Genomic DNA, 57,671 nt, shown 5'->3' with positions numbered 1-57,671 from the left:
GACAAACATTTCGCCTTCGTTAAGTTCAACCTTTCCGTCTCTGAAATCAATACGCATTGAGCCTTCAATAACGAAGAAAACCTCATCCGTGTCTTTATGATCATGCCATACAAAGTCACCTTGTATTTTTGCCAGCTTAAACTGATAGTCGTTCATTTCAGCCACAACCTTTGGCGACCAGTGTTCTGAAAATTTGGAAAATTTTTCGAGCAAATTAATTGCAGATTTCGACATCGTATTTTCTCCTTGTTGCAACTAGCGAAAAGTTTAACCCATGGTTTAGTTATTGTTCTTATTAAACAAAGCTAAACGTTAACCTGTAAGCAAACACCCTAGCAACTGTTAGCTGAGATTTAAACTAATTACGTTACACAAATTGAAGATAAATACCACATTTAACCTAATGATTTTTGCTGAGTTTTAATCTGCAAACTATTAGTTCATGAGTTAAAGCGGCCTTTTAAGCCGCTTTTTTCGTTATAAACTATAAGTTAGTTGAAGGGCAAATTTACGTGGGCTGGCGTATCGGTATTGGTTATAAAAGCCAATTTGACTGTAGTAGGTTTTATCAAACAGATTATCAAGGTTTAAGCTTACTGATAATCGTGAGTTAACTTGATAATTTGCCATAAGGCTTGCAACCCCATAACTTGACTGTTCAACTTCAACCTTGCCCTTAACAGGGTTGTTAACATCATCGTAAGTACGGCTTTGCCAGCGGTATCCTGCACCAACTTTTAAGCCAGCTAACAGGCTATCTAGCTTATAAGTGGTAAACAACTTGAATTGATTTTTTGGGTTGGTTGTATTTATTGGGTCTCCTTTTGGCGCTTCACCTTTACTATAGGTGTAGCCAAAATAACTATTCCAATTTTCACTCAATGCCCCGTTTAATTCAAATTCAAACCCCTGTGTGCGTGTGCCGTCAACTGGTCGATAAATCGATTGGGAAGTGCCTGCAATGGTTTCGCCAGTATATTCGCCAAGGTTGTCTTGGTAAATTTTAAACCCAGAGAAAGCTAAGTCTAGCAGGCCATCTAATAACGTTGCTTTAATACCTAATTCATAATTTTCCCCTTGAATAGGGTCAAGGTAGTGGCCATTTTTATCAACGCGATTCTGTGGGGTAAAAATATCTGTATAGTTTGCGTACAGAGACCAATTATCGGTTAGAGCATAAGTGGTACCGAGGTAAGTTGTTAGTTCATTATCTAACTCGTAATTGTGCTTCCTGCCAAAGTTATCATGATCAGTTTTCCATTGGTTCAACCGACTACCTAAAATGACAGATAATGCATCAGTAAAATTAAGTTGAGAAGCAAAATACAATGCGCTTTGTTCTGTGGTGCCATACGAGCCGTAAGCCGCAGTTGTTTTCCAGGTTGGTCTGGGGTAGTTATAATTTGAGGCAGTAAAGTCGCCAATGATTTTTGCTTGTTCTTGTGCAGGAAAATAGGGCGTTGAAAAGTCTTGGTTTTGGTTGTTATAGCCAAACATTATTTGATGATTTTTATTTAACCAATTGAATTGGCCAGTCAATTCTAACTCATAGGTTCTCTGGATACGCTTAGCATCAATAAAGTTTATAGAGCCTGGAGACATACCTGTGTTGGTTTCAGGGTCGGGATGGCCGGTCGCCCAAAACACATCATATTCTAAATCATTGTTACCATAAATGTAGCTGGCACTTAGCTGCCAATTAGAGTTGAAGTAATGATCTAGGCTGATAAAGCTATTTAGCGCGTTTGTTTTTGACGAAGACCAATCAGGCGCCGTAGATGTTTCTCTTGCGTAATTTGTGCGAGAACCATCACTGTAGAATATTGGCAAGCCGCCTGACATGGTTCCTTCTGGCGTTGTTTTTTGAGAATCTACTGCAAAGGTAAGCAAAGTGCGATCCGTTAAATCGGCTTCAACAATACCGTATAATGTGGCTGTTTTTTGCGTAAACCTATCTTGGTATGATTGTTTATCTTGATAAGCAACAACGGCTCTACCACGCAGTGATGAATTATTATTTAAGCTGCTTGATGCATCGATAACACTACGATAATCTTGCCAAGAACCGATAGATGCTGACACGTTAAATTGCGATTTGGCTGTGGGGCGTTTACGAACTAAGTTAATTGCTGCGGAAGGGTTACCTGCGCCTAGCATTAAACCTGTTGCACCGCGAACAACTTCAATACGTTCGTAAATAGCGGTATCAGTGAGGTTATCGCCGTAGTTAAAGCGGGTATCGTAAGTTGTTGCTATGCCATCGTAAAGAATGCTGGTAACGCCAATACCACGCGCTGTGATAGAGAATTTACCGTTGTCAGCTTCCCTCGCATTAACGCCTGTTACACTCGTTATGGCAGCAATTGCGCTGGTGAGTTGTTGATCAGTCATAGATTGGCTGGTAATAGCAATGGCAGATTGTGGAGTTTGTAAATGTGACAGGTCTAAGCCTGTCGCTGAGTTCATTAAATCGACTTTATAACCAGAAGTTTTCTCGCCGATAATCGTGACTCTTTCAATATTTTCGTTTGTATTTGCAAAAGCTGTTTTTGAAAAGGGGAATAATATTACGGCTGTTATCGCACTGTAAACAAAAGGAGAGGTTGCTTTTAAAGCTGAACAAATCATTAGGAAATCCATTTAATAATTTAATTAAGTGATATGCGACAGAGATATCTCATCGCTAAAGAACGCCCGTTTTAAACAGGTAGAAAGAGGTTACAGAAAAGGGGAAGTTTTGTAAATGATTATGAGAGTGATTGTTATTTAATGTGGTTGGGTTTGTTGTGTGCCCTTAAACTAACAACTTTACTTTCGTAGCGATTTACCATTCAATTCCATCGTGTAAATGCAAGGTAATATAAATATTTGATTACCCTTGAGGCGTTAGCCCACAATCTCGAAGATTAGCTCAGCTAATATGTTATGTTGCTTTCCGATATTATTTACTTCCAAGGTAGCCATGTTTTAGGGGCATAACCAGTAACGGCTACTTTTAAAAATAAAAGAAAAACATATGGGGCAAACATAAGTCCGATGTAATCTCGCCAATCAGCATCAATAAAAATGTCATCACGATGTTCAACTAGAGATCTAAATGCAATTAAGGCACAAAGAATAAATACAATTGCTAAAAGGCGAATAAATAAGTTAACTTTTTCACCATGCCATGGAGGTGCCATCGTTTATCCTTTAAATAATACTTGGGAAACGTTTGGTAATAAGCATGAAGGATGTAGATAAAATTGTTTCGACTTAGTTGATGTCCGTCACGCTTATTGTTCATTTTTATACTACTTCTCTGCAGAATAAGGGTCTTCTGCTAAAAGATAGGCTCTTAAATCTGATTTATGTTCTTGTGACATTAACCATGCTCGCATTTCTTTTACTTTAGAATAAGTATCATCACCAAATTTAGCTTTGTAAATATCTGCAAAATTTTGTTTTGCGCTATCTTGGCGGATATTACGCTGCCAACTTTGTGTTACTACTGAGTTTAAACAACCAGCTAGTCCCTCGCTTTTTAATAACTCCCATTCACCTTTATCTAACCACAACCCGCCAACAACAGAGCTATAATCGACTTTATGTTCATTTTGAGAAGAAATTCTAAATTTTCTCATTATTGTTCCTGATGAAGGACACAACATTGCTTTTTTGCTTTCCGTTATTTCAGATTCTTCAACAGAAATTTCTTCAGAAAATTCGTAGTCTTGGTTTCTCTCTTTCCAAGAAACGTAATCCTCAATTAAAATCCAATTACCACCGCAATTAGAGCACGTATGTGCACGAAATTGACCCTCAATAAAACTCGGAAATAACGTCCCATTTTTACAACTTGTACAATTCATAATATCCCTTAAATCTTAAAATTTAATTTGAATTTAAATAAATACATAACTCTTTGAATACTATACGAGAAGCCTATGACAAGGCTTTAGTCTGCTAAAATTAATTTACAGTTAATTTTCAGTCATGTCCTATCAGTATTATTTAATCTACAAAAAATCCCCTTTTTTGACTGCTTGTTATGTACTGTTTTTATCTTTAACAAACAACAAAATGATTAACTCGGCTAGACTAATTGATGCTAGTTGAATCATAAGTCCGAACATAACCCCTATGCCAGCTTGAGCATCGGACTGTATACCAAACAACAAAATAGGTACCAAAAGAAAAGTGAGGACTGCAGGAATGCTTCTTAAGGCACTAAGTTTGGTATTTCGGTAATTATTAGCATTCGATAAAAAAATTAACACTGCATAAGGTGATAGCAATAAATAAAAGCCCACCTCAGTTGGTTCCCAATACTTTATGCCGATAGAAACAAAAGACAATAAAGCTAATATTTTAATTGGAAAATAAATTTTTAGAATATTCATGGCACTCCCTGGCACATAGAAAAAATACCCATCACACGGTGCTGAACTTTGCATTGTCGAGGGTTAGCTTAATAAGCCATTGCGAAAATTTGTTTGTTAATTAACTAAATTGCAAAGGCCAGCCTAGCTAAACATAACATAATTTTCATAGGCTTAGATACCCACAAAGAATTTTCTTAAGTCGCAACACTTGAAGGTAGGCTGGTGGTAAACTGCAGATCTAAGGCAAAAGAACAGTTTGAATTAAAAAAGGATGTCCATTGAATCATTTGGGTAATTAAAAGATTGGAGATATCGTATAATAATTTCGCCAAAAACGTTAACGAAATTGCCAATGCCCAGATAAATACTCAAAGATAAACACTTGTCTAAGCTTTGAGCTAAGCTGTTTGAATAGTTAATATATGACGATACTGAACATCAAGATACGATGGAAGGTGGCTTCTACCGTGCGACAGGTGCTTATCCTTGGTGAGCTTTACCGTTAATTTTAACGTTAATAATAATTTACGTTCATTATTGAGGTGTTTGATTTTGTCGAGAAAGGTACGGTTCGACTTGTTTTAGTTCTTTTTTAGTAGAGATGAAATTCAAAATACATGTACTGACTAGCGCCCAGATAATCGCTACGTCAAAAGAAAAGTAATAGGTAAGCAAAGCGACGGGTAGAACAATCAAAATTACAAGATACATAATCGCTTTGTTTTGATTCACCGGTTGGATGACTCGACTCGCTTTGACGGCTTGAGCGATACGAATTCGCTTTTCTGAGGCGTTCAAGCTAGCTAAGGAAGGATGGTTCCATAAAAATAAATTGTGCATACTCGTTTTCCCGTATAAATGTTCTGAGCATTTTGGAAGCCATATTGCTATTTCAGCTCAATTATTAGTTCAGCCATAATAGTATTGGGCTTATGTTTTTTATTACAAAAATAGATAAAAATTGATGGGATATTACAGATAATCGTATATTTTAGACGGGCGCTCTACCGTGAAGGTTAATAAATAATTGTTTTAGTGTGGAGGTCAGATTAAGTCTGATCTAGCAAAGTTTAAATTGTACAGATTAATGAACAACCGACTCAATTACATGCCAGTTTCCTTCTTTCTTATAAATGGCAATTTCGATCACTGCATCTCGCTTTTCATAGATGCCTTTCCAAACAAACCTGAAAATGTCTAACCCTTTAAAATTATAATTCCTCAGCGTGCCTAGAAATTCGTAACCAATATTCAAGCCGTTTCTTTCATTCATACATTTAATGTCATTTAAAAAGACTTCTCTTGAAAAATTAACAAGGTATTTTTCTTCATAACGTTTTGTATATAAATCAAAGTTTCCTGTGTTATCAGCCTCTAGCATTTCTTTTAAGTATTTTTCTGCAATTGCCAGCTCTTCGGTAGAATCAGCCATTTTAAACTCCCTGTGTTCAATTTTTACCATGTCTTCCGCTACACTATTTTAACCCTAATAGCATAATTAAAAGGCTTAAATCTCTTTAACAACAGACTTAATTCTGCAAATTCTTTTTTGATACTAGCTCTGAAACTTAAGACTTTCAATGAGTTATTTCTGTTTGTTCTCTCTTTTTAAAGGGAAAGCAAGATCAAGTCTATTTTGCTTGAAGCAGGCGAGCAAAGTGCTATGTCAGGTTAAAATTTCACGCTTTTTTCAGCGCTTTTCTGCATTGTGTGGTAAACCGAAACATAATTTTGCTGCCTGTTAAATTTGAGCTTTGTAAAACTAAAAAAGGATGTCCATTGAATCATTTTTTATTGATTGAGTTGGTAGGTAAAACTATTCATCTAGCCCATCTGTATTATTGATTAAATTTCTTGCACCTTATTCATTCACTTGATTACTCAGAGAAGATATAAATAAACGCCTAAAACTTAATGCAAGAAATATAAACGCTAATATAGCTACGGGAATAGACCAAAAATTAAATGAATAATCAACCGCACAGTGAAAACAAGAGTCACTCTCTTTAGTTGTCACGAAAGTTAAAACTGTGAAAAGAAAACCGATTAACATATAAACAATTGTTAATTTCACAACTAATCCTACTGAGAACCTAACACCGCGTTAAATCTTGGAAAACGCCTATCACCAAACCTAAACCATTGTACCTTAAACACTTAAGCTAACTTGATTCAAAATCACCAAACCTAAACCATTGTACCTTAAACACTTAAGCTAACTTGATTCAAAATCACCAAACCTAAACCATTGTACCTTAAACACTTAAGCTAACTTGATTCAAAATCACCAAACGTGGTGAATTCGCCTTAAACGCCTTGTTGTTATTGTGGATGGAGGATAGTATATTCATAGAAAACTACGTTGCGATCCAAAGAGGGCCGCTCTATAAAACCCAGCTTTTTGAGTAACTTTGCTGAAGCAATATTAGATTGATCAACACCACCTATGAGCTTTAGCCAAGATTCGGATTTCTCGACTTCATCGATGAAACCTTGAAGTAGTTCGCTAGCTAACCCTCGTCTCCAGTATTCTTCAGCAAGCAAATAACCGATATGAGCATACATGTCATTTTCTACATAAGCGAACAAGAAACCTATTAGTTCGTGATCCTCGGCTAGTACTTGAAGTAAGCGGCTTTCCAACAACATACGCTTAAGCCATGTTTGGGCTTGTTCACTAGAATCTATTCTGTGGAAATATGGAGGAAGATTTTCTACAACTGCTGGCGAGAGGATTTGAGGAATTCGCTCTAGCAAATATGTGTGATTAGACAAATCAAACGCTTCAGTAATTTCAATTACTGTCAGCCTCTGACTTTTGAATGATATTGCCATACAACCTCCTCATTTCGATAAAAAATCATAAAGTCTAATAAAGGGGAGTCGCTTTTTATGCGGCTTTCGACTTGATCTTGTTGTTAGTAATATCTACCCAAAATAGTACAGATATTAACACTATATGTATGATGCATATAACCCAAAATACATCATACATACTTACAATAAAATCAGTGCCATGCTTATTTATTGCACCAACTAGCACAGTGCTAAACCACATTATAAAACCAGTCAGTATCAGATACTTTGATATAGTGAGTTTTCTATATGAAATAACAGCACCAATCAAAAAACATATGCCAGAAAGAAAAAGAAATACGCTCCCATCAACCCAGAAATTTCCAGATAAAAGGTGAGGAAGATTTGCATATAACATCGCAATCGAAATAAGGAAATAAATTACTGCTACTAAAAGTACTCGTTTCATGATTTATATTACTAACAACTTTTTAAAAGGCTTAAATCTCTTTAACAACAGACTTAATTCTGCAAATTATTATTTTGATACTAGCTCTGAAACTTAAGACTTTCAATGAGTTATTTCTGTTTTTTCTCTCTTTTTAAAGGGAAAGCAAGATCAAGACTTTATTGCTTGTAGCAAGCGAGCAAAGTGCTATGTCAGATTAAAATTTCACGCTTTTATCAGCGCTTTTCTGCATTGTGTGGTAAACCGAAACGTCATTTTGCTGCCTGTTAAATTTGAGCTTTGTAAGTTTTAACAATGGAGTAAGCTTGTTAACATATGCCTAATACATGATGTAATTGAGTATTTTTATGATTATCGATGATAAAGAAATTGAAACGTTAGAAGAGTTGGCGGCCTTTATAACCTTAGTAGAGCAGGGCGGCTTGGGTTTAGAAAATGTAGCGGGTATTGCATTGGCGACTAATAACAGTGATGGTCGTCCGTTTATTGCAGTGTTAGATGATAGCCATCAACTTTTGTTAGGTCGTTGGGTAACTCAGCATGTATTTGAAAATGGCAAAGACTTGGTAAGAACAGGCTCTGGTAAAATCCATTAATACAGATATAAAAAAGGTGGCGTAATACGCCACCAACACGACTTCGATGATTTTACAATTAAGTTCGAAGTTTAAACACGGTGTTATTTGGTCAATGCACCATCCGATGATTCAATGTGTGCTCGCACAAACCACTGAAATTGCTCCAGATCTGCAAGTTGGCTAACGATCATATCTTCAGATACTGGGTCTATGTCAGAAAGTTTTTCAATCGCCTGTCTATGATCAGCATTTACGCCGTCATAAACACGGTTCAGAGCACCTAAATGGTCTGAAACAAGCGCTTTACCCACACCATAATCATCCCATGTTCTTCGCTCAACAATCGCAGCTGGTGTGCCTACTGGCACGCCACCTAAAGTAGCAATTCTCTCTGCGATGGTATCTGTCATTTCACGAACCACTTCTACTTGTGGATCTAACATTTCGTGCACCCCAATAAAATTAGGGCCTACCACGTTCCAGTGGATATGTTTAAGGGTTAGTTGTAAATCAAGCAGTGCTACCATGCGGTTTTCTAAAATACTAATAGCATCTGAGGCTTTGTCGTTGCTCATCCCAGGGGCAGTAAATTCAGCTACTTTGTTAGTACTCATTATTTCTCCTTTGTGAAGTTTATTCATCGTTGATGTAAATAAAATATCTTTTGATTTAACAGGAGCAACGCCAATGCCAAGTATGAGCTTTTTGTTTAAGTTACTGAATATATTTAATAATATGGTGAGTTATCACTCGGGTGATAAGTGAAAATCCTAGATGTTTATATAAAACTTTTAGGTTAAATTGTAAATTTTTCACGGTAGATTAAGGAGATTTGTGTGATTAAGTCTGTGAAATATATGCTGACTTTTATATGATACGCAGCGATTTGGGGCAATGAGAAAGGGTTATGCCAGAGAAAAATTTATTAAAACAAGAACGTGTCGCTTTTATTCTAGCTGAGCTGCAAAAACGCTATCCAAATCCACCGATTCCTCTTGATCACAAAGATCCTTATACTTTGTTAGTGGCTGTGTTGTTGTCGGCGCAGTGCACTGATGAAAGGGTAAATCAAGTGACTCCTTCACTTTGGCAATTGGCAGATAACCCGTTTAATATGGCCAAACAATCGGTTGATGATATTCAGGCAATTATTCGGCCTTGTGGTTTATCACCACAAAAGTCTAAAGCAATTAAAAGGCTGTCTGAAATATTGGTCGAACAATACCAAGGCATTGTACCTAATGACATGCAAGCATTAGAGACTTTACCAGGGGTAGGACACAAGACTGCAGGTGTTGTGATGGCGCAAGCATTTGGTGTTCCCGCATTTCCTGTAGATACGCATATTCACCGTTTAGCCCAGCGCTGGGGCTTAACCAGCGGTAAAAACGTGGCGCAAACTGAATTGGATCTCAAGCGATTGTTTCCTAAAGAACGCTGGAACGACCTTCATTTGCAAATTATTTATTATGGCCGAGAGCATTGTCAGGCTCGTGCTTGTCATGGCTTAGTTTGCCCAATATGCACAACCTGTTACCCAAATCGTAAAACCGCAAAAGTGATCAAAAAGCCGTAAAGATTTATAGTAATAAGTTCTGCTTTAGCGCAGTGTAAAGCAGAACTATAGATAGCTAAATAGTATGAGTATTTGGCTCGTTTTGTTGGTTTTTTATCTACAAACCAGATATGCAAGATAAACCAATAGCCATTAAACTAACAATGGTGAGTACCTTAGCCCGCAGGTGATAATAATATGGCACACCTTAGGCGACTGGCACCAAAGGTCGACATTTTGTCAAAATCAGCGCGTGAAATAGGGGTATGTTGACAATCTATGGCTTGCTGCCATTTGCTGTCAACATGTGAGTCGTGTACATACATGCTGTGATTATCAATCCCCGTGATTAATACCCAATGGGGGGCTTTTGCCCCATCGAGTCGATAGGTACTGATTAACATTAATACCGCTTTGCCTTGCTCTAGCCACTGAACAATTGACTCTTGGTTAACATCGCAATAATGAATGTCGATGTTTTGCTCAGCGCATTCTTGTGCAAATTGCTGATGTACCAGCGTCATAATTTCTTTTTTGTTACTTTTTCTTACGCCGTCTATAAATAGCGGTTGTTCGCTATTGACGTACACTTGTGCATTAAATTGCCGACGGTTAGCTGCTAATGCTAAGCCAAATGGGTGAGTGCCACCCAAACCTGACGTCATAAAAATAGTGGTGGATTCTCGCCACAGGGTTAACTCTAAACCTTGTTCACATTTTATCTGTTGATCTAGGCTTGCCATAGCCATCATTAATGCGGCAGGACCACAGGTAAAGTCTGTACTTTGTTGATACCAAGGGGCTTTAGCATGTTGAATCACCACAGATTTGTTTCGAATGGTTTTTTGCATGCGCAAGGCATCTTGGTGATCATCGTAATAATCTAGATATTGCCCAAACGTTCTGTAACCTTGCGCTTGATAGAGTGCAATTGCATGTGCGTTAGATGTAGCAACTTCCAGCCGCATAAAGGTTCGGCCAGAATCAACCGCTGCTTGTTCACTGGCAATTAATAGCAGTTGACCCAGTTTCATGCCTCTCGCATCTGGGGTTACTGCAATAGAATAAAGCCTAGCCAGGCGTGTGCCTTTTAGCAGCAATACCAAAGCATAACCCAGTAGCGTTTGTTGATTTTGTTCATGAGCAACGAGCAACACGCTGTGGTTTGACACCAAATGATGTTTAAAACTTCTTCGGCTAAGTTGGTCAGTTGAAAAACACTGAGCTTCAATGTTTAGCAACTGCGCTAGGTCACTTTGCTCGGCAAATCGAATGGTAATCGACATTTTAGTAATTCACCCAAAAACCATTAATAACAACAAGTAAACTAGGCACTATTTAATGCCCCTTGCTTCAAGTCGTCTTAAAAATTCTGCCATGATTTGCATGTATAACTCTTCACCTAAATATTTATCTTCAACGCCAAACTCTAAACTTGGGTTGTCGTTAACTTCTAAAACATAGGCTTTGCCGGCAACTTCTTTTACGTCAATGCCATATAAACCATTGCCCACAGCACCAGCAGCTTTTAACGCGGCACGCAATACATGTGTAGGCACTTCAAATGTGGGTAGGGCATCAAACCCGCCACTAAAATTGCGCTTTGAATCATGGTTGTAGATTTGCCAGTGATTTTTCGCCATGTAATAACGACAGGCATAAAGTGCACGACCGTTTAATACGCCTATACGCCAATCATAGTCGGTAAACATGTACTCTTGCGCGATATAAAGCGCGGAATCTTCCAGTAATTTACCTGTTTCCTTAATAAGCTCTTGACGATTTTTTACCTTGAATACGCCTTTAGAAAAAGCGCTTTCAGGGATCTTTAATACCATAGGGTATGCTAAATTCTGCTCTAATTGTTCAATAGTCGCTTCACTGTTATCAGCCAAAACATACGTTTTTAAGCTTGGTACATCGTGATAGCTGAAAGCGTCATGTAAGTACACTTTATTGCAACAACGTAAGATAGAATTAGGGTCATCAATAACCACTAAACCGTGCTTCTCTGCTTCATGAGCAAATCGGTAAGTGTGGTGATCAATAGCTGTTGTTTCCCGAATAAACAAAGCGTCATATTGAGGTAAAGCACTTAAGGCATCAGCATGAACTTCTACAGCACGAATACCATGTTTTTCAGCTGCGCGAATAAAACGACTGATTGCCCCCTTATTACTTGGAGGAACATGTTCTTGTGGATTGGTAAGTATGGCAAGATCCCAACGATATTTCTTTTTGTCGGCTTTAGTACGCCACGCTTTACGAGAATGCGCTTGCAAAATTTCAATACATTTTTGGCGTTGATCTTGATTAAGTTGATCTAAGTTACAGCGGCTTATATGTACCTTTTTTTCATCGTTAGTGTTTTGAATACGCGCCATTAATAATGGTGCCGGAAACTGCTGATAAACCCAGTCTGCTAATTTTTTATTTGCATCGTCAAGGCATAGCCCCATACAGACAATAAATTCACTCGGATTGTCTTGTATTTCGATTTGGCTTAACGGTGTAGAACTTAGCAAGATATTTGAGCCGGTGTCTCTAAGTGAGTTGATCACTCTTACACTAGGTAAAACCGGATGTTTTCTTGCTTCTGCTAACAGTGAACAGTAGTAGCCATGGCTCAAATAGCGGCTGGTATCACATAAATTCACAATGCGAAGTTTAGCTTCGTTTAATTTTGGATACTGTGATAAATACTGGTTAAAGCTAATGGCATTAATCCCTGTTTGTTCAAGGATTTCTGGGTCGTCGGTCACAAAAATTGTCGATAACAAAATAATATACTCATTTGCTTGGGATGCTTTAGCACATCAAGGGGACAGAGCGACTGACGGGGTTGGCTACCCCAATAATTAGGGTAGCTTTTTATAGCATAAATTGGCTAAAAGAAAACAAATTTTAACAATGAAAATAAAATAATTTGTGCTTAATCAAAACAACGTATGTTTTAGTTTGTTACCCTAGGGGCTGTTGATCTTTGCTGTTTGAATTTTGTTCAAGGTAAACGCCTTCTGATCACGACACTTGGATTCTTGCATAGTCATTCTATGGTTAATTCAAGTAACAAAGAGCAGGAGGCGTTTAGTTGAACCCTTTGGGCAGCATCTGTTGGGCATTTCTACTGTGTTACCGCTTGACTTGAGTAGAGTAACTACACGGCGTAAGCGCTGCCTTGTATAAATACCAAACAAATAGCTGCAAAAACAAACTTGAAAGATTAACAGAACCTATTAAAAAATTAATTAAAATTGATTTAACCCAGCTGATGGATATCAGTCGATTTATGCAAGGAGATCACCAATGAAAGCGGCATTAGTTCACCAATTTAAACAACCTCTAGAAATTCAACAGGTAGATAAGCCAGAGTTAACTCAAGGCGCAGTTATTGTCGAAATAGCAGCTTGTGGAGTTTGTCATACCGACTTGCACGCGTGTCACGGTGATTGGCCAGTAAAACCTAAATTGCCATTAATTCCTGGTCATGAAGGTGTTGGTACGGTAGTGGCAAAGGCCGACGATGTGAAACACATTGAAATTGGTGATCGTGTCGGTATTCCATGGTTACACAGCGCGTGTGGTCACTGTGAACATTGTTTAAAAGGTAATGAAAATCTATGTCCTCAGCAGCTAAATAGTGGTTATTCAGTTGATGGTGGTTATGCTCAGTTTTGTAAGGCTGATGCCAACTATGTGGTTAAAATACCTGAAGATATTAGTTTTGTAGATGCTGCGCCACTATTTTGCGCTGGCGTTACCACATATAAAGCATTAAAAGTTTCAAAAGCAAAACCTGGCGAGTGGGTTGCTATTGTTGGTGTTGGCGGATTGGGGCACTTAGCTGTTCAATATGCCAAAGCCATGGGGCTCAATGTTGTTGCGGTTGATACCGGTGATGAGAAAATGCAACTGGCCAAATCGCTAGGTGCAGAAGTTTGTATCGACTTTAAACAGCAAGATCCTGCACAAGTGATGCAAGAACAATTAGGTGGTGTACAAGCTGTGGTTTGCACTGCAGTTTCAAAGGCAGCATTTACCACTTCATTTAACAGCGTTAAACGTGGTGGCGTTTGTGTGTTAGTTGGCTTACCACCTGACGAGATGCCTATTCCGATTTTTGATACTGTACTAAAAGGCATAAGTGTTGTTGGCAGTATTGTTGGTACAAGACAAGATTTAGTTGAGTGTTTACAGTTTGCCGCCGAAGGTAAAGTAAAGGCTATTATTGAAACTAAACCGCTTGAGCATATTAATGACATATTTGACGATATGTTAAACAGTGAAATTAATGGCCGAATTGTATTAACGTTAGAATAAAAATTTAATCACAATGCAAAAATTAAGCGCCGAGTTTTACTCGGCGCTTTTTTGTGAAAAACAAAAATTTTTTTTACTAAACACTTGGATTTTTTATCAGCGTCCCTATTTAAAAAAACGTGGTTAACTTGTCTATTGTAGAAAGTGAATCACCTAGATTGTTTTTATTTTATGTTGCTTCTATCGGAGGATATACGATGAACTCAGTTGATTTAACCCCACTATATCGCAGTACTATTGGTTTTGATCGCTTAGCGTCAATAATTGACAGTGCGCTTGCATCAGACAACACCGCGGGAGTTTATCCGCCATACAATATAGAAATGCTTGAAGAAAACAAATATGCCATCACCATTGCTGTTGCTGGGTTTTCTCAAGAAGAACTCGACATTCAAGTTGAGAATGGTGTTTTGACCGTACGTGGTAACAAAACCAAAAAAGATGAAGGCAAATACTTGTACCATGGTATTGCCAATCGCACGTTTGAACGCAAATTTAACTTAGCTGATTATGTTGAAGTAACCAATGCTGAATTGGCCAATGGTTTATTGACTGTAGATCTGGTGAAAGAAATTCCAGAGGCGATGAAACCAAGAACCATTGCGATTAACAAAGGTGCCAATGCAATAGAGCACAAAATAGATGAGCAAAAAGATACTAAGTCTGAAAAAGCGGCTTAGTGTCGTGTTATCAGTTGCTTAGCTATGATTTATTGAAGCTGTAGACCACGTGGATGAGCCAGATTTATCTGCGTGGTCGTATAGCTATTTTTTCGCTAAGTCTCTGCATAACCTAACTTATTTTGAAAATTTTTGTTCAATGGCTTGAACTTTAAATTTTCGCCCATATCAAAACAGCAAACTCGTTCTGTACTTTGTTTTTGGGAATGTTCCCAGCTATTTAGGAGAAATTAACAATGTATTTTTCGAACCTTTCTATTGGCCAACCTTTGGCTAACTCAATGTTATCGGGCTCAAAAACAGACAACATCAAACAATAATTATTGGAGACTACCATGCTAAACGTGAGTCATTTAACTCGCAGCTATGGCAGTTTTGTTGCTGTAGATGATGTGAGCTTTTCTATCAACAAGGGCGAAATTCTTGGGTTGCTTGGCCATAATGGTGCAGGCAAAACAACAATGATGAAAATGATCAGTGGTTATTTAGAAGCCAATGCTGGTGATGTTTTACTTGATGGTATGTCTATTACTGACAATGCAAAAGCCATCCAACGGGAACTCGGATACCTACCTGAAAACTTACCTGTATATCCAGAAATGACAGTAGCTGAATATTTAGATTATGCTGCTGATTTAAAGGGGCTCTCTGACTTAGTTAAAGTGGATGAAATCAAGCGAGCAATCAAGGCGACCGACTTGGCGGCAAAATTACTTGCTCCTATACATACATTGTCGCGCGGCTATAAGCAGCGAGTTGGTGTCGCTCAAGCGATACTTGGTCAACCTAAATTGTTGATCCTTGATGAACCAACCAATGGCTTAGATCCCGAACAAACGCAACACATGCGTCGATTGATCAAAGAAATCTCAAAAAATGCTACTGTCATTTTATCGACTCACATAATGCAAGAAGTTGATGCCTTATGTGATCGCGTTATTATTCTTAAAGCAGGCAAGATTGCTTTGGACGAAAAGCTTGAGACGTTGAAACATAGTAAAAATATCGTGTTGGAAACTGATTATCAATTGCTTGAACAGCTGCAGCAAATTGTGAATGTAGTCACCGTTGAACAAATAACAGATGAACGGCTATTGATAGCCTTGAGACCTTCAGCGTCAGTCCCCGAGGTTAGTAGCCAAATCAGTAAATTAATTGTTGAATCAGGCAGTAATCTTTATGCGATACATCAAGAAAAACGTGACCTCGAAGTCATATTCAATCAAATAAATCAAGATGTTATGGTAAATTCAGATGGCCAAAAAGGTTTTGGGCAGGAGGTATGTAATGCAGCCTAATCTTTTTAAAAAAGAAAGCATCATAAGAATTGCAAAAAAAGAAATATCTCTGTTCTTCACTTCCCCGATCGCCTACTTATTTATAGGTGCTTTTGTTGCGATAACGCTATTCATCTTTTTTTGGGGTGAAGCGTTTTTTGCCAGAAATATTGCTGATGTGCGCCCTATGTTTGAATGGATGCCTCTATTACTCATTTTTCTGTGCGCTACGCTAACCATGAAGCTCTGGAGTGAAGAGCGGCGAAGTGGAACTATTGAATATGTGCATACTCAATCAATCCCACTGTGGCACTTTGTTATTGGTAAATACCTTGGGTGTCTAGTTTTGTTAGCTATTGCTTTGTTTATCACATTGCCATTACCGATATCTGTTAACTTTTTTGCCTCACTTGATTGGGGGCCCGTCATATCAGGTTACTTAGCAGTTTTATTATTAGGTAGCGCATACATTGCGATAGGTTTAGCGATATCTGCTAGAAATGAAAATCAAATTGTTAGTTTAATTGCAACCTCAGTACTTTGCGGGGGATTTTATTTTATTGGTACTCCAGTATTGACAGATTTTTTTGGTCATCAAAGTGCTGAGCTTTTGCGTTCTTTTGGCACAGGTGCTCGTTTTGAAGACATCACTCGCGGAGTTATTGATCTACGTGACCTATATTATTACCTATCCCTTACTTTGGTGTTTTTAGTGATTAACACTTATTTTCTTGAACAAGAGCGATGGGCAAATACCGGGTCGCAAAATTCTAGTAGACTAAAACGCCACGTATATTGGCAATGGGTGACCGGGCTACTTTCAATAAATTTACTGAGCGCTAATTTGTGGTTAGGCCAGTTGCCACAACTCCGTTGGGATACTACTGAAGGAAAACAGTATTCTATTTCTGAGGCGACTGAGGGATACCTAGCACAATTGCAGGAACCGTTGTTGATTAGGGGCTACTTCAGTCAAAAAACACATCCATTGTTAGCGCCGTTAGTGCCGCAGGTTAAAGACTTATTAAAAGAATATGAAGTGGTTGGAGACAACCGTGTTCGTGTTGAATTTGTCGACCCGCAACAGTCTCCTGAACTAGAGGAAGAAGCTAACAGTAAATTTGGTATTAAACCTATGCCTTTCCAAGTAGCAGATCGGTACCAAGCTTCTATTGTTAGTTCATACTTTAATGTGCTAGTGCAATATGGTGATGAACATCAAGTGTTAGGTTTTAGAGATCTTATCGAAGTTAATGCTAGAGCGGAATCTGATGTAGATGTATTGCTAAGAAACCCAGAACACGACATCACTCGTGCGATAAAAACGGTGTTACAAAACTATCAAAGTGCCGGTAACTTGTTTGATGCGGTGCAACAACCATTAACTTTTACAGGATATGTGTCTGCTACTGACAAACTTCCTAAGCAGTTAGTTGAATTTAAATCGGATATTGAGCAACAACTAAAACAAATAAAAGTAGACGCAGGCAATAAGTTAGAAGTTAATTTTATTGAACCTGAAGCTAATGGTGGTCGCTTAGCACTACAAATCGCTGAAGATTATGGCTTTCAGCCAATGGCGACCAGCTTATTTTCTGATAACGCGTTTTATTTTTATTTGACGTTATCTTCAGGAGATCAGGTTGTGCAAATTCCTTTGGATGACTTCAGCGTCAGTAGTTTTGAACGAAATTTTGATGCTGCCATAAAACGTTTTGCTTCGGGATTTACCAAAAATGTTGCTTTAGTCACACCGCAAAGCTCCCCTTATGGTGCATATGGATTACCTAGTGCCAGCTTTGAGCAACTAAAACAAATGTTAAATGCTGAACTTAATGTAATTAATGAAGACTTATCAGATGGTAAGGTTTCAGGCCAGGCTGATTTATTGATGTTGATTTCCCCAGAATCTCTTGATGAAAAAGCCGTGTTTGCTGTTGACCAGTTTTTGATGAAAGGTGGGACCGTTATTGCAGCAACCTCACCATTTAGTGTTGACTTTACTGGCGGTAGATTGTCAATGTCTTCTGTAAAATCAGGCTTAAGTGACTGGTTAGCTCATCACGGTTTAACGGTGGAAAATAAACTTATCATGGATGCTACAAATGCTGCATTTCCAATTCCTATAACTCGTAATGTCGGGGGATTACAGTTACAAGAAATGCGTATGGTAGATTACCCTTATTTTATTGATGTACGCCAAGGGCTTAATCAAGAAAACTTAATCACTTCACAACTTCCCCAGTTAACTGTTCCCTGGGCGTCACCTATTAGTGTTGACGCAGACAAAGGCCAGATCTCCTTTACTGAGTTGATCAATAGCTCAGAACAAGCGTGGACATCATCATCGTTAGACGTTATGCCTAAAATTAATGCACAAGGCGAATCAACATACTCTACAGATGGAGAAACAGGACAGCAATTGATGGCAGTAATGGCACAAGGAAAGTTTTTATCCTATTTCGCAGACAAGGAGTCTCCCTTGTTGAGTAAGGCTGATGAGGTTAAAACACGGGATGAATCAGTTGAGACTGACAACATTGCCGATACAACAGAAGCGTTTGATGTTTCTAGTGTGATCAAACATGCTTCAGAAAGTGCTCGTATTATCTTATTTAGTTCTAACGACTTAGTGCAGGATCGAGTGTTACAGCTAACTAGTGGCGTTAGCCAAAGTGTTAATCTTGCAAACGTAGAGCTATTGATCAATGCAGTTGATTGGTCATTAGAAGATCGCGCACTAATGAGTATTCGTTCAAGGGGCAATTTTAATCGAACGCTACCACCGATGGAACAAAATGCTCAAATGTTCTGGGAATATGCTAACTATATTTTAGCTTTTTGTTTGTTAGCAGGTGTGGCTATTTGGCAGCGTCAGCGTTTGCGGAGCAAACAGCGATACTATATGACTTGGTTGGCGCAATAAGAGGAGATAACGATGAATAAACTAGTCGCAACGTTAGCATGTTTACTGATTGTTCAGTTAGTTGTCGCTGGCACACTGTGGACAGTTGACTCAGATATGACACAGCAAGCTGAACGTCAACCTCTGTTAGCGTTTGATAGTAGCTTACTTAATAAAATTGAGATTAAAAGTAAAGATGACACACTCAGCCTGTCAATGGAAAAAGGTCAGTGGCAGTTTACAGAACACCCTGACTTACCAGTTGCCGATATTAAATTAGAATCGCTTATCAATGAGCTGTCGTCAGTTCACATGTCATGGCCTGTTGCGCACTCTAAAGCAAGTCATGAGCGCTTTCATGTATCCGATGATAACTTTGAAAAACAACTGACTATATACAGTCGCGAAGGTGATCTTCAGCTATTAAATATTGGTAAGTCACCCAGTTTTAAACAACTCTACGTACGAAATGCTAATGAAGACGAGGTTTACCTGATTAACTTTAATGCTTATCAATTAAGTGCAGATGCCAATGATTGGCTTAAAAAGTCACTGCTTTCAGTTGAAGATGTGATGAAAGTTGAACATGCCAACATTAGTATAGAAAAGTACGAAGAACGATGGCGATTGTCGGAGCCAATGGTTTTGTCGGAAAACGAGGGATTGAATGAAGATGATATTGCACAATTTGTCGATAAAATTGCAAATCTTCATGTCATCGGGATTGCTACTAATGGTTCATTTAAACCTTTGCATAAGTTAACGGTTTTTAATAGTGAACACGACAGTTTTACTTATGAGTTCTCGAAAAGTGATACTCAATATTATGTTAAGAGAAATGATGTAAGCCATTGGTTTTCTATCGCAAAAAATCAATATGAGGCGATTGCAGAGCTTTCGTTTGATCAGTTCGTATCTAAAAAGAATGGCGATAAACAACATAACACAGTGACAACAGAATAGTTGTTCAGGGAGTGGTTTATACTACTCCCACAACTAATCGTTTTTGAACTTGTTTTATATTGCTTTAAAGGGGATATACGATGAATTCAATATTTAGTCCACTCATTAAATTAGCACTTTTAGTATTGAGTCTTGCTTTTGGAGTAATACTTTCTGTGAGTATCATCACCAAAGAAAGCCAGGCTAATACACCTGTTGTTGCACATGCTACACCTTTTGCTAAAGCGCTAAATAATGGCGCAGAAAGTCCAACGTTGCAGCAACAAATTGAAAAAGATATTAATAGGTTAACACCAGGCCACCGAGACTATGATCAAGAATTTGTTAAGGCGTTATTGGTGAAAAATAATAACATGCCAAATGGAAAAGTTGATTTATTAGTAGGAGATAGATCATGAACATTCATTTTCCGAGTGCAATAGCAAAATCCGACAGTTTTGAAGGCTATATGGCTTATGTCACCAGTTTACCCGTGCTTGATGAAGAGAGAGAAAAGCTGCTTTTTCAACGCTTTCATCAACAAAATGACCTAAATGCTGTGCAAGAAATTGTTGTATCACATCTTAGGTTTGTTGCATTTATTGCACGTAGTTATAAAGGTTATGGTTTGCCATTGGAAGACTTAGTGCAAGAAGGCACGGTTGGGCTAATGAAGTCTGTGAAAAAGTTTAGTCTTGACTACGGCGTGAGGCTGGCAAGTTATGCAGTGCATCATATCAAGTCAGAAATTCATGAATACATTGTGAAAAACTGGCGTTTAGTGAAGGCGACAACGACTAAAGCGAAAAGAAAACTATTTTTTAACTTGAGGCGCCTAAAACCGACGACTAACTGGTTAACACTAGAAGAGAAAAAGGGTATTGCTCAACAGCTAGGTGTTACTGAACAAGATGTCACTGAGATTGAAGTACAATTGGCACAAAGTGATGTGTTTTTAGATGCCCCGTGTTCGACAGATAACGATAATACTCTAGAGGTAGGTGAATTTCTGCTTGCTGATCAAAAGTCTAATGTTGAAAACTCTGTGTCCAAAAGGGAATTTGAACAGAAGGTAAAACATAAATTTACACAACTTTTGGCTCGTCTTGATGATCGAAGTAGAGATATTATTACGCAACGTTGGTTAACAGACGACAAGGTGACACATAAAGCCTTAGCTGAAAAATATCATGTATCACATGAGCGGATCAGGCAAATTGAAGAAAAAACCTTATTAAAACTTAAAAGAAGCCTTCTGGAGTTTAGTGATTAACTTATTTTTGGTAATCGCTGCTGATGGCTAGTATCAATAAAAACAAACGGGTGAATTTGTGAACCAAGAAACTAACTTTATAAAACTATTGCGACTGGGCATTTGGTTACTAGCCATCTCTTATGTTATTTCATTACTTGTTCCTATGATGGATAGGTGGTTTGCCACAAAACACGCTGAACCGCGCATGGTAACAGCACGTGGTGAATTGGCTGCACAAGAGAAAACGACAATTGATATTTTTAATCAGGCCAGTCCATCGGTGGTTTTTATTTCTACCAGTAATATTGTCAGAAGTTACTGGTCACGCGATGTTCGCAAAGTGCCTCGCGGTAGTGGCTCAGGTTTTATCTGGGATGAATTTGGTCATGTAGTGACCAATTACCATGTGATTGAAGGGGCTTCGGAAGCAAATATTCGCTTAAACGATGGTAGAACCTACCAAGCAAGTTTGGTCGGTGTTAGCCCCAATCATGATTTGGCGGTATTAAAAATTAACGTTGACCTTGATTTACCCCCAGCTGTTCCTCTGGGTACGAGTGAAGATTTACAAGTAGGGCAATCGGTGTTTGCTATTGGTAATCCGTTTGGTTTAGATCATACCTTAACCAGTGGTATTGTCTCTGCTTTAAACCGCTCTTTATCTGACGACTCAGAGTTAATCATCAATAACTTAATTCAAACAGATGCTGCGATTAATCCAGGTAACTCTGGTGGTCCATTGTTAGATAGTGCAGGGCGTCTCGTTGGTATCAATACCGCAATTTATAGCCCATCGGGTGCATACGCAGGTATTGGCTTTGCCGTGCCTGTTGATACGGTAAACCGTGTCGTGCCGCAACTTATTCAGTCAGGTAAGTACACACAGCCTTCACTAGGTATATCGATTGATCAAGACTTAAACGCTCAAATTATCCAGCAATTAGGTATTGAAGGCATAGCTATTTTAGATATTTCGCCTAATTCTTCAGCAGCAAAGGCAGGGTTACAACCAGCACAAATGACACGTTTTGGTATCAAACTGGGTGACGTCATACAGTCAATTGATGGCAATAGAATAAGTAATGTAAAATCACTGATGTCTACTCTAGATAACTATCGAGTTGGTGATCAAGTAACTGTTGGCATACTGAGAAACAATCAGCAGCTAGAAATAACAACAAGATTGCAATAACCAACCTTTATACCAATTGTATTATTCAGGCAGGTTTTCAATCAATCCTGCCTTTTTTCTCATGGCTGATAGCTCTTGTGGGTGTTCGTCAATAAGCTGAGAAATTGTTGCCATTAGTTTGGGGTGTTTAATCGTCGAAAGGTGAAAACCTGTAGGGGTAAAAGGTAAGTTTTTAGCTAACACCAGCGCAGTATAGTGGTGTTCTTTCGCCAAATGTCGAGCGACATTGTACTCAATATCAGCGCCGGTTGCCCGACCTGCATCAACCATCATTAAAGCGGCTGCCGCATCGGTAACTTCTTTAAACTCTATTGCATGAGACTCTTGCAAAGGATACCAAGCAATGGGCGAGAAGCCTCTTGGGAAAACCAAAACGCGAAAGGATTCTAGTTTAATGTTTTCATGTTCTGGTTTTACCATGGTGCCTCCTAAAGCGGTGGCGATCTTTGGACTGTAGAGGCGTGTATCAAGGGGGGCAGTTTGTTCGTCACTACTGCTGTTACTGTGCCAAGCTGGGTTGTCGGGATACATCAAGTCAAATGAATCGGATTCAAATTCAAGATAAAGCCGCTTAATGGGTAAGTTGATTACTTCAAATTTACATCCTGTTTTATTTGAAACCCATGCAATGAATAATTTAAAAAATGTTTCTTTATTTGGATGTTCGCCATTGTAATGTGGGCTGTAATCTATCGATTGAACGCCCACTTTATAAGGGACTTTTTCGCAAGCGATGCTAGGTAAACTAATGCTGACAAAACAGAGAGAAACTAGGGTGATTATCGATTTTTTAAACATTCAATACCTAAATAAAAGCCACAAACTAGCGCTAAATTCGTCTTGCGTTCCATAGATCAACTATATAGTGATTAAACATTTAGCACAAACTTGGTGCTTGTAATTACTTGTCCGTTAATTTGTATATCAAGTTGATGTTCACCAGCATAATACTTTCGTGTCGTTATCGCTTTAATCGGATGCTTTTTGTTTAATTCAATCGATTGACCCGCAGCTAAGGTTAACTCTTTTAACTTAAATACTTTAGGCGCTAGTTTTCCGTTTGCTTTAACATGATGCACAACAAAATCAATCGCTAAGTGCTGGTTAATATTAGCCAAGGAGGTCACTAAAAAGGTAAATTCCAGAACTTCACCTAAATTAACCACTTCGGTTGATAATCTAAGTTCTTCAACATTAATTTTTGGATTTTCTGTAAAACCTAATAATGAAAACACCTCATTGTGGCCACTTTTTATCAAGCTTCTACAGGCATGTTTAATAACCCATTGCGTGTTTTTACTGGCATTTTTATGCCAAGTTTTGCACAAATCAATCACAATCTGTGGGTTGTCTTTGGCGATATCATTTAAATGATTTGCCACAGAGCGCCGCACATATTCGCTTGGATCATCTTTAAGTTTTTCTAACAATGGTAAACACGGACTTGGATCAAGACAAAATTGTTTGAGGCGAATACCCCAGGGAAGCCTTGGCCTAGTTCCTTCTGAGACCAAACGCCTAACATGATGATTTTCATCATCAACCCATTGATTAAGATATTTCAACGCGGTTTGTGTATCGCTAACAATAAAGTGTCGAATGGCAAATTCAGCTGAAAATAATTCAGTTAAAGATTTCATCATAGGGTAGGATTGCTCAGGATGTTTAAGACCATACGCGGCAACAAAGTCTATAACTGGCCATGCAGCAAAAGAGCGTGTTGCATCGTTTGGGTCACCATGATCCCAATGTGGCTTGAGCTGCATAAAAATGTCATAACATTTGGTGAAGTCTTCAGGTAATGACTGCGACAAGCTTTCAATAAAAAGCTCTACACGTTCTTTTAACTCCAATGGCTGATACTTTTGCTCAATCTGTTGAATAAATTCAGCTGAGTTAAATTTAAGATAAACCGCTGCCATAGCTTTAGCTATTCGTTTCGCTGCTCTAAGGTCAAGTCCGTCCTTCATTAACATATGAGAGTACCTAATTTTATTGTGCCACTGTTTTAATATACAGTGTTTGTGGCGAAGGAACATTAAAAAAGACGAAAAAAATGCCGACACTGTATAAGGTCGGCATTTAGATAAATCAATGAAAGATTTCGTTAAGGTGTGTAATAAGTTGGTGCACCTGGGCCTACAGGTAAACCAAAGGCAAATACCCAAACATAAAACAGCGCTACCCAACCGATAAAGAAGGCGATACTGTAAGGCAACATAGTAGCCACTAGTGTGCCAATACCCATGTCTTTTTTGTATTTAGTGGCTACCGCTAAGATCAAACCAAAGTAACTCATCATTGGTGTTATTAGGTTAGTTACTGAGTCACCAATACGGTAAGCCGCTTGAATTGTTTCAGGCGCATAACCAATAAGCATTAACATTGGTACAAAAATTGGTGCTGTTGCCGCCCATTGCGCTGAAGACGAACCTAAACTTAAGTTGATCAGTGCACACATGAAAATAAATAGTACAAATACTTCAGGGCCCGTTAAACCGACAGCTTGTAACAACTCTGCTCCATTAATTGCCATGATAGTGCCCAAGTTAGTCCATTTGAAAAAGGCAACAAACTGAGACGCAAAAAACACCAATACAATGTATAAACTTAATGAACTCATGCTCTTGCTCATAGCATTGATCACATCAACATCGTTTTTCATGGTGCCAACAACTTTACCGTAAACAAAACCAGGAATAGCAAACGTGATGAATATGATGACAACAATGCCCTTGAGGAAAGGAGAACCAGTAACTTTGCCTGTTTCAGGGTGCAGTAAAATCCCGTTTTCTGGCAATATGGTAAGTAGCAACAAGCCAACAACGACTAGTAAACTGACACCAGCCCACATGAGGCCTTTTTTCTCAACTGGTGTTAAGTACTCAATGTTTGAGTTTAATGCTTCACTTGCTTGTGATTCATCGTATTTACCAAGTCTAGGCTCTACTATCTTTTCTGTAATAACGGTGCCGATAATAGCAATTAGGAACGTCGAGATAATCATGAAGAACCAGTTAGCTTCTGGGCTAACATTGTAGGTAGGGTCAATTAACTGCGCCGCGGCAGTAGTTAAACCTGACAACAATGGGTCAATGGTGCCTAAAAATAAGTTAGCGCTATAACCACCAGAAACACCTGCAAACGCTGCTGCTAAACCAGCAAGAGGGTGGCGTCCTAAACTGTGGAAAATCATAGCAGCTAGTGGAATGATTACAATATAACCCAGCTCTGAAGCCGTGTTGGAAATTATAGCGGCAAAGACAACAATAAAGGTCACAAAACGTTTAGAGGCGCCCATTACCATGCCTCTAAGACCAGCAGATAATAAACCAGAATGTTCTGCAACACTTACCCCTAATAGGGCGACTAATACTGTACCCAGTGGCGCAAAACCTGTGAAGTTTGTCACAAGACCGCCAAAGATTTTCTGTAAACCTTCCGCACTTAATAAACTTACTACTTCGATTACGCCGTCAGGGGATCTGCCAGGAGAGCCAATGGGTCTTGGATCAATGGCACTTAAACCAAAAAAGTCTGCAATACCGCTAAATACGATAATAAATAAACAGAACATGGCAAAAAGTGTAATAGGGTGTGGAAGTAGATTTCCTAAATATTCAACCGTGGCGAGAAAACGGTTAAACATACCGTTTTTTTGCATCGGTTGATCAATGCTTGTACTCATAGAATTACCTTTATGTAACGAATAGTTATGTGACTATTTCTAATTTTTATGGGGTTTATACAACTACATAAACTAACATCGAAATGCTCAACAATACAATGTGCTATCAAATTTGGACAAAATTAATGCGTTAGCAAAAAACAAATAGCGATATGGTATACGAACCAAACAGGGTTATTGGTTTATGTAAAATTTAAAAAGGGCGCATTATACATAGTTGGGCTGAAATGCCCAAATATCGAGGGAAGATAACGTTTGATTGGGCTTGAAATAAACGATAAATGCATGTTTTTTCGTCTGCTTGCAGATGTCACTTGTGTTTGCTTTTTACGGTGTTCTATTGGTTGCATGTTAAGGAGCAGCGACCTAAGCAGATCTATCGATTAAACCATTACTTTTTATCATCTCTAACGTAAAAGCATGAATTGCTTACGTGTGTTTGTCGCAAAACTAAGTAATCAAAAAAAGGAAATCTCGATGGTTACATTAATCTATCGAAATTCTCGATTCATTTTATCGGTAATAACTGATAGAATGCCGCCTCTTTTTTGCTGGTCGAAGTGGTTTTTATGAGTGATGTGATCCCTAATTGTTTGAAATGTAGTTCTGAATATGTCTATCAAGATCAAGCGATGTTGATTTGCCCTGAATGTGGCTATGAGTGGAACCCAAAAGAAGTGGCAGAAGCTGAAGCGATTAATGTTAAAGATGCCAATGGTGCTTTATTGGCCGATGGCGACAAAGTTACTGTAATTAAAGACTTAAAAATTAAAGGCAGTTCACAAGTAATTAAAATTGGCACTAAAGCTTTGGTAAGACGTGTACTTGACAAAAAAGACCACGAATTAGACTGTAAAGTGGATGGTGTGGGTGAAATGATGGTAACGGCTAAATTTGTAAAAAAAGCCTAAACTACCACATGCTAATTAGTCGTAAGGTGGCGATTGTTACCACCTTACGAATTGACCAACCCAGCAAGACTTTTTTTATCCAATTCAACTTGCTCGACATAAGCTAAGCAAGTATCAATTAACTCTTGTTTATATTCTTCTATTGCTGGCCATATGCTTTGTTCAAATCGCGTTGAACGCCTGTCATTTCGGCAATGTGATAAGGCTAACGCTTGGCCGCAAGCTGATGCATATTGAGAAAACCCCTGTCGTTCAGTTGCCTTTTTACCTAACACAATCTGCTCTGGTGATATACCAACTTTAGCGTGATGCCTTGAACGCACTAACCAAAATTGATTTTGCCATTCTACTTCATCAAGCACTAAATCAGGGTTAACTTGCATTCTGCGCTGACATTGTACGGTTAAATGTGCTGGATTAAGTCGGTTAATCGCTGAAAGATCATTAAAGTGATAAAGCGGTGCCGCTGGTCGTTGCTGTTTAACTTCTACGATATGGCATAACGCCAAGTCTGATTTATCCACGACTTTGGTTGGCCCCACCAGCAGGTAATAGCGTGCTAAATTAAGCGAGCCAGTTCCTGCACCTTGACGAGCAACTACGTCTAAAATAGTGTCATCAACATAAGGTGAAAAGTTCTCTACTATTTCTTGATATAGCGTGTCTTCTATACGGATAAATTTATCTGGACGATGTTTAAATGTTAACTTTTCATTTTGCCAATGTGTTGCTTTGGCTAAGCTACTTTTAATGTCGAATTCTATTCCGCCAGCACTGCGTTTTTGTGCTTTTAGATAAGGTTTATACAAAATATGATTTTCATCGACGAGTTCTTGGGCCTTTGACAGTACTTTTGGATCTTGTGCGCTGGATTGGCATGCTTGTATGTAAGCGGCTAGAAAGCTATGGATTGCATCCGTGGTTTGCTGTTGATTAACCACTGATTTATAAACATATTTTGCTTCCGTATGTAGTTGACCTTGAGTCACTTTTGCACCAAAATTTGCTGCTAACTTTAAACTGACAATAAACCGAGCGATATCCCACACTGCTGGGCCTATACAAGCATCATCAAAATCATTTGGCGCAAAAATAACATTGTCGCCATGTGAACCTTCTTCGGTGAAAAAACCAAAATTAGATACGTGACAGTCTCCCATTATCGCGGTGTTTGGTAGCTGTTTTAGGGCTTTAGGAAATGTTAACTTGCCACTTGCGATATCGGCGTAAAATAACTGGGAAGAGCCACGAAAAAACAAGAATGCATCTGAAGCCATCTTTACGTGTTTAGCGATGCGTTGCTGAGGTTTAGCGCCATCGATTCGCTCGAGGTAATCAGACAAAAACTGACATCTTTTGTTCATGTTGTGACTCACTAAAATACCGTGTTAAATAATCGTTATCTCAAAACCTTCGTCGTTTTGTGGTGCTTCAAAGTAGGCTGTCACCTGATGGAACACTTGTTCGTTATCAAAGTGCGCTCGTTCCGGATATTGTTGGCGACGTTTTGCTAATTGCGCTAAACACTGTTCATTTGTTCGTTCAATATAATATAGCTTATGTGAACAATTAGCTTGTTGGCAAAGGGCTTTAAACCAGAGCCTTTGTTTCACTGTATTTGCCGGAAAGTCCATGACTACATTAGTGCCAGTGGCAAGTATATTCATCACATGATGTTTGATGAAAGGTTTGATACGTGATGAAAACGTTAAATAGTCTTCAAAGGTTTGAATACAGTCAGGGTAGTGTGTTGCAAGCCAGGTATCTTCAGAGATAAGCACTGCGTTTTCAGCTTGTGCGTGTTGTGTCGATAACGTTGACTTTCCCGCCCCCATCTTACCGCAATAGAAAAATAATTTTCCTTTGCTATTCATATGCTTTTACCAAATTTGATTCGTGACTTGTTATGCTAAAAGATAATTTGTGTTGAGTAAACACGCTCAGATGTAACGAACTTATTCAGTCACCCCTTCATCAAGATCATATTAAATTTTATCTTTGCTGTTTCAATTTTGTGTGTTATACCTGGTTACTATGTAATACAAGGTATGATGCATAACATAGGTTTTGCAATATGGCTAAACAAGACAATTTTAATGAGAAATGGGACGTACAGCTACGTAAAGGTACGTTAGAACTGGTCATCTTAGCAGCGCTGCACCAGAAAGAGCGCTACGGATTAGAGCTGCTTAAATATTTACATTCGTTTGAAACAATGCAGATCACCGAGGGAACACTTTACCCTTTGATGGACCGTTTAAAACGCGATGGATTAATCGATGCTTATTGGAATCAAGAAGGGGATAGTCGACCAAGAAAGTACTATCTACTCACAGAAACAGGGCGACATAAGCAGCAAGTGCTAGTCGAACGCTGGCGTCGTTCAGTGCTTGATATTGAAAGCATCCTGTCGCAGTAAATAACTAATTTTTTAAGGGAACATTATGTCTAATAGAGAAGTGATCCATCAATATCTGAAAAATCTATCAACTTATTTGTCTCGCCTAAATAAAGAAGAGGCGACTGAAGTGATTAAGGAAATAGAAAGCCACATCCTTGATGTAGTTGAAGCAAAAGAACAGGCAGGCGAAAAGGTTGATGCTAACGCTATTTTGGCGGGATTTGGCTCACCACGAGAACTAGCAGAACAATACGTAGCGCATATGTTAGAAGGTACTCCTCCTCCCGTTGGCTTTAACGCAATTCAAACGGTTAAAAAAGGTATTACGCGAGGTGCTTACTACGGCATGTTTGCTTTTGGTGTAAGCGTTTCAACCCTGTTGATATTAGTTGGTTTGGCTAAGTTTTTTCTACCTGATCAAATAGGCCTATGGTCTAGCACACATGGCAACAGTGTTATTTTGGCATTTGCTGCTGATACACAGCCCAACGCTGAAGAGTTGTTGGGATATTGGCTAGCGCCCATCGCGGTTTTACTTGGTTTAGGCGTAGCCAAGCTGACTAAATCAGTATTAAGAGTATTGAAACACCACCTTTAATCAGCCGGTGTTGATACACGGATAAACTAGTGAAGGAACTAAACAATGTTTGCTCTATTGAAAACTAATCTAAAGCATTTTTTTATTACATTTTTACTGTTATTTGCTGCCCTTGTTTCTTTTGGTATTTATCATGGCGCAGAAGCCCATTTTAATGAAATTCACTTGGCTTATAAGCTGGGAGGCGAGGGCCCACATGCTTTCTACCAAAACGATCAACTTGTCGTTAGCTATGTTGAAGGTGACCGCGATACTGGCTTTAAAGCAAAAAATCAACGGTACTCATTAGATGAAACTGTTAACGCAAAGGTCTATTTTCCACTGGAAGACACTAATTTTAATATAAAGATCAATCCGACAATAGAAATTCCACCAGCGGTATATGAAGATAATCAACCCATTTTGGCGTTGTCGGATATTGAAGGTAACTTTAAAGCGTTTCGTGACTTTTTAATCAACCATCAAGTCATTGATACAGAGTTGAATTGGACTTTTGGCAAAGGCCATTTAGTGTTGGTAGGAGACTTTGTTGACAGGGGGAAGTCAGTCACCCAAGTTCTTTGGTTTATCTACAAGCTTGAACAAGCAGCAAAAGCACAAGGTGGCCATGTGCACTATATTATTGGCAACCATGAAATTAAAAACCTGCAAGCAAACTTTTACAGTGCATCAGAGAAGTATCTTTATATTGCCTCTGTATTAGGTAAAACACAGTCGCAGTTATACGGTGACAATGCTTTTATTGGTCGATGGTTAATGAGTAAAAATGCCATGGAGCGCATAAATGGTCACTTGTTTGTTCACGGTGGTTTACATCCCAAATTGGCAGAATTTAACTATAGTATTGAGCAAGTAAATCAGATTATTCGACAAAGTTATCGCAAGCCATATTACACACCATCAGCACAAACTAACGAGTCATTTCTTATTTCCAATAATACTGGACCTGCTTGGTATCGAGGGTATTTTAAAGAGGACCTTACACAGGAACAGGTTGAATCTGGGTTGAAGGCTTTTGGTGCAACAGCCGCCGTTGTTGGTCATACTATCCAGTGGAACGTCAACAAACAGTACCAAGGTAAAGTATTAGCTATTGATGTAAAACATCCTGCAGATTATGAAACCTTTTTTCCTCCTAGAAGTTCTGAAGGTTTATTGATCAAAAATGGGCAGTATTTTCGGTTATTAGAATCCGGTGATAAAAAATCTTTGTGATTAATAACAAGTGGTGATTCAACGTTCGATGATTAGCGTGAAATGGCGCCACGATATCATTATTTACTGTGGCGCCCAGTTTAACAATTGCTGACTATTTAACCTCAGCTTCGCATAAATAATGCGTTTCTAGGTGCTATTTTTACTGACTTCTGCGTTATTTTGAAGCGAAATAGCTAGCTATTCCTGCTGCAAAATGCCTTGAATTTAGATGAAAATATCAACCCAGAAATACAAGAGCCTGCGAACTTATTGTTTTCTTTTATGTAGCACTATTTCTTATACAAACCTGAGGTTATTTAATTTAAAACGCAGCTGTTTGGTCTTTCAATTAGGGTAGATGACAGTGCATTTTGCAGTGCATCTAGCTGCTCGCACGATAAGTGCTCGTTAAACCAAAGATTAATTTTTTCTAGTTGAGTTAATGTTGATAGTGCGCTGATATCTGATAAAGCCTTGGTCGATTGAAATTGCAATGTTTTTAAAGAGCTCATCGAACTTAAAAATTCCACGTTGGCTAATTGAGTCCCAGATACCTGAAAGTTAGTTAACTGACGGTTTGCAAGCGAAGAAAAGTCAGATAACTGTTGATTGGCTGAACCGCCAATGTATAGGTCTGTTATCAGTGGCATATTGTCTAATATCGCTAAACTATCAGCAGCTTCTGGCCAAACTGTCCAAAATGTTTTTAACTTTGTTAATTGGTGTAGCTGGTCAATGTTATTTTCTGTAATTAGCCCATTGGGATAAAAAACCAATGTTTCTAATTGGGTTAAATTTGCAAAAGGAGCAAAGGAAGTATTTTCATTGTTCAATACCCACAGTGATTTAAGCAAAGTTAGCTGGGAGATAGGCGAAAAATCAACAACTTTTGTTCTTTTTATTTTCAAGTCAGTTAATGAGGTCAATTGGCTCAGTGAAGCAATTGTAGAAACATTCATTTTTGGTATGAAGGAAAATGGTGTGGTGTAGGAACCTATGTTTAGTTTTTCCAACTGTTTTAATTGATCTAATGCTTGAATATCGGATACCTGATAGGCGATAAGCTCTAGCTCTTTTAATTGGGTTAATGAGGCCAGTGCATTAATATCTTTTATGTTGTCACCTTTAATAACTAATTCTGTCAGTCCAGATAATTTGCTTATTGGTGATAAGTCGATCAACGGAAGCTCTTCAGCTAAGGTATCTTGGTTAGTACTGACCAAACGAAGTGATTTGACGCTGTGCGCGACGGGTAAATCAGTAATATCGGCGATTGGATTTGCCTCAAGTTGCAGGTGCTCAAGTGCCGTAAGATTATTGATCCCTTGTAACGTTGATATTTGATTGTGCGCTATAGATAAAAACTTTAAATCACTTGATTGCGGCATTGCCTCAATACTGGTTAGCTTATTGTGAGCTAAATTGAGTGACAGAAGCTGCTCTAGCGAATTTATCGCGGATATATCGCTAATCTTGTTGTTATTTAGTGACAATTGTTCAAGGTTTGTTAGCTTGGTGAGCGGAGCTAAGTTCTCAATGTGATTGTGTTGTAAGTCTAATGATTCTAGACTTTGTAATTCAGCTAAAGGCGACAAATCTGTAATATTGTTAAATGCTAAGTCAATATGTTTGATATGTTTAAATTCGTTTATGCCTTCCAATGAACTAATTTCTTTGTTTTGACACCACAAGGCTGTGTCACCATCAAATGATGTGATATCTGCATTCTCACCCAATTGCTCTGCGGCTTCTATTACACAAGCTTGCAAGTTAGGATCGGCAAATTCAACATCAGTAATATTTTTTAGCGCAGTAATATTAATGGTTAAATCTTGCTGGCTTTCTGTACCGTCATCATCAGTTGCCATAAATGTGAAAACAACTGTTTGATCTTGCGCTATATTAGGCGCTAAAAATGAAAGTGTATTTTCATTAATATTGGTATTGTAAATTTCAATACCACTTTTTTGTACCCAACTTTGATTGGTAATGGTGCCATCGGTGTCTTTAGCTGAAGCCGTAAAAGTAAAATGTTGCCTTTCTTCAACCGTTTGTTCATCCATGCTTTCAATGATAGGTGCTTTATTGGCTGGAGGTGTTTTTATTGTGGTAGGAGTAGACGAGCTACCTCCGCCGCCACCTCCACCGCATGCTGAAAGCCAAATGGAAACTGTAATTGTAGAAAGTGCTTTAATCAGTTTATTGTTGCTATACATATGTTGATCCATCTACGTAAATTGTTTTATTTTAACCCTTTGTATTTAATCACTTAGTTAGCGATTAAACCTTCCTTGTATCGAACATAATTGATAAAAACACACTAGCTTTTTCTTTCGAGGCTTATTGTCTGTTTGACCTACTACGATTTATTAATTTAAAAGCCAGAGAAGAATTAAATATTGAAAGTTAACTAAACAAGACCAATTTACTAATAAAGTCTTTCGAGTGTTTTATTTATGTTTGCTCTGCTGTTGCCAATAGTTATTGCCATTGTGTTGATAGGTTATTCTGTCGGTAAACCGAGGTGGCGAGAATACCAACGCGATAAAATTAGAGGACAACCCTTTAGTCGAGAGTGGCGTAAAATACTTCAGCAACGTATGCCTTATTTTAGAGGTATGCCTGCCGATCTGCAGTTACAACTAAAACAGCATATTCAGGTGTTTATCGCTGAAAAAAGGTTTGTTGGTTGTAATGGTGTGGTAATTAATGACGAAATTAGGGTAACCATTGCAGCACAAGCATGTTTATTATTATTGAACCGCGAGACAGGATTTTACCCTAATTTAACAACGATATTAGTTTATCCAAGTGCCTTTATTAAGCAGCAACAAAGTATGAATGCCGACGGTGTGCAGTTTACCGCAAGAAATACCTTAGCAGGTGAATCTTGGCAAACTGGTCGCGTGATTTTATCGTGGCAAGATACCGTTGATGGTGCGGAAGTGCCTGACGATGGTCACAATGTCGTTATTCATGAATTTGCTCATCAACTAGATCAAGAAAATGGCTTGGCAAATGGCGCGCCTATTTTAAACAAAGGGCAAAATTATAAGACTTGGTCTAACGTGTTTAGCCAACAATTTGAGCGATTACAGCAACAGGCCCATCATGGTATTCCTTCATTATTTGATTATTATGGTGCAACTAATCCTGCTGAATTTTTTGCTGTGGCCAGTGAAGTGTTTTTTGAGCAGTCGGCTTTATTACACCGGCACTATCCAGCGTTGTATGAGCAGTTAAAACTGCTATATCGTGTCGATCCTGTTGTCTGGTAAAAACTTAAAAGTAGGGCAGCCGTAAAAACAAATAACTGCCCGATTAAATTTTATATTTTTTTCTTTTTTCCTTGTACCGCTTTAAACCTTGGGTTTGATTTACAAATAACATAAACGCGTCCACGTCTTTTGACAATTTGACAATCCGGATGGCGTGATTTGGCGCTTTTTAACGAACTTAATACTTGCATTATTTTCCTCCTAACTGACCAAAGCGGTTTTTAAACTTAGCGATGCGACCTTCGTTTTTCGATATACGTTGCTTACCTGTATATTGAGGATGAGAAGCGCTAGACACATCAATAGGTACATAAGGGTATGTTTTACCTTGATATTCAATGGTTCTATCCGATTTTAAGGTTGAACCGATAACAAAATAAGCATCGGCAGCAGTGTCGTGGAATACCACGTTTTGATAATCTGGGTGAATGTTTGGTTTCATTATGCAATTTGTTTGTGATGTTATAATGTAACGTTAATAATTTGCGACTTAAAAGTCAACAAATAAAAATAGTTATCATTACTAACTGGGGTGAGGAGAGGTTAGGTTACTTCTACTTTGCTTTCGCTGTTAATGTGAATACATTGGTTTTTACCTGCATCTTTTGCCATGTACACAGCTTTATCGGCGGCTTCTAAAAACACCTTGTCCGACATTGGGTTATCTGGTGAATTTGTTGCGACACCAATACTTAAGGTAATGTCAAAGTCCCACGGAAAATTGACTGAAGCAAATTGCTGGCGAATTCGTTCTGCTTGTTTAAGTGCATCTTCAGCACTTAGATTTGGACAAAGTAGTACAAATTCATCGCCGCCCCATCTCGCTAAATGATCGTATTCCCGCGTGTGATGTTGTAAGAACTGGGCAATATTAACCAGGGCTTCATCACCGGCAGTGTGTCCTAAATGATCATTAAGTGTTTTAAAGTTATCTATATCAATCATTAAAAGTGATAGAGGATTACGTTCACGATCCAAACGTTTAAGTTCTTGTGCTAAAAGGGTATCAAAGTGTCTTCGATTACTGATCGCTGTTAAATGATCATTGTAAGCTTTACGCTCCAGTTTTTTATGCTGGGTTATGTCTTTTACTACACAAACACTACGCTTTTTACCATCAATAACTTTTGATGCAATGGCAATTTTTAGCTCAACCTTAGTGCCATCTTTTTTTAGTCCAAAAATTTGTGTCGTGCGATCAGCCATTTCACGAGACTGCTCTTTTTCGCTAAAACTGTCGCGATATTTTATATGTTTACTACGTATTTCAGGGGCAATTAACATTTCAACTTTTAGCCCTTTGAGTTCCGTACTTTGATAGCCAAAAATACTGTAAGCCACAGAATTAGCTTTAAGAATAGTGCCGTCTTGCTCGACATATAAAATGGCATCGGGTGAGGCGTTAAATATGGTGGTTAATTCGCTGGTTGATGTTGATAGCTTTTTAACCGCGCGCACAATTAACCAAGTAGAGAATAACAAAAACGGAATAATAACTAGGCCAATATAGAGTGTATTGTGATAAATACTTTCTATACGTTTGTCTGCGTCAGCTTGATAACTCGTTGCACGGCTTTGTATGTTTTTACGCAATACAATGAGCGCTTGTTCTGCTTCGAGATCACTTACTTTTATTTGTTGGTCCAATGCTCTGACATTTTCTAAACCCATATTGTCTCTAGCGTAAGTAAGCATATCACTGTATTTTTCTAGTGTTTCTTGGATGATATTTAACGATTTAATATCGTCAGCGCTAGTCAGATTCTCTTGTAGTTTTAATAACGCTTGTTCAGCTGACGCAAAAGACTTTTGTGCTTGGGCGTAATAATTGATGTCGCCACGAATAACGTAATTTTTAAAGTGATGGATAAAGCCGACATAACCTAAACTTCGTTCAAGTTTTGCCAGTTCATTGGCATTAGCTATGTTGGGGTTGCTTAAAGAGACTGCCTCCATTTTTATCGAATTTACATCGTTTATTTGGGTAAATAATAAGTAAACTACTAAAAATAAAGGTACTGCTGAAATAGCATATATAGTCAGTAAGGCAGATTTATCTGAATAATCCTTATGCATAAATGTGTGATTTTAAGTCAGTTATTCCTGTTTAAAAGCATAGGAAAGAAACTAAAATAAAAACAGTTTTTATGCACAAAGATTTTATTTAATTCAATTGTATAACCTAGTAGGCGAAACAAAAGTAAAAGCTATTTTTCTTGTTTTACTTTTGTATCGCTAAGTTATGATTAAATCATTTGTAGTGTTTTAGATTGAGGTAAATGCTGCTGCAACTCTTTTTTGTATTGTGCAAAACTAGGGTAACGTTCAAATAGATCAAAACTTAAAACCTGGCCCCAACCCAAAACAACAGCAAAATAGAAGTCTGCTAACGTTGGTTGTTCTCCTACAAACATTGCGCTTTCGTTAAGTTGAGCCTCTATAGTATTAAGCAATTTAATGATTTCTTCTTCAGCATTTTGTTTTACCGATAACTGGTCAGTTGCGACTGATTCTGGATGGAATATCTTGGTAAAATGACCGTGTAAACTACTTGCCACTAAATTCAGCCATTTTAAAGCGTTCATGCCTTCTTTAGTGGATAAATCTGGCATTAAATTGGCGTCTTTGTGTTTTTGAGATAAGTAAATAAGAATTGCTTCACCTTGTGTCATCACTTGATCGCCTTCAACTAACACAGGCACCTTGCCCAGCGGGTTGACGGCTAAGAACTCAGGTTTATGTTGTTCACCTTCAAATAGGTTAACCGTTACTGTGTCGTGTTCTGCACCAATAACTTCTAATGCTATTTTTACTGCCGATGAACATGAGATTTGGAAGTGATATAGGGTATACATAGTGAGTGTCCTGTTTAAAATAAAGATTGATTGAACTTTACGTGAATATCGATTTGATTAAATTAGTGAAGTTTGCAGTTTAACTGTGCAATAATGCACAGATGAGCATAGAAGACGATTTTCAATATATATTAGCTTTAAGTGAAACTGGCAGTTTGTCAGGGGCTTCTCGACGCTTAAACGTTAATCACACTACCGTTGCTCGCCGTATTCAAGCGTTTGAGCAAAAGTTTAATGTGAGACTATTTGAGCGAGTGCCCAAGGGGTATCAGCTTACTAGTATTGGGCACAGTATCTTGCCTGATATTGCTCAACTGAGAGAGCAGCAATTAAATATTGAGCGTAAATTAGTGGGGCAAGATCAGCTGCTAAGTGGTGAAGTCAATTTAACCTTAACACCTGAATTAGCTAATGATTATGTTGTACCTGCATTAACTGAATTTAATCGTCGATACCCCAATATTCAATTAAATTTGATTATTGGATCTAACCATAAAGACTTATATGCTCGCGAAGCAGATATCGCATTGAGGTTTACACCAGCGCCAAGTCAAGGCGACTTGATTGGCAAAAAACTTTTCCCTTCACAATGGGGTATATATGCAAGTGAGCAATATTTAACGCAAGAGGTTAACAATCACCGTATTTTATTATGGCAGTTAGAAGCCGATCCTCTCTGGTATCAAACACATTTTGATAATGCCCAGCCTATTGCAAAGTTTGATCAACTAGGCCCTTTAGTAACAGCAACCAAAAATGGTTTAGGTATTGCTAAGTTACCTTGCGGATTGGTTGAAGCTCAAAAAAATAATGGTTTGTTTCGCCTTAACTTACCCGTAGTACCTTCTATTTGGAGCTTATGGCTGTTGTATCACTCTGATCTCAAAACCACAGCAAAAGTGAAAGTGGCGAAAGATTTTTTAATAGAACATCTATCGGCGTTTTCCCCCCAGTTTTCAGGAGAAAATTCACGTTATTGGCAACGTGAAGTGAAATAAAGTTAGCCGTTTTCGTTATTGTCACTGGTATTCTGCTTTACCTTTATTTCTTACGTTTTATTGGTTGTAACAATGTCAGCACAGTAGGCAAGATAAGCTGATAGTGAAACTGGCTAAAATAAGGCTCGTCGACACCAAGAACTACGACGATTAGCTGACAAACCGCTATATTTAATCCAAGTAACATAAAAAATAAAGAAAAGGTTCCCCAAAACGAATGTTTAGCTCTTAACAAGCTAAACTCTAGTTGCCAAGTTTTTAATGATTTCAATTTATTTATCTTCTTTGTGTGGATTCAGACATATCTTTGTTGTTCAGCTGAGTGTAAAGGCAACTAGCTAAGAAATAAAATGTACTTGTTACAATCAAATCCGTTTGCCGAATATTAAAACCATTTGATTGTAAATTAAACGATTGTCGACCGTATTATCGTATAAATAGGTCAACTGTCGTAAAGGTAATGACAGGATTTTAATAAATCAGTAAATTAAAGCTAAATAATAATCATTTACAAGTGTGAGATGGAACTTTTGAAAAATATATTATCAATAGTTTGTTGTTTTCTATTTCTTATATCTAATAACGCCAATGCTGCTGACAAGCAAACAACGGTTAGTGTGATATATCCACAACAAAGCAATCATAGCCAAAAAATTGCACTGGCAGGCACGGTTGAAGCAGTGAAAAATGCCAGATTGGCCGTATTGGAGTCAGGTGTTGTTGCTACACTATCAGCCGATGTTGGTGATAGAGTGCAAAAGGGCCAAGTACTAGTGCAACTTGATGATAAATTAGCACAACTGAAACTCAACGAATTAGCTGCCTTTAACCTAGAAAAAAAGACACGGCTAGCGGAAGCTAAGCGATTACACCAAGAAGTATTGGCTCTATCCACTAAGCAGCTTGTTGCTAAAACATTAATTGAAGAGCGCAAAGCTAGCATTGACATAGCATTGGCGGCTTTAGAGCAAGCACAATCACAATTTGAGTATCAAAAGGAGTTAGTTGCTCGTCATCAATTAATAGCGCCGTTTGCTGGTGTTATTGCAAAGAGAGATATCGATATTGGCGAGTGGGCAATTCCACAAACCGCTGTATTTAGCTTAGTGAGCGAAGAACAGTTGCGCGTTAAGCTTGAAATTCCTCAAGAATATTTTGCTTTATTAGCAAATAGCAAAACACAGGTTAACATTTTACCCAATATTAAAAATGCGCAAGTTATTGTTGCGACATTAGATCGTATTGTAGCTGTTGCTAACGAGCAAAGCCGCACATTTACCGCATATGTCAACTTGTCGGTGCCTTCGACTTTGGTTGCTGGCATGTCGGTCAATGCCAGTGTCGTGTTACCACAAACTGAGCAAGCGATTATTTGGTTACCTAAAACAGCGATTAAACAACACCCTGATGGTGGGAAAAGTGTTTTTGTCGTGCAAGATAATAAAGCGAAACGTTATTTAGTAGAAATAGTGGAAAAAGGCTTGGAGCAATTAGCTGTGCGCGGCGTTCCAAGTGATTTACCGATTATTGAAACTGGTATCGCTTTGTTACGTGATGGTGAGAGTGTCAACATAGGCAATATACAATGATAGCCAGTGTAGTAAACAAAGGCATTTTGGTTGCCGTAACCTTATTTATTACCACGCTTTTGGGGCTAGTTGCAGTGTTTAATATACCTGTGCAAATGATCCCAGATCTAGAAGTCAGAACTATCACGGTACAAACAGGCTGGCCAGGAGCGACCCCGCAAGATGTTGAAAAAGAAATTTTAATAGAGCAAGAACGTTTTTTAAGAAGTTTGCCTAATTTAAAACGCATGGTGTCTTTTGCTGAAATGGGACAGGCCAATATTGAGCTTGAATTTCCTTTTGGTGTTGATGCCAACGACGCCTTAATTCGTGTCAACAATGCTTTGAGTCAAGTACCTGCTTATCCAGAGAATGTCGACCAACCGCGACTATTTTCGAGCTCATTTTCTGGTAATGCCTTTATGTATTTTATTTTAAAGCCAATAAAGGGAAACCCGCTAAGTTTAGACGTCGACTTATTGCGAGACTACGCAGAAGATTATATTAGACCAAGAATGGAAACCGTTGCTGGTGTTTCTGAAATTGGTGTTAACGGTGGTGCACAGCGTCAAATTCAAATCAAAGTAGACGCGACAAAACTCGCCAAACGCGGAATTAGTTTACCCGAGCTACGCAGCGCGATACGTGCTCGAAATAAAGACGCTTCAGCTGGTGATATTGAAAGTGGTAAAAGTCGTTATTTACTTCGAGTCATGGGGCGTTTTGAGCAGCTAGAAGATATTAATAATTTGATCATCAGCCGCAAAAACGGCGCAAATGTATTGCTTAAAGATGTGGCCACAGTATCACTGGATCATTTTGAGTCACGGAGTTTGTCTTACAAAGATGGTGAGCGTTCTCTTAGTTTATCTGTGCGGCGTGAAAGTGGTTCAAATGTATTAGCCATCAAAGAAGCGATGTTACCTATTGTTGAAGACATAAACCAAGAGCTGCTCGCACAAAATGGCCTTGAGTTGATTTTATTAAGTGACGATGTGAAATATGTCAAAAGTTCGCTTGAGAATGTTTGGTTTAACCTAGTACTGGGGGCATTACTTGCCACGTTAGTTATGTACTTTTTCCTGCGCTCAGGAAAAGCAACGTTGGTCGGCGTAATGGGGATCCCGTTCTGTACGATAGCGGCATTTCTAGCGCTAATGGCTTTTGGTCGAACCATTAATGTTATTTCACTTGCTGGTGTTGCCTTTGCCATTGGTATGACAGTGGATAATACTATTGTGGTGTTAGAAGCTATTGTGCAAGCCAAACGTCAAGGTGTAAGTAAAATACAAGCGGCCATTGAAGGTGTAAAAGATGTTTGGCCAGCGGTACTTGCCTCAACGGCGACTACTGTTTTAGTGTTTGCGCCCATTTTGTTTGTTGAGCAAGAGGCTGGGCAATTGTACTCAGATATCGCAATTGCTATTTCTGGGGCGATTATCGCATCGATGATCGTAGCTATTTTTGTTGTGCCGGTAGCACTCGCTCATTTTGGTAAAAAGTCTGATCTGACGACCAGCAAAGCTTTTATTTTATCCGAGAGCTGGTTAGCTCCTGCGAAAAAATTGACACAAAGTAAACAAGTGGCAAGCGTTACGACTTTGGCTTTTATCATCGGTATTTTGGGGGCGGCTTATGTGTTAATGCCACCGGCAGAATATCTACCTGAAGGTGAAGAGCCAAAAGCGTTTTCTATGATGATAGCACCGCCGAGTTACAACCTTTCAGAAATGAAGCGAATTGGTGTTGAGGTGAGAGATTACCTAGATGCTTTTGTTGAAGTTGATAATACTGATTTTGCCGATGGTAACACTAACATGCCGCCGCTAGAGTACTATTCAATGTCAGTGTCGGCAGGTAGAATTTGGCTACTCAGTGCACCAGTAGATCCCGCGCACATAAACGACATGATGCAAGCTATTACTGAGAAATTTAAAAGCTACCCTGAAATGCGAGCCTTTTCTGCGCGAGGTTCAATTATCTCGAGTAATGACGGCGGTACACGAGCGGTTGCGGTTGATATTTCAGGGGTAGAGGTGACAAGCTTGTATCAAGCGGCGGAAGCAGTTTATCAACAAGCACAAGTGCATTTTGATAACCCACAAATCAATTCAGATCCAAGTTCACTGACCCTAGATCAGCCGTTAATTGAAATAAAACCAAGGTGGCAAAGACTGGCGGAAGTGGGGATTAGTAATAGTGAATTTGGCTATACCGTTTCGGCAATGAGCGATGGTGCCTATGTTGATGAGTTTATTCTAGGTGACGATAAGGTGGACATCTTTATGTTCAGTGAAGCCGGCAATGAACAAAGTTTAACTCAGTTAGCTAATGCGCCGGTAGTTACACCTTCAGGTATCGTTTTGCCACTTAATGCATTGGCAGATCTTGAGGAAAGTAAAAACAGTAATTCCGTTAGGCGTGTTGATGGCAAACGTACAGTGACTGTTTATATTATCCCACCAAGAGATATTGCTCTGGAAACAGCTGAACAAATTGTTCGTGAGCAATTGCTGCCTTCGTTATGGGCGAGTGGCAAAATTGATCAGGGCATAAAAGTGAGCATTAGTGGTGCTGCCGATCAACTTGAAGCCACCAAAGCATCTTTGTCGAGCAATTTTATTATCGCAATTGCTTTATGTTATTTGCTGCTAGTCGCCATTTTTAATCATTGGCGTTACCCTGTTTTTATTTTAGCGACGGTCCCACTTGGTATGGCAGGCGGACTGCTTGGGTTAATCACTGTTAATGCGATAAATGCAGGGCTCGCCAAAATAGGGCTTACCAGCTATCACCAACCATTTGACATGATCACTATGTTGGGTTTCTTAATTTTGCTAGGCACTGTGGTGAACAACCCCATTTTAATTGTTGATCAAACTCGCAAATATGTGATGCAGCAGGGTTTGCAAGTGCGAGAGGCGGTGATCAAATCGGTTGAAAAACGACTAAAACCTATTTTAATGTCAACGGCAACCACATTGTTTGGCTTGGCACCACTGGTGATCATTCCTGGTGAAGGAACTGAATTATATCGAGGCGTGGGAGTCATCGTATTAAGTGGTATTTTAGTGTCTACGGTGCTTAGTTTAACCTTTTTACCCGCCTTGTTAGCTGCGACAATTAAAGATAAATCACAAACCGTTTAGCGGTTAAAAGCCTTATTAATGAAGTTTAGTAAGGCTTTTATTCTGTTTATCTCTTGTGGAATTGCATTAAAACATAGCCGTAATATCTAGTGCTGCAACCGGACATTAAAAATCTTGATTATATTGACGGCAGCTCAAATGTAATCAGTGTTAACCAATATCTCTGCACTGCCTATAGAAAAGTAAATTAAGCGAGCGTTAATTTACTTTTTTGTAGGCTAGCTTTACTATTCCTGCAAAATATAGCCCTACTATATAAACATATACCAAGGACAATGATGAAAAAATCTATTCTCTCCATGTTAATTTTGCTTAGTTTAACAGCCTGTGAAGATGCATCAAAAGCAATTGATAAAGCTCAGGCTTCAGCAAATAAAGCGGTAGACTCATTACAAGAAAAAATGGAAACACTTGATCTTAACGCGCTCAATTTAGAGCAGTTTGGGCAAGCTGCCAACTCAGCTAAGGCACTTGTTGAATCGGTAGAAGAAGCCATTAATGTTGACTTTGATAATGAAAAAGCAATCGAAGACGCAAAACAGCATATTTCTCAAGCTTACAGTTGTGTCGTAGATGCCACTTCAGAGTCTACGGCCGAGCAGTTGATCAATAAAATTAAAGCATCTATTAATGATGAAGATGTATTAACGTTAATTGAACGTGGCGTAGACAAGGCTAAAGCGGCAACAGCTTGTGTTATATAATTTTAACGCATGCTTTTTCTTAAATAGGGTTTGGAAATAGAGAAACCTTATCGCCTAATTCGATAATTTTTGCCACACCGTGTTGAGCGACTTGGTCAACTCTTAAAATGCTGTGCATAGGTAGATAAGTACGCTCAACATGACCAAATTCGTCTTTTAGTTTTTCATGGCTAGGATCAACTATAATCGTGGCTTTGTTATCCCAAACAAAATCTGCAATTTCAACAAATCCAAACAAACTGCTAGTCAGTAGCTCACGCACAAATACTTCATATTGCTTGAATCTTTTTAATTTGCCTTGAGTACACATAGCAATTTTCATTGAAAAACAAATTTTTTAATCTTCATAAAATCAATGTGTTATAAAAAATGTAATTTCCTTTGATTTTTAATAAAAACAATGTATTAACTATGAAATTTGACTTGAAATAGCCATGATCATAACTCGTTCATCTTATACTTGCTTGATATTTTTTGACTACACTTAAGTTATGACTTGTTAGTAGTAGAGGTCAAATAATGTTACGCCGTTTAACCATTATGTTAGTTGTTGCTTGTGCTCTAGCAGTATGGTGGTTAGATACACCATCGCCTTTTGTTGCACGGCAAGTAAAGAACTCACCACTAAGTGAATATGAAGCGCCATTACTAGATTTAACCCGCCATGTAAGGTTTAGTGCTCGGCCAACCGAAACCTTTAATTTTCCTATTAAACAAGGTCAACTGGGGCCAGTGACTCCGCTTTATGCAGGCAGTTTACAGTATCCTTTTTATTGCATGACACTCGACAGTAAACTCGGGCAGCCTTTAGTGGATAACCAAGCAGCTCTTGGGGTGCCAGTTTACGATTCATTAGATAACCTCGGCAATGAGAAACACGTCATTGGTTATAGTAAAGATTGCAGCTTGCCGATGCAGGTGACATACGCTGGCGAAGATGCTCAAGGTAAACTTCATTTTTTCAATGATAAACCGGCTCAAGGTTTTGCTCATTATTATCGACTTGAGCAGGGCACCATAAACCGTTTTATCTATTTAATGATCATGCCTATTACCTTGGCAGACGTTGGGTTGCCTAACAAAAGCTCAGTTTGGAACCAAAAGCTTATTTATCAATTTTTAGGTGGCTCAGGTATTGGTTTTCGTCAGGGAAAAATGCGTGTGCAGCGCAACATTGAACGTCGAATAGAACAGCTGCATCAAGGTTATGCGGTGATCACTTCAACGGGGAATAGAACCAGTTACACCTACAATATGTTACTTGCTGAAGATACCGCTCGTCGAGTTAAACAACAGTTTATCGCAACGTATGGACAACCAGAATATACCGTTGGTATTGGCGGCTCTGGTGGTGGCTTAGCTCAATATTTAATTGGCCAAAACAGTACAGGCATTCTTGATGCTGCAATACCGCTATATTCATATCCCGATATGATCAGTCAAACCTTGTATGCGTTAGATTGTGATTTGTTTAACAATTATTATGCATTTAGAACGGATGACGGTGAATACTGGCAAGATTGGCCAAATCGTATCTTACTTGAAGGACTAAATGCTAAAAACGGTGAACCTCATCCGAGCGCTTTTTTAGAGCCATTGAATCAAGCATTGCAAGGCAGAATGCCAATATATCCAAGAGGAAATAGTGAATGTATTAATGGCTGGTTTGGTTTAACCGCGTATATTCACAATCCTGCCCAAGGGTTTTTAAGAGAGTTTTTTGCCGATCATGTGGTTGACCATACCAAATGGAATTATTGGGAAGACATGGCGGGCGTTTTTGGTCGCGATAAATACGGTTTTGCCAATCAAACGTGGTCAAATGAAGGTATTCAATATGGACTTGCAGCGCTTAAACAAGGAAAGTTGAGTGCAGAAAAGTTTTTGCATTTGAACTGGCATATAGGCAGCTGGAAACCGGCTGAACAAATGCGACCAGAAAAATTACTTGGCACTCAAGCGTCGAAAAAGAAAATGTTGTGGATGAGTTTATGGAGTAATCACAATGTGACGGAAGCGAGCAAAAACAAGCCAGCTGCAAGAATATTAGCCAATCCACAAGCGGTGGAAATGGCTTATCGTAGTGGGCAAGTTTTTATTGGTGATATTACCATTCCGATCCTCGACGTTCGCCACTACCTCGAAGAAGATTTAGATATGCATCATAGTTCAGCTAGTTTTGTTTCTCGGCTGAGAATTGAGCAGGCTCAAGGCCATCATAAAAACCATGTGATTTGGGTAGCTGACAAAGCTTATTCACCTATTAATGATGCTTTTAAAATGATGGATCAGTGGTTAGCGAATATTAAAAGTAACCCGCAATATTTTAGTTGGCAAAATAAACCCGAAGACTTAAATGATGCTTGCTTTGATGATAATGGCGATATTATTGCCTCGGGAAATCACGTTTGGGATGGAGAATGGAATAAACAAGCAGAAGGTAAATGCCATCAAGCGTACACACCATTTACTAATAGCCGAATTGCAGCTGGAGGCCCTTGGCAGGGGAGTATGTTTTCCTGTCAGCTGATTCCCATTGATCAGGCAATAGCAAAAGGGGTTTATCACCCCGTTGATATGAGCCAACACCTTGAAAAACTTCAGCTCATTTTTCCTAATGGTGTCTGTGACTTTACTTTAGGTGATAATTATCGACCGACAGATTTATAGTGCTTTGAGTACAACTTGCAAAATTACCGTGTGTAGAAAGTTGATCTTTGATTAAGGTAATTTTATCAGCTCATTGGCGGTTTTTTGCGTATCAAAGTTCGGCTCAAAGCGCGCATGCAATTTACCATCTGGGCCAATAAGTAAAAAATATACCGAATGAGAAATATTATTACTACCGGCTATGTCGATTGAAGCAAACCGCACACCAACACTTTGGCTAAACGTTTTCAGTGAGCTTATGTTACCTGTGACTCCGATGAAATCAGCACGAAAGTAATTAAGGTAAAGCGCTATGTTTTCAAGAGAATCTTGTTCAGGGTCAACTGAGACAAAAACATAGTTAAACTTAGCCCCAATCTCATGCTGTTCTAACTCATCCGCTAAATGTGTAAGATCATTTAAACTAGTGGGGCATACATCAGGACAACGGGTATAGCCAAATACCATGATGGTCCAATGATTGAGCAAATTTACTTTGGTAAAATCACCGTTGGTACTTTTTAACTCAAAAGCATCGATTGATTTTGGGTGCTGTAACCATTCAATTGCACTGGATGAATTTATACGTTTATTTGACGTTGAATAGTTAGTTAACAAGGGAATGCTTAGCAATAATGCTAAGCTTAACCCCAATATAATGAGTTTTTTAGTCATGGCTTTTATTCGAATTGCTTTTACTTGGTTTGCTTTGATAAGTGAGCCAAATAGCCAAAATGGCTGGTAAGGTAACGCCAGGGAAGTCGATTAAAAAGAATTCAATACCACATAGCCCAACTGCTATTTCCCAGAGATGGAAAAAGGCGTGAGCAACAAGCCACGCTGCTGGGAAAATCCACAGCATTAGTCTGTGTTTGGCGTAAAAAGCACCGTACAAAAAAGCACACCCGATCAGCAAATAGATAAAACCTATGTCACGCAAAAAATGTTGGTTAAATGGACCCCGATCAGGCACGCCAGGCACTAGCCAATACCAGTATTCTGGATTAACAATCATTAAAATTCCGTTTGCCATTGAAGGCAAAGCAAGACAAAGGGCAACAAAAGTGAGTAACCGATTATTCATTTTTATTAACCTTGAACCTTTGCTGAGATTTGATTTAATGCAAAAGGTGACTCGGAAATTTGCAGTTTTTGACAGGCTTTTCCATACCCCATGGCGTATTTAAACGTTGGGTATACTCGATACGAACTAATCGCAAACCCTAAGGTGACTAGCCCTTTTTCACCCCAAAGTTCAATAATTTGGCTGCGTAAGTCATCGGCTTCAACGTTGTGAGTTAATACATGATCGGTAAACGTTACTACTAGAGCTACGTCATCGGGTAAATTAACTAATTGTTTATTAACAATGGCACCGACTATCTCAGGAGCAATTTTTGCTTCTAAAGCCATGTTAACGACAAGTTGTGCACAAGGACCACAATCTTCAGCTATTATGGCTCTTATTCTGGCAGCAAACAGAGGTGTTATCGGCACTTGTGATGCATGAGTCGCCATCATTTGAAAGCCCATAAATTTTAAAAATGCACCTAAGTCATTGTTTAGAATATCCTGTTGGTAGCGTACATCGTAATCGTAACGTTTACTCATTGACGTCAACATCTTGTTAAACAGATACTTAATCATGTTTATTCTCCACTAATTATTATTTCGTTTGATAGATAAGTTTGACCAGAGCGTTATGCTTGTTTCGCTTGTGTCAGTTGAACGTTTGCTATTTTTCGTCGACTAGGCCAAATGGCAACAACTGCACTTAAAAAGAAGATGGCGACACAGCTATACAACATCGCTGTATAATCACCTTGACTAAGGATACCTGAAGCCATCATTGGACCAGACGCAGCACCAAAAAGGGAAACTAACGCTGCAATACTAGAAAGTCTGCCTGTTGAATCAATATCTGCGGTAATGGCTAATAGATAAGAATTTACTGCCGGCCAAGCGAAAAAGATAAGGCACATCGCTAGTACATAATAGTTAATTGTTAGGTGGGCCATACTGAGTAGCAAGGCCGCTACTATTGACAAAGTCACACCTGAAATAATGCAAAATAAGCGCCCCAAATGTTTGCCAACAATGACGGGTAATAACGCGCCAATTAATCCTAATAGGCTAGTGATAGCGATGTAGTTATTGACTGCTTGTTCCTGCATGCCTGCGTTTAAACCAATTAGCCCCACATATGTCCAAATGGCATTAGCGGCACACAAATAAAGCATTAAAGAGAACATCAATAAAACAATATTGGTTATCCCCACTGAATGATTAAACTGTTTAAGTATTGAGGGGCTCTTTACCTGTTGGCTCGGTAGCTTAAACACCAAAGCAACACCAATAATACTTAACAAGGCCATTACATAAAAAACAGCATACGAACTAATGGTGCTTTCAAGCGAAGGTAGTATCGCGAGTACCACAAAGCAGATAGCAAATTGTGTAAACAATAAAGCGCCAAAGGCACGATCAGGACTTGCAAGGCGGGCTAATATTGAAAATGAAATGCCCATACATAATCCACCAATAAATCCGCTAATAAAGCGCCAAACAAGCATTGCGCTATAGTCACCGATTAAGGCTGAACTAGCGTCAAGGGTAGCGAGTATGACGAGTAACACCATCAAAGCAGGCTTCCACTGAATTTTACGTACAAAAAAAATGGCAGCGATGCTACCTGCCAAGGCACCATAAATATTTAGGGCGACGATTTGCCCAGCTTGCGCCTCACTAAAACCAATATCTCCCGCGAGTGCGTTAACTACACCAGGTAAAAAGTTGATGTATGACGTACCCACCATGGCAACAAAGGCAAAGAAAAAATACGACAGAGTATTTGTTTGGTGAATAGATTTATCCATGTGTCCTCTAAATGACTAACAATTAAATGATCGGTAATATTTTAGGTTGGGTTTAATGCAAGAAAAATATCCTGAAATTCCAAAGTGCCATGAATACTATTCATGAATGCTAGCTGTTATAGTAAAAACACTTTATGAGATGAAATAGACAAATTATGGATAAGCTACGCTCATTAGAAATGTTTCTAGCAACGTGTGATAGTGGCAGTTTTGCTGCAGCTGCTAGGTTATGTAAGACTGATCCTTCAACCATTAGTAAAGCCATCGCTCGGTTAGAGTCGCAATTGCAGTTAACCTTGTTCCAACGCTCAACTCGTCAGCTACGTATAACGCAAGCTGGCCAGCGTTACGCTGAAACGGTGCGCAAGGCTATGTTAGACATTAACCACTGTGAAGGGGAGTTAAAGCAGCTAAACGATTTTCCTTCAGGACAATTAAAAATTAGTGCCGCGGTTTGTTACGGTCACTTGTATTTACGTCCAATGTTAAAAGCATTTTGTCAGCAATACCCTGATATTCAAATATCGCTCGATATTAATGATTTACACGTTGATATTATTGAGCAGGAAATTGATGTGGCGCTGCGCACAGGATATGTCAAAGATAGTCGTTTAGTGGCGCGAAGGTTGAGCCCTATGGACTTTATGATCTGTGCCTCGCCAAGTTATTTGCAACAACATGGCACGCCAAGTTGTGCAGCTGAATTCGAGCACCATCAATGGATCGGCTTTCGCATTAAAGAAACTCAACAATTACAGCCTGTTTTTCTGCCAGATGCCAATGGTGATTATCAATATGTCGAATTAAAGCGTGATCACGTGACCGACGATGGAGAATCAATGGCAAACATGTGTATTGATGGGTTTGGTTTTGCCCAACTTCCCCATTTTTTAGCGAAAAATGGCTTAGAAAGTGGCGAGTTGGTGTCATTATTTCCCAGTTTTCGTCCACCAGAGCACGAAAATGGTGTTTTTGCGATTTACCCTAAACGAGAATATTTACCAAGTAAAGTACGTGTATTTATTGATTTTTTAACGAATTGGTTAGCTCAGCAAAAAGAAACAACACACCACACTTGGGCAGAAAATTATCAATCTCTGGTGTCATTTCCAAAGGAATAAAACATACAGCGCTTAGTTGATTTACGCTGTATGTTATTGAATTAGTAATTACCCCAAGGGTTAGCTTTGCCACCTGATTTTTTTGTCTGATGAGCTAATGCTTTTTTTGCCTTCTTAACACGAAGCTGCTCCGCGTCTTCAAAGCTTAGTTCAGCTGGCTCTTTAGGGACAATGCCTTCAGGAATGATACGTTCTCTTGGTGGCTTTTCAAATTCGCTATCGCTAGCGCGAGGTAGGTTTTTGTATTGATACAAATAAAAAGCTTCAACTTTTTCTCTCGCCCATTGGGTTTTCTTAAGAAACTTGATGCTAGCAGCAATGCTTGGGTTTTTATTGAAACAATTAATATTTAAATAAGCATAAAGTAGCGCAAAACCATAGTGGTCAACTATTTCATTTAACACAGTTGAAAGGCTAGTACCGTGAAGTGGATTATTTAAATAAGGGTTTTCTTGGGTCATAGAGAGTCAAGTTTATTCGAAGTGATTACGTTAGCGATAGTATACGTGATTACAAAAGATATGAGTATAGAAGTGAGAGATCGAATTTGCGGTTTAGATGAAGAAATTTAGCCTTGGTAATTTACCCTGCAACACGGCAAAATAGCCGTCAAATTTTGGAAAGAGAAATACTATGTTGTCAATTGAGCAATTAGTCAGCAAAATCAAATCGTCGCCTGAGTCAATAGAATTTAACGAGGTGATGCAAGTTATTGCTGATAACTACCAGTATCAACCTGCTGAATTTAACAATGGTCAGTTAGTTAATGCTGCAGGTACTAATGAGGGTTCTTGTAAAATTTTTGCGTTTGCCAAGCTTAACGATTTAACTGAGCAACAAACCTTAGCGTGTTTTGGTCAATATTACAGAAATGATGTAATGCAAAACCCAACAGGTGATGATCATCAAAATATTAGAAACTTCATGATTTATGGTTGGAATGGAGTGTCGTTTAATTCTTCAATTTTAGAGCCAAAATAGTCAAAAATAACTGACAAAACACTGAACCTAACCTGAATGTAGCTCAGTAAATCAGCGCTTTTATCAATTTTTATAAAGGCGCTTACAAATTCTGACAAACGGCAAACATTTACTCGACACAAAGCTAAAAGATTCAAACGTACAAGGCGCTTAATATACACCTAGACATTTTAATAATGATTAGGAAAACATATTATGAAACGCACTTTATTAACAATCGCACTTATTCTAAGTTCATCTGCTGTTTTAGCTGAAACAGTTTATCCAAAAAATCCAGTATTGAGACCTATAACTTTAACTGAAGGTACTATTGCTGTTGGTGGCGCAGTGGCATATGTTGAAGAGGGAGATGACGATAGAGGTAATATCAATTTTCATGCTGCGTACGGTTTTACAGATGACTTAACATTGAGCTTAGGTGATATTCGCTACAGATTTTGGGATAGATTGGATAACGGAACAGGTTTAGAGCTAACTGCTGGTTTTGGTATCCGTGGATATCATGAGTCTAAACTAAATGGTGATGCATTAGCTTTAGGTGCAGATATCACAGGTAAATATGTCTTTAATCGTGACTTTGCAGCAACGTTTTCTGCAGGTTATGTAAAATGGGATGAAGAGCACCTGAAAAACAAAGACGAATACCGCTATTCTGTTGGACTGCAACGAAACTTATTTAAAGATGTTACTTTCGCAGCAAACTATACCTATCGTGATTTGAAAGATTTTAAACAAAGTCATGCCGATGAAGTCAATTTAGCATTGAACTACACGTTTAGTAAACGTATGGATTTAGGTGTATTTGCCGGATATTCAAACTTTGACGCTAAGCAAAATGGCTACGATTTAGATGATGGATATGAACGTACCGCCGGTGTTTACGTGAATTACCGTTTTTAATGAGTGCTTAATCACTTAATCGTTAAGGGCTGCTTTGGCAGCTCTTTTTATTTATCGCACTCAAAAGCATTATTTGTTTTTAACGTTTGATACGCATGAATGAGCTTAGTCTTTAGCATTTGTTCCATGTTCAGGTGACCCACCAAATATAGTGTTCGCGTTAAATCATCTATGGTAAATATCTTAGTGATTACACTTTTTTCTTCTGGTGGTAAGGATTGGGCATAGTCGTCTGAAATTAAAATCAGATCGATTCGATTAAATTGCATCATTTTACGTAATTGATGATTGGTACTTGCTTGCACTAAATTATCAATAAAGCCATGAGAAACTAAAAAATCATTTTTACCTTGGGCTAGCTCTACGCCTATTCGATAGGATTTTGCGTCAATTAAACTAGCTATTTTTATGTCACTTCTATCGGCTAGGCGATAAAAAGATGTAGTCACAGAACAAAGTGGCGCAATCCACTGATATTTAGCTTCTCGGGCTGGAAGTCTCATCATTGAAAATAAAAGCACTGACGGCGTGTTTTCTAATTCTTTTAAAGCTCTTGGCCATGGATAAACAAAAATGTCATATGGTATGTCAGCTTGAGCCATCAGTGCTTTAACCAAGCTGGTTGCGCTGCCTGATACCTGATTGTTTTCTAGAACCGTTTGAAAAGGCGGGTATTGTTCAGTAACTATTTTTAGTTTTTCTTGTCCGTAAGTGATTAAAGAGATCATCATGAAAAGAATCGCTAACACTTTTTTCATAAAACATAGCTACCGTAATTTTGGGATAATTTAAGTTGTTTTACTCCATTAAACTGTCAATAGAATGCTCGTCCTTAATATTCATAATAGCGCTATTCATTTTTTCTATAAAGTCTGCCTTGTATGGAAATTGTTCTGGCAATACGTTGCTATAGCCAATATGTGCAGTATGGGCACCAATAGTGTCTTTTTTTTCATAAAGCTTGTAAATTGAGGTGTTGGCACTTTCCGCTTTTAAACTAAATGTAATAGTGAGCTCGTCATTTGCGTAACAATCGATACGACCTTTAAGCAATTTTTTAATGTTGGACTGTGTACTTTTGTTTTCTCGGATCACAATACGGTTGTTTTCTACAGCATCAACGTATTTGTCATCTAAAATGATATAACCGGAATTGATACCTAAATTTGCTGGCCGTTTTTTAGACTCTGCTTCAAAAAATATTGATAAATTAAAATTTCTATGACAATAAACCGCAACATTTTCTTCATGTAAAGGGGTGGAGTAAGGGAAAATAAAAGGGCGTAGCTCAGGATGTTTATATGGGGGTAGAATAGCAAAGGCTTTGCCATTTTCTATTTGTGCCAAAGCTCTTTTCCAAGGCATTGCTACTAGCTTTACTTGGTAGGTTGGTGCCAGTAGTTGTGCAGCTTTTGTCACTAAATTGATATAAACACCCTTTAGCTTTCCATCTTCAACATAGCTATAGGGGGGATATTGTTCATCAGCCAATATCTCTACAATATAGGGCTCTTGTGCTTTAGTTATTATTGAAATACACAATAACACGGCAGTGAAAGCAAACTTCAATATGTTGACCACTCTGTTTTAAAAACTATAGATGTCCAGTAAGGGCAATGCCGTTATTCAGGTTGTTTTGAACAAACTGACCACTTTAAAAATAAAAAATACACTGGTTAATATCGTATTTTCATCAATCTTCGATATTTTTCAGAAGTATAGACCAATTTGAAAAATAACGTTTCTTTTGTGTTTACAAACTTTGTCAGTGAAAAGTGATGTGAAAATCAGCACTCAAGCGTTGCTTTGCTTTTCAATTATCGTAATCGCGCAATCGTTGAGTTAATTCAAAAGGGCAACTTTAACCTAAAATATACCAGTTTCACCGAATAGATATGTCTTTTAGTAGATCAAGCCGTTAAATTATTAGTGGCAGTTTGGAAACTAAATTTATCCAATTAACGTATTAATCGTTAACAATGAATTGATTAGTATATTGAGTCATTGCTTATCAGAATTTAACAACACAAGTATATTTGAATGATTAAAAACACTACTACTCGCTACGGCTTATTGACGATTATTATTCATTGGTTAGTTGCCCTTGCAGTGGTAGGTTTGTTTGCGCTGGGCTACTGGATGGTAGATTTAAATTATTATTCTACTTGGTATCAAACGGCGCCTAACATTCATAAAAGTGTGGGCATTTTGCTGTTTACCGTGATGTTAGTTAGAGTGTTGGCTAGAGTTTTTCAGCAAAAACCTGTTCCGTTGGAGCAACATTCTGCGTTAGAAAAAAAACTTGCGCATACAGCACATTACCTAATGTATGTCGGTTTGTTTATTATCATGCTCAGCGGATACTTAATTTCAACAGCAGATGGTCGCCCAATAGAAGTATTTGGCTTAATTGAAGTACCAGCACTGGGTTCATTTGTTGAAAATCAAGAAGATATAGCAGGGGAAATTCACGAGTATTTTGCTTATGGTTTGATGGTATTAGTGCTATTACATGCAGGCGCAGCACTAAAACACCACTTCATTGACAAAGACCAAACCTTAAATCGAATGCTCGGTCGTAACAAAGACACAACCTTTAAAAAGGAAACCGAGGAAAATTTATGAATAAATTCTTGAAATCTGCGTTGTTATCGTCAGCTATTGCTGGCTCAGCCTTGTTGTCAACCATGGCAAGTGCAGCCGATTACGTTGTTGATTATGACGGTGCTCATGCTTCTGTTAACTTCAAAATTCAGCACTTAGGTTACAGCTGGCTTACAGGCCGCTTCGACAAGTTCTCTGGAAAATTTAGCTATGATGCAGCCAATGTTGCAGCGTCTAAAATTGAAATGACGGTAGACACTACAAGCATTAATTCAAACCATGTAGAACGAGATAAACATTTACGTAGCGATGATTATTTAGACGTCAGCAAGTTTGGTTCGGCTCGTTTTGTTAGCAGTAAAGTGGTAGATAAAGGCGATGGTAAGTTAGACGTAATTGGCGCTTTAACTTTGCACGGTGTTACTAAAACAATCACCATTAATGCTGAAAAAATTGGTGAAGGGAAAGATCCTTGGGGTGGTTACCGTGTCGGCTTTAGTGGTACAACTAAAATTGGCTTAGCCGATTTTGGCATTGATGCGAACCTAGGCCCAGCATCTACACATGTTGAATTAGCCATTCACATTGAAGGTGTTAGGCAGTAACGCTAAGTTAGGGGCAAGTAGCTAATACGAGCCCCTAGTTGATCAATTAGGCTAAGTAACGTTACTTTAGCCTAATCAATTGTTCCAAATTATCTAAAACCATTAGCCAGCCTTGTTGAATATGTTCCATACGTTGTTCGTTACCATCGAAGGTTTCGTTTTCAATCACTAATTCTGTATGGCCATCTGTTTCGGACAAAATATAGGTCACATGAATGTAATTTATTGCTTCATCGTTTAAGCCAGTATTTGGATCAAATGTACTATAGCTAAGGGTTTTTATCGGTTCAAAAGCCAAAACTTTACCTTGTTGAAACGCTTTGTATCCTTGGTATTCGCCTTGCCAAGTGATGTCTTCCCCAACTTCCCAACTTGTTTTTAACGTGCAGTTAAACATATAGTCTGGGCTGTATTTAGCTTCGGTCAAAATTGACCACAATGTTGATGCACTGGTATTAAATTTTTTTGTTAGGCGTGTTTTCGACATTTTTAGTTTCCGTTTTGGGTTAGTTGGGGAGTATGATAAATAAAGCGCTAACGCAAATATTGTAAAAAAGCGACAACATCTTAATGACAACTATAAAAACTGATCAACCTGTTGGCATTGTTAACAGTGCTTATTTTCATCAACACTTTTCACTTCAAAGATTTTATCCTTCATCGCCATTAGAAGCTATTGTTGAGCATTACTGGATAGTGAAGTGGCAATTACCCGATGGCGAGAGCTATACACAATCGGTGATTCCGCACCCTAACACTCACCTAACATTTATTGAAAATGCTTCACATATTCAAGGGATTTGCCAAACAAAATACAGTCATAAGATGACAGGAAAAGGGCAGGTGTTGGGGATAAAATTTAAACCTGCTGGTTTTTATCCGTTTGCTTATAAAGCTGGTGTTGCTATGTCAGCATTGGTTAATCAGGTAGAAGATATCGCTAAGTTTTTCCCTACCTGTAGTGCCTTAAAGCAAATAGAAACGACATTTTTACACTCGACAATCGATGAAGAAAGATTGAGTGAATTAGAGTCTGTGATGTTTACCGATGTATTATCTGGGCAGTTGTCTGTTAACGACAAAGTAAACTTGGTCAATCCGATGGTGCATAGGATAGAGACAAATAAAAGTATTATGTCGGTTAATGACTTATGTGATTTTTATCAGATAGATAATAGGGCGCTGCAACGTTTATTTAGCCAATATGTTGGTGTTAGTGCTAAGTGGGTCATTAACCGATTTCGTATACATGACGCGTTAACTCAAGTTGAAAACAATAAACACGTTGATTGGACAAAACTTGCAGTCGATTTAGACTATTACGATCAAGCACATTTTATTAAAGACTTTAAAGCCTTGATGGGAGTAACACCTAAACAACATCAAAACACTGTTGTAAATTGAAAAAAGCTTAACTTAATTTTATCTGACAGGCTTTTGAGTACCATAATGGCCTTGTTATATTTACATATCTCCATTGTATGAAATAGGTGTTTTATCAATACCAATGTCAATTCGAACTTCATTTATAAACTTGATAGCTAGCTCTCTTACTTCAGCCCATTCATAGCCCACTTCATTCCCTGATATTTTCATTAAATGGTCTATAAAATCATCATGAGCGTCCATAGCCGATTGCGGTGCTAACATGGCTAAATAACCATAAGTTTGCATTCGTTGTTCATTAAATAAATCAAACGCTTGAGCAGCTTGCTCAATAGGTGTTCTGCCAGATTGTACTGAATCAAAGGTAGATAAAAGTTTAGAAACTACGTCTACTACTGCGCGATAAATAACTATTTTATCATTATGACTACGCATATAAGTTTCTTTGTAAACATCTAGTTCTCTTTTGGTTGCTTCAAGTTCCTTATTTAGAGCATTTTTTCTCTCTCTAAAATCCTGTTAGCCCAAACTTTGCCTAACCAATTAGATAATCCAAAGATTATTACACCAGCTGCACCAACAGAAGTAATTACAGCGGTTATAATTTTAAACACATCTTCCCAATTCAACTCTTGAACTCCCTGTAAATATAACGCTCGCAATATGGGGCGTATTAAGCTTGGCTAAAATTAGCGAAGAATGAGCGCCATCCAAGCTTTAGACGTCCCATCCATAATTGCCTTGATACTTATTGAACCTTCTCCCCGAAGTTTAACCATTGGCTAAACTTCTAGGCGACCAAACCAAAAGGAGAAAGCTCAATGAAATTCTATACCAAATTACATGATTTTTATTGTGGGATCGACCTA

At 38.4% G+C, this 57,671-nt stretch carries 59 protein-coding genes (1 of these 59 running past the window's edge); 26 read left to right on the top strand and 33 right to left on the bottom strand.

Annotation, left to right across the window (positions count from 1 at the left end; all coding sequences use genetic code 11):
- The 8 genes from IE199_RS11890 to IE199_RS11855 form a co-directional block, all read right to left on the bottom strand.
- A protein-coding gene (locus IE199_RS11890) for a cupin domain-containing protein (RefSeq protein ID WP_189770717.1) crosses the window boundary here: on the bottom strand, positions 1-234 show its 5' portion. It extends 132 nt beyond the left edge of the window; the window shows 234 of its 366 coding nt (coding positions 1-234); its start codon is at positions 232-234; the stop codon falls past the left edge of the window.
- Positions 235-477: 243 nt separating this feature from the next.
- The gene (locus IE199_RS11885) at positions 478-2,628 is read right to left on the bottom strand and encodes a TonB-dependent siderophore receptor (protein WP_229854686.1); all 2,151 of its coding nucleotides are present in this window, start codon (positions 2,626-2,628) and stop codon (positions 478-480) included.
- 317 nt (positions 2,629-2,945) lie between these two features.
- Positions 2,946-3,182, bottom strand: a complete 237-nt coding sequence (locus tag IE199_RS11880) for a hypothetical protein (protein ID WP_189770715.1) — start codon at positions 3,180-3,182, stop codon at positions 2,946-2,948.
- 111 nt (positions 3,183-3,293) lie between these two features.
- A complete protein-coding gene (locus IE199_RS11875) occupies positions 3,294-3,851 on the bottom strand; it encodes a zf-TFIIB domain-containing protein (protein WP_189770713.1) in 558 nt (185 codons plus the stop codon).
- 177 nt (positions 3,852-4,028) lie between these two features.
- Complete coding sequence (locus tag IE199_RS11870; RefSeq protein WP_189770711.1) at positions 4,029-4,382, bottom strand: hypothetical protein; 354 nt, start codon at positions 4,380-4,382, stop codon at positions 4,029-4,031.
- Positions 4,383-4,898: 516 nt separating this feature from the next.
- Entirely contained in the window at positions 4,899-5,204 is a 306-nt protein-coding gene (locus IE199_RS11865) for a hypothetical protein (protein ID WP_189770709.1), read from the bottom strand.
- A gap of 244 nt (positions 5,205-5,448) precedes the next feature.
- Complete coding sequence (locus IE199_RS11860; protein ID WP_189770707.1) at positions 5,449-5,796, bottom strand: hypothetical protein; 348 nt, start codon at positions 5,794-5,796, stop codon at positions 5,449-5,451.
- Positions 5,797-6,686: 890 nt separating this feature from the next.
- The gene (locus tag IE199_RS11855) at positions 6,687-7,199 is read right to left on the bottom strand and encodes a GNAT family N-acetyltransferase (RefSeq protein WP_189770705.1); all 513 of its coding nucleotides are present in this window, start codon (positions 7,197-7,199) and stop codon (positions 6,687-6,689) included.
- Between the two features lie 777 nt (positions 7,200-7,976).
- Between IE199_RS11855 and IE199_RS11850 the strand changes: the two genes are divergently transcribed.
- Positions 7,977-8,225 carry a hypothetical protein gene (locus tag IE199_RS11850; RefSeq protein ID WP_189770703.1) on the top strand — a complete coding sequence of 83 codons (249 nt, stop codon included), beginning with the start codon at positions 7,977-7,979 and terminating at the stop codon, positions 8,223-8,225.
- An 83-nt stretch (positions 8,226-8,308) separates the two neighbouring features.
- Here the strand turns inward: IE199_RS11850 and dps are convergent, their stop codons facing one another.
- On the bottom strand, positions 8,309-8,821 hold the full coding sequence (gene dps / locus IE199_RS11845; RefSeq protein WP_189770701.1) for a DNA starvation/stationary phase protection protein Dps: 513 nt from the start codon (positions 8,819-8,821) through the stop codon (positions 8,309-8,311).
- A 293-nt stretch (positions 8,822-9,114) separates the two neighbouring features.
- Here dps and nth point away from each other — a divergent pair, with 293 nt between their 5' ends.
- A complete protein-coding gene (gene nth / locus IE199_RS11840; RefSeq protein WP_189770699.1) occupies positions 9,115-9,783 on the top strand; it encodes an endonuclease III in 669 nt (222 codons plus the stop codon).
- Positions 9,784-9,938: 155 nt separating this feature from the next.
- Here nth and IE199_RS11835 read toward each other — a convergent pair whose 3' ends face one another.
- Both IE199_RS11835 and IE199_RS11830 read right to left on the bottom strand, forming a co-directional pair.
- The gene (locus IE199_RS11835) at positions 9,939-11,048 is read right to left on the bottom strand and encodes a GNAT family N-acetyltransferase/peptidase C39 family protein (RefSeq protein WP_189770697.1); all 1,110 of its coding nucleotides are present in this window, start codon (positions 11,046-11,048) and stop codon (positions 9,939-9,941) included.
- A gap of 48 nt (positions 11,049-11,096) precedes the next feature.
- Positions 11,097-12,542, bottom strand: a complete 1,446-nt coding sequence (locus IE199_RS11830; protein WP_189770695.1) for a RimK family ATP-grasp domain-containing protein — start codon at positions 12,540-12,542, stop codon at positions 11,097-11,099.
- A 526-nt stretch (positions 12,543-13,068) separates the two neighbouring features.
- Between IE199_RS11830 and adhP the strand changes: the two genes are divergently transcribed.
- From adhP to IE199_RS11790, 8 genes are all read left to right on the top strand, one after another.
- Entirely contained in the window at positions 13,069-14,082 is a 1,014-nt protein-coding gene (gene adhP, locus IE199_RS11825) for an alcohol dehydrogenase AdhP (protein ID WP_189770693.1), read from the top strand.
- Between the two features lie 197 nt (positions 14,083-14,279).
- A complete protein-coding gene (locus tag IE199_RS11820; protein ID WP_189770691.1) occupies positions 14,280-14,762 on the top strand; it encodes an Hsp20 family protein in 483 nt (160 codons plus the stop codon).
- Positions 14,763-15,097: 335 nt separating this feature from the next.
- Positions 15,098-16,060 carry an ABC transporter ATP-binding protein gene (locus IE199_RS11815; protein ID WP_189770689.1) on the top strand — a complete coding sequence of 321 codons (963 nt, stop codon included), beginning with the start codon at positions 15,098-15,100 and terminating at the stop codon, positions 16,058-16,060.
- Positions 16,050-18,965: a Gldg family protein gene (locus IE199_RS11810; RefSeq protein ID WP_189770688.1), complete on the top strand. Its 2,916-nt coding sequence runs from the start codon at positions 16,050-16,052 to the stop codon at positions 18,963-18,965. The genes IE199_RS11815 and IE199_RS11810 overlap by 11 nt, the downstream gene beginning before the upstream one ends.
- Positions 18,966-18,977: 12 nt before the next feature.
- Positions 18,978-19,907: a DUF4340 domain-containing protein gene (locus IE199_RS11805; RefSeq protein WP_189770687.1), complete on the top strand. Its 930-nt coding sequence runs from the start codon at positions 18,978-18,980 to the stop codon at positions 19,905-19,907.
- A gap of 80 nt (positions 19,908-19,987) precedes the next feature.
- A complete protein-coding gene (locus IE199_RS11800; RefSeq protein WP_189770686.1) occupies positions 19,988-20,305 on the top strand; it encodes a hypothetical protein in 318 nt (105 codons plus the stop codon).
- The gene (locus tag IE199_RS11795) at positions 20,302-21,159 is read left to right on the top strand and encodes an RNA polymerase factor sigma-32 (RefSeq protein ID WP_189770685.1); all 858 of its coding nucleotides are present in this window, start codon (positions 20,302-20,304) and stop codon (positions 21,157-21,159) included. The genes IE199_RS11800 and IE199_RS11795 overlap by 4 nt, the downstream gene beginning before the upstream one ends.
- Before the next feature lie 58 nt (positions 21,160-21,217).
- Entirely contained in the window at positions 21,218-22,333 is a 1,116-nt protein-coding gene (locus tag IE199_RS11790) for a S1C family serine protease (RefSeq protein ID WP_229854685.1), read from the top strand.
- Positions 22,334-22,354: 21 nt separating this feature from the next.
- Here the strand turns inward: IE199_RS11790 and IE199_RS11785 are convergent, their stop codons facing one another.
- The 3 genes from IE199_RS11785 to IE199_RS11775 all read right to left on the bottom strand — a co-directional run bounded on the left by IE199_RS11785 (position 22,355) and on the right by IE199_RS11775 (position 26,021).
- Entirely contained in the window at positions 22,355-23,131 is a 777-nt protein-coding gene (locus tag IE199_RS11785) for a transporter substrate-binding domain-containing protein (RefSeq protein WP_189770679.1), read from the bottom strand.
- Between the two features lie 71 nt (positions 23,132-23,202).
- Positions 23,203-24,309 carry a DNA alkylation repair protein gene (locus IE199_RS11780; protein ID WP_189770676.1) on the bottom strand — a complete coding sequence of 369 codons (1,107 nt, stop codon included), beginning with the start codon at positions 24,307-24,309 and terminating at the stop codon, positions 23,203-23,205.
- Positions 24,310-24,440: 131 nt separating this feature from the next.
- Positions 24,441-26,021 (bottom strand): AbgT family transporter, encoded by a 1,581-nt coding sequence (locus IE199_RS11775; RefSeq protein ID WP_308436239.1) that lies wholly within the window; start codon positions 26,019-26,021, stop codon positions 24,441-24,443.
- 569 nt (positions 26,022-26,590) lie between these two features.
- On the opposite strand from IE199_RS11775, the gene IE199_RS11770 reads away from it, so the two are divergent.
- Entirely contained in the window at positions 26,591-26,932 is a 342-nt protein-coding gene (locus IE199_RS11770) for a zinc ribbon domain-containing protein YjdM (protein ID WP_189770674.1), read from the top strand.
- 44 nt (positions 26,933-26,976) lie between these two features.
- On the opposite strand, the gene IE199_RS11765 is transcribed toward IE199_RS11770, so the two are convergent.
- Both IE199_RS11765 and IE199_RS11760 read right to left on the bottom strand, forming a co-directional pair.
- Entirely contained in the window at positions 26,977-28,296 is a 1,320-nt protein-coding gene (locus IE199_RS11765; protein ID WP_189770672.1) for a DUF2252 family protein, read from the bottom strand.
- A 24-nt stretch (positions 28,297-28,320) separates the two neighbouring features.
- Positions 28,321-28,806 (bottom strand): P-loop nucleotide/nucleoside kinase family protein, encoded by a 486-nt coding sequence (locus tag IE199_RS11760; RefSeq protein WP_189770670.1) that lies wholly within the window; start codon positions 28,804-28,806, stop codon positions 28,321-28,323.
- A gap of 200 nt (positions 28,807-29,006) precedes the next feature.
- Here IE199_RS11760 and IE199_RS11755 point away from each other — a divergent pair, with 200 nt between their 5' ends.
- Genes IE199_RS11755 through IE199_RS11745 form a run of 3 tightly spaced genes read left to right on the top strand, consistent with a single transcriptional unit; the run spans position 29,007 to position 31,146 of the window.
- Complete coding sequence (locus tag IE199_RS11755; RefSeq protein WP_189770668.1) at positions 29,007-29,351, top strand: PadR family transcriptional regulator; 345 nt, start codon at positions 29,007-29,009, stop codon at positions 29,349-29,351.
- A gap of 25 nt (positions 29,352-29,376) precedes the next feature.
- Positions 29,377-29,931 (top strand): HAAS signaling domain-containing protein, encoded by a 555-nt coding sequence (locus IE199_RS11750; protein ID WP_189770666.1) that lies wholly within the window; start codon positions 29,377-29,379, stop codon positions 29,929-29,931.
- Between the two features lie 45 nt (positions 29,932-29,976).
- Positions 29,977-31,146, top strand: a complete 1,170-nt coding sequence (locus IE199_RS11745) for a metallophosphoesterase (protein ID WP_189770664.1) — start codon at positions 29,977-29,979, stop codon at positions 31,144-31,146.
- A gap of 299 nt (positions 31,147-31,445) precedes the next feature.
- Here IE199_RS11745 and IE199_RS11740 read toward each other — a convergent pair whose 3' ends face one another.
- On the bottom strand, positions 31,446-33,344 hold the full coding sequence (locus IE199_RS11740; protein WP_189770663.1) for a leucine-rich repeat domain-containing protein: 1,899 nt from the start codon (positions 33,342-33,344) through the stop codon (positions 31,446-31,448).
- 240 nt (positions 33,345-33,584) lie between these two features.
- Here IE199_RS11740 and IE199_RS11735 point away from each other — a divergent pair, with 240 nt between their 5' ends.
- Complete coding sequence (locus IE199_RS11735; protein ID WP_189770661.1) at positions 33,585-34,406, top strand: M90 family metallopeptidase; 822 nt, start codon at positions 33,585-33,587, stop codon at positions 34,404-34,406.
- A gap of 50 nt (positions 34,407-34,456) precedes the next feature.
- On the opposite strand, the gene ykgO is transcribed toward IE199_RS11735, so the two are convergent.
- The 4 genes from ykgO to IE199_RS11715 form a co-directional block, all read right to left on the bottom strand.
- Positions 34,457-34,597 (bottom strand): type B 50S ribosomal protein L36, encoded by a 141-nt coding sequence (ykgO, locus tag IE199_RS11730; protein WP_189770659.1) that lies wholly within the window; start codon positions 34,595-34,597, stop codon positions 34,457-34,459.
- On the bottom strand, positions 34,597-34,848 hold the full coding sequence (locus IE199_RS11725; protein WP_189770657.1) for a type B 50S ribosomal protein L31: 252 nt from the start codon (positions 34,846-34,848) through the stop codon (positions 34,597-34,599). Before IE199_RS11725 ends, ykgO begins: the two co-directional genes overlap by 1 nt.
- Positions 34,849-34,949: 101 nt before the next feature.
- The gene (locus IE199_RS11720) at positions 34,950-36,482 is read right to left on the bottom strand and encodes a sensor domain-containing diguanylate cyclase (RefSeq protein WP_189770650.1); all 1,533 of its coding nucleotides are present in this window, start codon (positions 36,480-36,482) and stop codon (positions 34,950-34,952) included.
- A 170-nt stretch (positions 36,483-36,652) separates the two neighbouring features.
- Positions 36,653-37,261, bottom strand: a complete 609-nt coding sequence (locus IE199_RS11715; RefSeq protein WP_189770648.1) for a glutathione S-transferase family protein — start codon at positions 37,259-37,261, stop codon at positions 36,653-36,655.
- Positions 37,262-37,362: 101 nt separating this feature from the next.
- Here IE199_RS11715 and IE199_RS11710 point away from each other — a divergent pair, with 101 nt between their 5' ends.
- The gene (locus IE199_RS11710) at positions 37,363-38,259 is read left to right on the top strand and encodes a LysR family transcriptional regulator (RefSeq protein ID WP_189770646.1); all 897 of its coding nucleotides are present in this window, start codon (positions 37,363-37,365) and stop codon (positions 38,257-38,259) included.
- 43 nt (positions 38,260-38,302) lie between these two features.
- Here IE199_RS11710 and IE199_RS11705 read toward each other — a convergent pair whose 3' ends face one another.
- Positions 38,303-38,530, bottom strand: coding sequence for a hypothetical protein (locus tag IE199_RS11705; protein WP_189770644.1), 228 nt, complete (start codon positions 38,528-38,530; stop codon positions 38,303-38,305).
- Positions 38,531-38,789: 259 nt separating this feature from the next.
- Here IE199_RS11705 and IE199_RS11700 point away from each other — a divergent pair, with 259 nt between their 5' ends.
- The 3 genes from IE199_RS11700 (at position 38,790) to IE199_RS11690 (ending at position 43,680) form a co-directional block, all read left to right on the top strand.
- Positions 38,790-39,848, top strand: a complete 1,059-nt coding sequence (locus IE199_RS11700; RefSeq protein ID WP_189770642.1) for an efflux RND transporter periplasmic adaptor subunit — start codon at positions 38,790-38,792, stop codon at positions 39,846-39,848.
- A complete protein-coding gene (locus tag IE199_RS11695; RefSeq protein WP_189770640.1) occupies positions 39,845-42,976 on the top strand; it encodes an efflux RND transporter permease subunit in 3,132 nt (1,043 codons plus the stop codon). The genes IE199_RS11700 and IE199_RS11695 overlap by 4 nt, the downstream gene beginning before the upstream one ends.
- Before the next feature lie 278 nt (positions 42,977-43,254).
- Positions 43,255-43,680, top strand: coding sequence for a hypothetical protein (locus IE199_RS11690; protein ID WP_189770639.1), 426 nt, complete (start codon positions 43,255-43,257; stop codon positions 43,678-43,680).
- A gap of 19 nt (positions 43,681-43,699) precedes the next feature.
- On the opposite strand, the gene IE199_RS11685 is transcribed toward IE199_RS11690, so the two are convergent.
- On the bottom strand, positions 43,700-44,002 hold the full coding sequence (locus IE199_RS11685; RefSeq protein WP_189770637.1) for a DUF1820 family protein: 303 nt from the start codon (positions 44,000-44,002) through the stop codon (positions 43,700-43,702).
- A gap of 197 nt (positions 44,003-44,199) precedes the next feature.
- Between IE199_RS11685 and IE199_RS11680 the strand changes: the two genes are divergently transcribed.
- Positions 44,200-46,350 (top strand): DUF6351 family protein, encoded by a 2,151-nt coding sequence (locus IE199_RS11680; protein WP_229854683.1) that lies wholly within the window; start codon positions 44,200-44,202, stop codon positions 46,348-46,350.
- Between the two features lie 51 nt (positions 46,351-46,401).
- On the opposite strand, the gene IE199_RS11675 is transcribed toward IE199_RS11680, so the two are convergent.
- Genes IE199_RS11675 through IE199_RS11660 form a run of 4 tightly spaced genes read right to left on the bottom strand, consistent with a single transcriptional unit; the run spans position 46,402 to position 49,205 of the window.
- Positions 46,402-47,004 carry an SCO family protein gene (locus tag IE199_RS11675; protein ID WP_189770635.1) on the bottom strand — a complete coding sequence of 201 codons (603 nt, stop codon included), beginning with the start codon at positions 47,002-47,004 and terminating at the stop codon, positions 46,402-46,404.
- Positions 46,997-47,413: a hypothetical protein gene (locus tag IE199_RS11670; RefSeq protein ID WP_189770633.1), complete on the bottom strand. Its 417-nt coding sequence runs from the start codon at positions 47,411-47,413 to the stop codon at positions 46,997-46,999. Before IE199_RS11670 ends, IE199_RS11675 begins: the two co-directional genes overlap by 8 nt.
- A 5-nt stretch (positions 47,414-47,418) precedes the next feature.
- Positions 47,419-47,976 (bottom strand): hypothetical protein, encoded by a 558-nt coding sequence (locus tag IE199_RS11665; RefSeq protein ID WP_189770631.1) that lies wholly within the window; start codon positions 47,974-47,976, stop codon positions 47,419-47,421.
- A gap of 53 nt (positions 47,977-48,029) precedes the next feature.
- Entirely contained in the window at positions 48,030-49,205 is a 1,176-nt protein-coding gene (locus IE199_RS11660; RefSeq protein WP_189770629.1) for an MFS transporter, read from the bottom strand.
- Between the two features lie 155 nt (positions 49,206-49,360).
- Here IE199_RS11660 and IE199_RS11655 point away from each other — a divergent pair, with 155 nt between their 5' ends.
- Positions 49,361-50,326 (top strand): LysR family transcriptional regulator, encoded by a 966-nt coding sequence (locus IE199_RS11655; RefSeq protein WP_189770627.1) that lies wholly within the window; start codon positions 49,361-49,363, stop codon positions 50,324-50,326.
- 41 nt (positions 50,327-50,367) lie between these two features.
- Here IE199_RS11655 and IE199_RS11650 read toward each other — a convergent pair whose 3' ends face one another.
- Positions 50,368-50,787, bottom strand: a complete 420-nt coding sequence (locus tag IE199_RS11650; protein ID WP_189770625.1) for a VF530 family protein — start codon at positions 50,785-50,787, stop codon at positions 50,368-50,370.
- A gap of 172 nt (positions 50,788-50,959) precedes the next feature.
- On the opposite strand from IE199_RS11650, the gene IE199_RS11645 reads away from it, so the two are divergent.
- Both IE199_RS11645 and IE199_RS11640 read left to right on the top strand, forming a co-directional pair.
- Positions 50,960-51,307: a HopJ type III effector protein gene (locus IE199_RS11645; RefSeq protein ID WP_189770623.1), complete on the top strand. Its 348-nt coding sequence runs from the start codon at positions 50,960-50,962 to the stop codon at positions 51,305-51,307.
- Positions 51,308-51,502: 195 nt separating this feature from the next.
- Complete coding sequence (locus IE199_RS11640) at positions 51,503-52,207, top strand: porin (RefSeq protein WP_189770621.1); 705 nt, start codon at positions 51,503-51,505, stop codon at positions 52,205-52,207.
- Between the two features lie 47 nt (positions 52,208-52,254).
- On the opposite strand, the gene IE199_RS11635 is transcribed toward IE199_RS11640, so the two are convergent.
- Positions 52,255-52,965, bottom strand: coding sequence for a substrate-binding periplasmic protein (locus tag IE199_RS11635; protein WP_189770619.1), 711 nt, complete (start codon positions 52,963-52,965; stop codon positions 52,255-52,257).
- Between the two features lie 40 nt (positions 52,966-53,005).
- A complete protein-coding gene (locus IE199_RS11630; RefSeq protein ID WP_189770616.1) occupies positions 53,006-53,776 on the bottom strand; it encodes a substrate-binding periplasmic protein in 771 nt (256 codons plus the stop codon).
- Between the two features lie 471 nt (positions 53,777-54,247).
- On the opposite strand from IE199_RS11630, the gene IE199_RS11625 reads away from it, so the two are divergent.
- Both IE199_RS11625 and IE199_RS11620 read left to right on the top strand, forming a co-directional pair.
- The gene (locus IE199_RS11625) at positions 54,248-54,832 is read left to right on the top strand and encodes a cytochrome b (protein ID WP_189770614.1); all 585 of its coding nucleotides are present in this window, start codon (positions 54,248-54,250) and stop codon (positions 54,830-54,832) included.
- The gene (locus tag IE199_RS11620; protein ID WP_189770612.1) at positions 54,829-55,416 is read left to right on the top strand and encodes a YceI family protein; all 588 of its coding nucleotides are present in this window, start codon (positions 54,829-54,831) and stop codon (positions 55,414-55,416) included. The genes IE199_RS11625 and IE199_RS11620 overlap by 4 nt, the downstream gene beginning before the upstream one ends.
- Before the next feature lie 61 nt (positions 55,417-55,477).
- Here IE199_RS11620 and IE199_RS11615 read toward each other — a convergent pair whose 3' ends face one another.
- Positions 55,478-55,903, bottom strand: coding sequence for an SRPBCC domain-containing protein (locus tag IE199_RS11615; RefSeq protein ID WP_189770609.1), 426 nt, complete (start codon positions 55,901-55,903; stop codon positions 55,478-55,480).
- Between the two features lie 83 nt (positions 55,904-55,986).
- Between IE199_RS11615 and IE199_RS11610 the strand changes: the two genes are divergently transcribed.
- Positions 55,987-56,820 (top strand): helix-turn-helix domain-containing protein, encoded by an 834-nt coding sequence (locus IE199_RS11610; RefSeq protein ID WP_189770601.1) that lies wholly within the window; start codon positions 55,987-55,989, stop codon positions 56,818-56,820.
- Positions 56,821-56,880: 60 nt separating this feature from the next.
- On the opposite strand, the gene IE199_RS21950 is transcribed toward IE199_RS11610, so the two are convergent.
- Together IE199_RS21950 and IE199_RS21945 are read right to left on the bottom strand one after the other, a co-directional pair.
- A complete protein-coding gene (locus IE199_RS21950) occupies positions 56,881-57,237 on the bottom strand; it encodes a hypothetical protein (protein WP_229854682.1) in 357 nt (118 codons plus the stop codon).
- A 53-nt stretch (positions 57,238-57,290) separates the two neighbouring features.
- On the bottom strand, positions 57,291-57,431 hold the full coding sequence (locus tag IE199_RS21945; protein WP_229854680.1) for a hypothetical protein: 141 nt from the start codon (positions 57,429-57,431) through the stop codon (positions 57,291-57,293).
- Between the last annotated feature and the right edge of the window lie 240 nt (positions 57,432-57,671).

Origin of the sequence: Thalassotalea marina, from assembly GCF_014656435.1 — a bacterium.
GTDB classification, from domain to species: domain Bacteria; phylum Pseudomonadota; class Gammaproteobacteria; order Enterobacterales; family Alteromonadaceae; genus Thalassotalea_C; species Thalassotalea_C marina.
The sequence above is the reverse complement of the archived record's forward strand: the minus strand, read 5'-3'. Positions and strand labels throughout refer to the sequence as shown.

What these genes read in the sequence shown, in the direction of transcription:
- IE199_RS11885 (WP_229854686.1), bottom strand. Translation starts at nt 2,628, where the DNA reads ATGATTTGTTCAGCTTTAAAAGCAACCTCTCCTTTTGTTTACAGTGCG.
- IE199_RS11880 (WP_189770715.1), bottom strand. Translation starts at nt 3,182, where the DNA reads ATGGCACCTCCATGGCATGGTGAAAAAGTTAACTTATTTATTCGCCTT.
- IE199_RS11875 (WP_189770713.1), bottom strand. Translation starts at nt 3,851, where the DNA reads ATGAATTGTACAAGTTGTAAAAATGGGACGTTATTTCCGAGTTTTATT.
- IE199_RS11870 (WP_189770711.1), bottom strand. Translation starts at nt 4,382, where the DNA reads ATGAATATTCTAAAAATTTATTTTCCAATTAAAATATTAGCTTTATTG.
- IE199_RS11865 (WP_189770709.1), bottom strand. Translation starts at nt 5,204, where the DNA reads ATGCACAATTTATTTTTATGGAACCATCCTTCCTTAGCTAGCTTGAAC.
- IE199_RS11860 (WP_189770707.1), bottom strand. Translation starts at nt 5,796, where the DNA reads ATGGCTGATTCTACCGAAGAGCTGGCAATTGCAGAAAAATACTTAAAA.
- IE199_RS11855 (WP_189770705.1), bottom strand. Translation starts at nt 7,199, where the DNA reads ATGGCAATATCATTCAAAAGTCAGAGGCTGACAGTAATTGAAATTACT.
- IE199_RS11850 (WP_189770703.1), top strand. Translation starts at nt 7,977, where the DNA reads ATGATTATCGATGATAAAGAAATTGAAACGTTAGAAGAGTTGGCGGCC.
- dps (WP_189770701.1), bottom strand. Translation starts at nt 8,821, where the DNA reads ATGAGTACTAACAAAGTAGCTGAATTTACTGCCCCTGGGATGAGCAAC.
- nth (WP_189770699.1), top strand. Translation starts at nt 9,115, where the DNA reads ATGCCAGAGAAAAATTTATTAAAACAAGAACGTGTCGCTTTTATTCTA.
- IE199_RS11835 (WP_189770697.1), bottom strand. Translation starts at nt 11,048, where the DNA reads ATGTCGATTACCATTCGATTTGCCGAGCAAAGTGACCTAGCGCAGTTG.
- adhP (WP_189770693.1), top strand. Translation starts at nt 13,069, where the DNA reads ATGAAAGCGGCATTAGTTCACCAATTTAAACAACCTCTAGAAATTCAA.
- IE199_RS11820 (WP_189770691.1), top strand. Translation starts at nt 14,280, where the DNA reads ATGAACTCAGTTGATTTAACCCCACTATATCGCAGTACTATTGGTTTT.
- IE199_RS11815 (WP_189770689.1), top strand. Translation starts at nt 15,098, where the DNA reads ATGCTAAACGTGAGTCATTTAACTCGCAGCTATGGCAGTTTTGTTGCT.
- IE199_RS11810 (WP_189770688.1), top strand. Translation starts at nt 16,050, where the DNA reads ATGCAGCCTAATCTTTTTAAAAAAGAAAGCATCATAAGAATTGCAAAA.
- IE199_RS11805 (WP_189770687.1), top strand. Translation starts at nt 18,978, where the DNA reads ATGAATAAACTAGTCGCAACGTTAGCATGTTTACTGATTGTTCAGTTA.
- IE199_RS11800 (WP_189770686.1), top strand. Translation starts at nt 19,988, where the DNA reads ATGAATTCAATATTTAGTCCACTCATTAAATTAGCACTTTTAGTATTG.
- IE199_RS11795 (WP_189770685.1), top strand. Translation starts at nt 20,302, where the DNA reads ATGAACATTCATTTTCCGAGTGCAATAGCAAAATCCGACAGTTTTGAA.
- IE199_RS11785 (WP_189770679.1), bottom strand. Translation starts at nt 23,131, where the DNA reads ATGTTTAAAAAATCGATAATCACCCTAGTTTCTCTCTGTTTTGTCAGC.
- IE199_RS11780 (WP_189770676.1), bottom strand. Translation starts at nt 24,309, where the DNA reads ATGTTAATGAAGGACGGACTTGACCTTAGAGCAGCGAAACGAATAGCT.
- IE199_RS11775 (WP_308436239.1), bottom strand. Translation starts at nt 26,021, where the DNA reads ATGAGTACAAGCATTGATCAACCGATGCAAAAAAACGGTATGTTTAAC.
- IE199_RS11770 (WP_189770674.1), top strand. Translation starts at nt 26,591, where the DNA reads ATGAGTGATGTGATCCCTAATTGTTTGAAATGTAGTTCTGAATATGTC.
- IE199_RS11765 (WP_189770672.1), bottom strand. Translation starts at nt 28,296, where the DNA reads ATGAACAAAAGATGTCAGTTTTTGTCTGATTACCTCGAGCGAATCGAT.
- IE199_RS11760 (WP_189770670.1), bottom strand. Translation starts at nt 28,806, where the DNA reads ATGAATAGCAAAGGAAAATTATTTTTCTATTGCGGTAAGATGGGGGCG.
- IE199_RS11755 (WP_189770668.1), top strand. Translation starts at nt 29,007, where the DNA reads ATGGCTAAACAAGACAATTTTAATGAGAAATGGGACGTACAGCTACGT.
- IE199_RS11750 (WP_189770666.1), top strand. Translation starts at nt 29,377, where the DNA reads ATGTCTAATAGAGAAGTGATCCATCAATATCTGAAAAATCTATCAACT.
- IE199_RS11745 (WP_189770664.1), top strand. Translation starts at nt 29,977, where the DNA reads ATGTTTGCTCTATTGAAAACTAATCTAAAGCATTTTTTTATTACATTT.
- IE199_RS11740 (WP_189770663.1), bottom strand. Translation starts at nt 33,344, where the DNA reads ATGTATAGCAACAATAAACTGATTAAAGCACTTTCTACAATTACAGTT.
- IE199_RS11735 (WP_189770661.1), top strand. Translation starts at nt 33,585, where the DNA reads ATGTTTGCTCTGCTGTTGCCAATAGTTATTGCCATTGTGTTGATAGGT.
- ykgO (WP_189770659.1), bottom strand. Translation starts at nt 34,597, where the DNA reads ATGCAAGTATTAAGTTCGTTAAAAAGCGCCAAATCACGCCATCCGGAT.
- IE199_RS11725 (WP_189770657.1), bottom strand. Translation starts at nt 34,848, where the DNA reads ATGAAACCAAACATTCACCCAGATTATCAAAACGTGGTATTCCACGAC.
- IE199_RS11720 (WP_189770650.1), bottom strand. Translation starts at nt 36,482, where the DNA reads ATGCATAAGGATTATTCAGATAAATCTGCCTTACTGACTATATATGCT.
- IE199_RS11715 (WP_189770648.1), bottom strand. Translation starts at nt 37,261, where the DNA reads ATGTATACCCTATATCACTTCCAAATCTCATGTTCATCGGCAGTAAAA.
- IE199_RS11710 (WP_189770646.1), top strand. Translation starts at nt 37,363, where the DNA reads ATGAGCATAGAAGACGATTTTCAATATATATTAGCTTTAAGTGAAACT.
- IE199_RS11695 (WP_189770640.1), top strand. Translation starts at nt 39,845, where the DNA reads ATGATAGCCAGTGTAGTAAACAAAGGCATTTTGGTTGCCGTAACCTTA.
- IE199_RS11690 (WP_189770639.1), top strand. Translation starts at nt 43,255, where the DNA reads ATGAAAAAATCTATTCTCTCCATGTTAATTTTGCTTAGTTTAACAGCC.
- IE199_RS11685 (WP_189770637.1), bottom strand. Translation starts at nt 44,002, where the DNA reads ATGAAAATTGCTATGTGTACTCAAGGCAAATTAAAAAGATTCAAGCAA.
- IE199_RS11680 (WP_229854683.1), top strand. Translation starts at nt 44,200, where the DNA reads ATGTTACGCCGTTTAACCATTATGTTAGTTGTTGCTTGTGCTCTAGCA.
- IE199_RS11675 (WP_189770635.1), bottom strand. Translation starts at nt 47,004, where the DNA reads ATGACTAAAAAACTCATTATATTGGGGTTAAGCTTAGCATTATTGCTA.
- IE199_RS11670 (WP_189770633.1), bottom strand. Translation starts at nt 47,413, where the DNA reads ATGAATAATCGGTTACTCACTTTTGTTGCCCTTTGTCTTGCTTTGCCT.
- IE199_RS11665 (WP_189770631.1), bottom strand. Translation starts at nt 47,976, where the DNA reads ATGATTAAGTATCTGTTTAACAAGATGTTGACGTCAATGAGTAAACGT.
- IE199_RS11660 (WP_189770629.1), bottom strand. Translation starts at nt 49,205, where the DNA reads ATGGATAAATCTATTCACCAAACAAATACTCTGTCGTATTTTTTCTTT.
- IE199_RS11655 (WP_189770627.1), top strand. Translation starts at nt 49,361, where the DNA reads ATGGATAAGCTACGCTCATTAGAAATGTTTCTAGCAACGTGTGATAGT.
- IE199_RS11650 (WP_189770625.1), bottom strand. Translation starts at nt 50,787, where the DNA reads ATGACCCAAGAAAACCCTTATTTAAATAATCCACTTCACGGTACTAGC.
- IE199_RS11645 (WP_189770623.1), top strand. Translation starts at nt 50,960, where the DNA reads ATGTTGTCAATTGAGCAATTAGTCAGCAAAATCAAATCGTCGCCTGAG.
- IE199_RS11640 (WP_189770621.1), top strand. Translation starts at nt 51,503, where the DNA reads ATGAAACGCACTTTATTAACAATCGCACTTATTCTAAGTTCATCTGCT.
- IE199_RS11635 (WP_189770619.1), bottom strand. Translation starts at nt 52,965, where the DNA reads ATGAAAAAAGTGTTAGCGATTCTTTTCATGATGATCTCTTTAATCACT.
- IE199_RS11625 (WP_189770614.1), top strand. Translation starts at nt 54,248, where the DNA reads ATGATTAAAAACACTACTACTCGCTACGGCTTATTGACGATTATTATT.
- IE199_RS11620 (WP_189770612.1), top strand. Translation starts at nt 54,829, where the DNA reads ATGAATAAATTCTTGAAATCTGCGTTGTTATCGTCAGCTATTGCTGGC.
- IE199_RS11615 (WP_189770609.1), bottom strand. Translation starts at nt 55,903, where the DNA reads ATGTCGAAAACACGCCTAACAAAAAAATTTAATACCAGTGCATCAACA.
- IE199_RS11610 (WP_189770601.1), top strand. Translation starts at nt 55,987, where the DNA reads ATGACAACTATAAAAACTGATCAACCTGTTGGCATTGTTAACAGTGCT.
- IE199_RS21950 (WP_229854682.1), bottom strand. Translation starts at nt 57,237, where the DNA reads ATGCGTAGTCATAATGATAAAATAGTTATTTATCGCGCAGTAGTAGAC.